The sequence below is a fragment of the Rhodococcus sp. NPDC127527 genome (assembly GCF_042672245.1).
Taxonomy (GTDB): Bacteria; Actinomycetota; Actinomycetes; order Mycobacteriales; family Mycobacteriaceae; genus Rhodococcus_G.
The window spans coordinates 1-57,671 of sequence record NZ_JBHXVP010000018.1; the positions used below are offsets into that span (position 1 = coordinate 1).

Consider the following 57,671-nt stretch of genomic DNA (forward strand, 5'->3'; position numbering starts at 1 on the left):
TATTTGCCGTTCTTCTTGATGTCCTTGCCGGTGATGTTGACGAACTTGACCTGGCCGGCGGCGACGGGGACGGTCAGGGAGGCGTTCATCGACGGGCCGCTCAGGTCGAGGCTTGCGCCGATGGAGCCGCCGAGGCCGGTGATGTCGACCTGGCAGCCGACGATGTAGCCGGTGCTGATCCGTGAGATCCCGTGTGTGGACGAGTTGTTGGTGCCGGGGATGTTGGTCTGGCCGTTGTAGGGGCCGACCTCGCCGTCCTTGGTGATGGACGAGACGTCGGCGGTGACGGTGCCCGAGACCCAGGCGGTGCGTCCGGCGCCGTTGGCGGCGAGGGACGGGGAGATGAGGGCGCTCTCGCCGGTGCGGGACACGACGACGCCGGGGGTGGCCTTGGATCCGTCCGGCAGCGGCACGAAGGTGTCGGCGTTGGCCGCGCCCGTCGACATCAGGCCGATCGTGACGGCGGCTGCTGCGCCGAGGCCTGCGATGCGGGCGCTACGGCGTGAGGGGGAGTCGTTCGAATTCATGGCTTCCTTCTCAAGGGTGGGTGGAGTTCTGGGCTTCGACAATGCAAAAGCGTTCGCCGAAGAGGCTTGGCCACATGTGCGGCCAAGCATTGACGGATTTCCGCGCAGGCCGCACTCGTGTTCGTCGTGCGAGCCGCCGACGGCAGCGTCACGCTGCGCGGTGAGCTCGGGCCTATCCAGGCGTACTAGAGAGACGAGAGAGAAAGGCGAGCCGGCCGAGCGATGGTGGCCCTGGAGATGGATGGATGGGGTGGTTGCCCAGTCGACCCATTCGGGGGTGGCGACTTCGACCTGGTCAACGGTCCGCCACGGACCTTGGGCCTTGATCAGTTCGGCCTTGTGGAGGCCGTTGATCGTCTCGGCGAGGACGTGTCCCGGGGTGCCCCTTCGCGCCTTGTCTTCGTCAGATCCGGGGGTCGATGAGAACCTTGCCCTCGACCTGACCGTTGGCCAGGCGGTCGAGGCAGGCGCCGAGCTGGTCGAGCGCCACCGGGTCTTCGGCCAGCTCATGTCCGAGTGGCCCCATGGCCAGGATCTCCAGGGCCGCGGGCAGGTCGGTGTCGCACACGTGCGCGAGGGTGGAGTCGAGGGTGATCTCGCGGAAGACCATGGAGTGAATATCGATCGCCGGCTTCTCCTTCGGGATTCCCACAGCCAGTACCCGGCCGCCGTCGGTGACCATTTGCAACGCGGATGCGAGCTGTCCGGGTGCCCCGCTGGCTTCGATCACCACATCGGGCCTCGCGCCGCCGAGAACGTCCATGACATCGGTGGCAATCGTGTCCGACGGCGTCAGCGTCCGGTCAGCGCCGAGCCGGGTAGCCCGGTCGAGCCGCTTTCCGGGGAAGTCGATGACCGTGACGCTGAGATCGCCGAGGTGCTTGAGCCCGGCGAGTACGAACGAGCCAATTGCTCCGGCGCCGATGACGACGACGTTGTCGCCGTCGCGGGCGCCGGATCGTCGGGCGGCGTGAATGCCCACGGCGAGGGGCTGGGCCAAGCCGGCGTGGGCCACGGTGAGGCCGTCAGGGAGACGGCGCAGGGTCTTCGACGGCACGGCAGCGTACTCGGCCATACCGCCATTAACGTTGAGCCCCAACGTCTGGTAGGTCGAACATTGGTTGGTGCGCCCTTCTCGGCAGCGGCGGCACTGTCCGCACCAAACACCCGCTCCGCTGGCAACAAGGTCACCCAAAACGAATGCGGAGTTCGGGTCGGCGACGACGATCTCGCCGACGAACTCGTGCCCGGGGATGATCGGCCCCAGGTGGCCGCTGTTGGGGTGGCGGCGTTCGACGGGAAAGGTCTTCGGCCCGGCCACCCACTCGGAGGCATCCGTCCCGCATATGCCTGAGCGCAGTACCCGCACGAGCGCTTCACCTTCGCCGGGCGTGGGAACTGGAACGTCCTCGATGCGGATGTCGTGTGCGCCGTAGTACACGGCAGCCTTCATCGTCTGTGCCATGGGGGATCTCCTCGTCGAACCTGCGGATGTGACCCGCGTCATCGTCTGTAAATGTAGAGTAGCACTGGACATGTCCAGTGAGAAGAACGTGCACCAAGGTGTGTCCCAAGTACCCATTGCCGCGTATTGACTATTCGGATGCTGTTTCCTGCAAAGGATGATGCGAGAATGTGAGGTACAGCATGTGCAGTAAAGGGCGACATCGTTGCGCATGCGTTCCACGCCACACGACAGAACGGGGACAGGGACCGACATGAGCGAGTCTGCGATTACCGCCCAGGTGGACGACGACGCCGCCGGTGCGTTGCCAACGGCCGGGAATGGCGCCGCCCAGGACAAGAATGTCCAGATGGGGAAGCGCCTGCGCTCGGCGAGGAAGGCGGCGAAGATGTCGCTGCGAGAGCTGGCGCGCAGGGTGAATCTGTCTCCGAGCTTCGTCTCGCAGGTGGAGCTGGGGCGAGCCGCTCCGTCGGTGGGCACGCTGTACGCCATGGTCACGGAGCTGGGGTTGTCATTGGATTCGTTGATGGCGGAGGACGCCGCGCCCCGTAACCTGGGTGAGGGCGTGACGGCCGTCGAGGAGTCCCGCTCCGCACCAGTCTCCGGCGGTTCCGTCTCGCACGCTGTCGGTGGCGGTTCCGGCTCGAATGTCGTTGCTCTGCCTGAGGTCGGCGCGCTGCCAGGTCTACAGCGGGCCGACGAGCGGCCCGAGTTGTACTTGGGTGGGGTTCGGTGGGAACGCCTGACTCCCGATGACGACCCTGAGGTCGAGTTCCTGCGGGTGACCTACCCGCCGGGTACCGAGTCGTGCCCCGCGGACAACCTGATGAACCATGGGGGCAAGGAGTACATCCACATCCTGTCTGGCCGGCTCGAAGTTCAGGTGGCGTTCGCGCGTCAGGTCCTCGAGTCGGGGGACAGCCTGCACTTCGACTCGTCGATCCCTCATCGGCTCAGCAACCCGAACGACGAGACGTGCGTGGCGATCTGGTTCGTCGTCGGGCGCCAGCACTGATCAGATCCTGTTTCATGGGTGGTGGCGCAGAAAAACGTGTGGCCCAATCGTTCCAGGAGCGATTGGGCCACAGTCGGCTTCGTGACCGGTATCAGGTGTCGGCCCGGTCTATGAGGTCTTCCGAGACCTCTTCCAGGGTCTCTGCTTTGCACCTTCCGACGGCGAGTGGTCCTCTACCATCGAGAGTAAGGCGCCGGAGATGACGCCGGTGTCGAAGCCGAACCAGTATCCGCCCAGGGCAGGTACCACGGCGGCGGTGATCACAACCGGTCGAATGCGTGAGGGCTGGGGGAGGATCGCCGACTAACTGTCGGTGACGCCGTTGACAAGATGGTCACGAAACTGCTTTCAGATAATGGTGATTCCGCCATCGATGAACAGGGTCTGTCCGGTGATGGCGGACGCGTTCTGGGATGCGAGGAAGACGACGCCGTCGGCGACTTCCTGAGGATGGACAAGGCGGCGCATGGGAACCTGTTCGACCCACTCGTCGAAGATGGCCGGGTGCTCGGTCGTCAGGGACCGGAGGAGCGGAGTGTCGACCCTGCCCGGGGCCACCGCGTTCACCCGGATCCCGTGCTCGGCCCATTCGGCCGCAAGTACGCGCGTCAGCTGGGACACACCGGCCTTGGAGACGTCGTATGCGAGGTGCCGTTCGGGCTGGACGGCGATTGCTGCCGCGATGGAGGAGAAGTTGACGATGGCACCGCCTCGTCCGATCATCGTGTGGGCGAACTCCCGGGTGCATCGAAACAGGCCGGTCAGGTTGATGCCCAGGGTGCGTTCCCACGTGCGATCGTCGAGTTCGAGTGCTTCCGAATTCTCCACGATGCCTGCGGCGTTGACGAGCACATCGGTGGACCCGATCGAGGTATTCACCCATTCGACCGTCTCGGTCACGCTCGACGGATCGGTGACGTCGAGACGCCGGAAGACTGCCTTGCCGCCGGTTTCCCCCTCCGCAGCAAGGTTGTTGAGGTCGGCGGTCACCGCTTCGCCGGCTTCGTGACCAAGGTCCGCGACGACCACCGTGGCGCCAGCCGTGACGAGTGAACCGGCCACTGCAGCTCCGAGTCCACCGGCTGCACCGGTGACTACAGCGACCTTCCCGGAGAACATGCCGTGGGGCCGGCTGGGATCGCTCGACTTGATGAATGGGCGTGTCTTGTCCAGTGCGGCAAAGGTGTTCATCGATCCTCCGGGAAGGTCTCAGTGGGCGGGTGGATGATCAGACGGCGGTGTAGCCGCCGTCGACGACGAGCGAGGCCCCGTGCACGAAGCGGGCCTCGTCGCTGGCGAGGAACAACACGGCCTGGGCGACGTCGTCGGGCTCGCCGACGTGCCCGATCGGATGCTTGGGCTCCATGATGTCGAGGTAGCCGCGCAGCCCGCCTTCGCTCCGCTCGGCCAGTTCGCGCACGAACGGGGTGAGGATCGTGCCGGGGTGGACGGAGTTGACGCGGATGTGGTCGACGCCGTACGTGGCGGCATCCTTCTTCGTCATCAGGGTCACTGCACCCTTGGCGGCGTGGTAGGGCGCCATCTCGTGTGAGCCAACCAGGCCGTAGATCGAGGAGATGTTGACGATCGATCCGCCGTTGTTCTCTCGCAGGTGCCGGATCACGTGCTTGGTGCAGAAGAACACACCCTTGACGTCGACGGCGAAGACGGCATCCCACTCGGACTCGGTGACCTCGTCGGTGGGCTTGTCGACTCCGGAGATGCCGGCGTTGTTGACCAGGACGTCGATCTTGCCGAATACCGCCCTGACGTCGTCGAAGACAGTGGAGACGTTCGCCTCGCTGCTGACGTCCAGGCGCCAGAATTCGGCGCGGCCGCCTTCGCTGTTGATGAGCCGGACGGTCTCGTGGCCGTCCGCTTCGGACACGTCGGTCACTGCGACCATTGCGCCCTGCTTGGCGAACAGAGTGGCGATGGCGCGGCCCATGCCGTTGCCGGCGCCGGTGACGATCGCGATCTTGTCGTGCATGCGGTTCATTTGGATCCTCGGTGGGGAAGGCGCGGCGGTCAGAGCGTCGCGTCGAGTTGGATGTGGACCTTGATGTTCTCTGCGGGTTTCTGCGCCTCGTCGAGTGCGGCGAGCGCGCTGTCGATGGGGAACTGCTTGGTCACCAGCTGACTGAGGTCGAGGCCGCTCTTGGCGATGAACCGCAGCGTGGCGGGCCATACTCCGGGCGACCCGATCGCGCCCCGGATCTGGAGCTCCTTGGACTGGATGAGGCCGAGCTTGGCCGGTGCAGACTTGCCGACGTCGATTCCGATGTAGACGACGCGTCCGCGGAAGGCGGCGATTTCCAGGGCGGTCGCCATGGCCTCGGGTCGACCGGTCGCCTCGATCACGATATCTGCGCCGCGTCCGTTGCTCTCGCGCGCCAGGACCCCCTCGACCTCGTCCGGTGTCGCGGCGAAGGCGGCACCGAGTTCGAGTGCGGCCCTCCGGCGGCCCTCGTTCGGCTCGACGACGATCGTCGTGGCGCCCAGCGCGGCGCCGGCGGCGACGACGCACAGGCCGATGGGACCGGCGCCGAGCACGACGAGTACGTCGCTGGCGTTGACGTTTCCGGCCTGCATGAGCCCGTAGTAGCCAACACTGAAGGGCTCGACGAGTGCGCCGCTGGTGAATGACACCTCGTCAGGGAGTTTGTGCAGCCATGCCGGTTTCGCGACGAAGAAGTCCGCTGCCGCACCGCTGATCGAGAAGCCGAAGTGGTCCTCACCGATCACGCACTCGCCGACGACCCGGTCTCCGACGGCGAAGTTCTCGACGTCGGCACCGACCTGGACGATCTCGCCGGACCACTCGTGGCCCGGGATGATGGGGTACTCGAACGGGATGATGTAGCGGCCTTCGAGCAATTCGATGTCCGAGTGGCACACCCCGACCGACCGAGCGGCGACGAGGACCTCGTCCGCGGCGATCGCCGGTATTGCGATGTCCTCCACCTTGGCGGAGCTCTCTCCGACGAACCTCAGTGCCTTCATTGATCTGAACCTTTCATCAGTGTCGATTCCCGGTATGGAATCGGTCGTCGCCCGAGAGGGGGCATCCGTCTGGAATGCGGGGGTGAACCGAGGCCCGATACAGAGACCTCAAAGCCCCAAATGTTCACCATTCCTGCAATCAATGTCCTCTATAGATTGAACTGTGCGGTGAGTCACTTTGTCAAGGTTGCTGCGATCCGCCCCATCTAGGACCCACCTCAAGTGTCTTTACCTGCACTGACGTTGAGATAGGGAGGTTGGCGCGGTGCCGGAACCGGGAAGGTGACCTCACGCTACGTCCAGGAAAAATGTCTTGTGCTAGTTGACACTCGGGCTGTGTGTACCTACGTTTTGGATCACGGCAGTTCTGCCGGTTCCCCTTGAAGAGAGTGATTCCCCATGGCCCCCCAGAACGTGTTGGACAAGGTTGGCGCCACGAAGGCCGAGATCCTGGCACTGGAGGACAAGCGCTACCAGGCGGTCGTCGAGAAGGACTTCGCCGCGTTCCGGAGCCTGTGCCATCCGGACCTGGTGTACACCCATTCGAACGGCGCTCGAGACTCGATCGAGTCCTATATGGACAAGTGCGCCACGGGATTTTACGTCTACCACCGGATCGACCACCCGGTCGACGACGTGCTGGTAGTGGGGGATACCGCGGTGGTCGTCGGCGAGATGAATGCCTCGATCACAGCGGGCGGCACCGATAAGGAACTGGTCAACAACTCCATCGCCGTCTGGGTGAACGAAGACGGCGCCTGGCTGTTACTCGCCTATCAGCCGACGCCGCGACCTGTCTCCAGCTGACGCGCACCGCGATCAGACCGCCTCACACACCACCGTTCTGGAGGACGTCATGCTCGAATTCGACCACGACACACTCGGTCAACGCGTTCTGTTCGCCTCAGGTAAGGCTGCCGAGAATCTGAGCGCGGAGGTCGCCCGATTCGGTGCTTCTTCCGTGATGGTGATCGCCGGCGACAGCGAGCAGGCGCTGGCCGCCGAGATCTGCCGCGGTATCGAACCCGCGCTGAACTACTCCGATGTTGCACCACACGTTCCAGTGGAGAAGGCCGACAAGGCACGCGCCGCCGCGCAGGAACACGGCATCGATCTGCTGGTGAGCATCGGGGGCGGGTCGACGACCGGCCTCGCGAAGGCCGTGGCGCTGACCACCGGATTGCCAATCGTCGCAGTTCCGACAACTTATGCGGGCTCAGAGGCGACCAATGTTTGGGGACTGACCGAGGCTGCGCGCAAGACGACCGGCGTCGACAACAGGGTTCTGCCTGCCACCGTGATCTACGACGCGACCTCGATGCTCTCCTTGCCTGTGGAGCTGAGCGTCGCATCTGGGTTGAACGCGCTCGCGCACAGCATCGACTCGATGTGGGCCCCGCGGGCCGATCCGATCAATCAGGCCCTCGCAATCGAGGCTGTTCGTGCACTCGCGACTGGGCTTCCGGTGATCAAGAGTGATCCGGCCTCGCTGAGCGGCCACGAACAGACCCTGTACGGCGCCTACCTGTCGGCCGTCGCCTTCGCGTCCGCCGGGTCGGGTCTGCACCACAAGATCTGCCACGTTCTCGGTGGCGCGTACAACCTTCCTCACGCGCAGACACACGCGGTGGTGCTCCAGTACGTCCTCGAGTACAACGCTCGAGCCGCCGGGCGCGCTGCCGACCGAATCGCGTCGGCTTTCGGATCCGCCACAGCAGTCGAGGGGCTCGCGTCCCTTCGACGGACGCTGGACGCGCCGACTGCCCTGCGTGACTACGGGCTTCGGGAAGAGGACCTGGAGGGGGCAGTCGAGCTAGTCCTCCCTGTCGTGCCTGCCTCGAACCCACGTCCGGTCACCAAGGATTCCCTGGCCGCCTTGTTGCATGCGGCCTGGGCAGGAACAGAATTGACCTCGGAGGAGGCTCAATCATGAGCATCGACCACGACCCTCAAACCACAACGATCGCCGACGAACAGAGCGCACGCGAGCGTGCGCTCACCGACCGGGTGATCGCGAGCTTCGCCGGCGCGGACGACGACCGCCTTCGGTACCTGATGTGTGCGCTGACCGAGCATGTCCACGCCTTCATCCGCGAGGTCCGCCTCACCGAAGCCGAATGGAACAAGGCGATCGAGTTCCTCACCGCTGTCGGTCACATCACCGACGACAAGCGGCAGGAGTTCATTCTCCTGTCCGACGTGTTCGGCGCGTCGATGCAGACCGTCACCGTCAACAACGAGGCCGTCTCCACGGCGACCGAGGCAACCGTGTTCGGGCCCTTCTTCGTCGAGGACGCTCCGCACATCGAGCACGGCGGGGACATCGCCAACAGCGCGTCCGGTCAACCCTGTTGGGTCGAAGGTCGCGTAACGGATATCGACGGCAACCCTGTTGCGGGGGCGCGAATCGAGGTCTGGGAGGCAGACGACGAGGGGTACTACGACGTCCAGTACTCCGACGATCGAGTCGCGGCCCGCGCCCATCTGTTCACCGATGCCGAGGGCGCCTACAGCTTCTGGGGACTCACCCCCACCCCCTATCCGATTCCGCACGACGGGCCGGTCGGGAACTTGCTCGAGGCGGTCGGGCGCTCGCCGATGAGGGCCTCGCACCTGCACTTCATGGTCACCGCCGAGGGCAAACGCACCCTGATCACGCACATCTTCGTCCGCGGTGACGAGCTTCTCGACAAGGACTCGGTGTTCGGGGTGATGGAGTCGCTGATCAAGGACTTCGCGGAGCAGCCGGCAGGAACAACGACACCGGACGGCCGCGACCTCGGTGACCAGCCCTGGGCACGCACACGCTTCGACATCGTGCTCGCTCCCGCCTAGACCGAGATCGTCGCCCAGACCCGGGGCAAGGCTACGCTGCTGTCCATCTCCCGCCGGCGGTGCTCACCGAGATCGCACGGGACTTCGGTGTATCAACCCGCGAGCGAATCTCGTGGCCACGGCGGTGAAGGCCGGCTCTGCGTGGGCCTCTTCCTTTTTCGTTCACCTCCGCGCGCAACCCTCGTCCTGATTCCCGTTCAGTCCGACACTGCGGCACTGCAGGGCCAGGGCGTTGTAGGCCTGTGGCCCTGCGTGTCTGTGGAACCCTGGACATGGGGTCAGCGGCTGCGCGGATGCGGCCGAGCTGACTGGGGCAGGGGTTCCAGTCAGCCGGATCAGGCGCCCACTCGCGAGACATTGTCCAGCCAACACCCGAATGTTCACTAGGGCTACACGGATACCGCCGGTTTGGTGCAGCTTCGCCCCTCGCGCGATACGTTCCGGGGGCGCCCGGTCGGGTACGTGTTCCGCGTCGTCTGTCGTGCCAAGAAATGCTTGTGACCTGCACTCACGCTCAGAGTTCAACTGCAACCGTTCGTGCTTTGGCGTTCCGACCGAAGTCGGTCACGGTCTCTGCCCCGCCCATCGAGGCAAGGGGTATTGACTTTGGATCGACCATCATGTGTCATACATCACTAGACATGTTCTGTGTGACTGCACATACGCTGTGCAGCCACCATCACCCTTCGGCTCCCATCTACGCCGACATCCCATGAGGAGGCTCCTCGTGACTCGAGAGTCCGACCTGCCCGACGACTCGCCCCCGACGGCAACCCCCGTGTCATCGGCATCCGGCGCCCTGCCAGCCGTCACGGTCCGCGACGTGAGCAAGCGGTTCGGCGGTGTCGCCGCCCTCAGCGAGGTCTCAATGACCGTCACGGCTGGGGAGTGCCACGCGATCATCGGCGCGAACGGTGCCGGCAAGTCGACGTTGATGAAGACCATCGCAGGACTCGTGGTACCCGATTCCGGGGCAGTCGAGATCGGCGGCGCGGTGATTCACCACGATCCGCACGCTGCCCGGGAGGCCGGTGTCGCGCTCGTCCACCAGGAGCTGAGCCTGTGCCCTGACCTGAGCGTGGCTGAGAACATCTGCCTCGGAACGATTCCCGGTCGGCGTGGCTTGATCAACCGCGCCGCCATGCGCGCTCGGGCGAGCGAGCTGCTGGCCCGGGTCGGGATGGACCTCGACGTGGACATCAACGTCGGAACCCTGCCGACCGCGATCGCACAGTTCGTCGAGATCGCCAAGGCGCTGCAGATCGAGCCGAAGGTCCTGATCCTCGACGAGCCCACCGCCTCGCTCACCCCCGAGGAGACCGAGCGACTACTCGCCATGCTCACACGGCTGCGCGAGGCGGGAATGACCGTCATCTACATCTCGCACCGTCTGCCCGAGATCTATGCCCTGTGCGGCCGGGCCACCGTCCTGCGCGACGGGCACCTCGTCGACACCATCGAACTGTCTGGCACCTCGGCGGACGCGCTTGTCGAGCTGATGGTCGGACGCCCGGCGTCCGCGAAACGGGCGCCCCGCACCCGCGCGCACGCGGCCGTCGGCGACCCGGTGCTGGCAGTCCACGACCTCCGAGCGCCCGGCGTGCATGGCACGTCCCTGGAGGTCCGGGCCGGTGAGGTCCTCGGCCTCGCCGGACTCGTCGGCGCCGGGCGAACCGAACTCCTGCGGGCAATCGTGGGCCTCGAACCCAAGACCGGTGGCGTCGTTGAGGTCCATGCCGACGGTCGCCGCCACACCATCACCTCCTACGGATCCGCGATGCGGGCGGGTATCGGTTACGTGCCCGAAGAGCGGCGCGTCGAAGGTGTGGTCCAGGAGATGTCGATCAGCGAGAACTTCACCCTGTGCTCACCCCGGACTCAGTCCCGGTTCGGTCATCTCTCCCGGCGACGGATGGAACGGCTCGCGAAGGTGATGGGGGCCCGGGTGGGACTACGCCCCGCTGCACCCACCTCCCCTGTCTCCTCGCTGAGTGGCGGCAACCAGCAGAAGGTGGCCTTCGGCCGCTGGCTGGTGACCACGCCGTCCCTGCTGATCCTCGACGAACCGTCCCGAGGCGTGGACGTCGAGGCGAAGGCTGACCTGCACCGGCTGATCCGCGACCTCACCGACACCGGGATGGCGGTGTTGGTCGCGTCCTCGGACATCGATGAACTGCTCACTCTCAGTGACCGACTGCTCGTCATTCGTGACGGCCGCCTGGTCACCGAACTCGCTGCGGCCGACGCCGACGAGCAGATGCTCGTCGGACTCGCCGCTGGACACCGGAACGTGGTGACAGCATGACCACCGAATTGACCAAGCCCGGCGAAGCCGAATACCACGCCGCGGCATCATCCAGCGCGGCACCAGTGACGGTGCCGGCAACGAATGGCCTGCTGGACTCGATCCGCAGAAATCCGACCACGACCGTTGTCGCCGCCGCACTCGCGCTCCTGGCACTCGGTGGAATCCTGTTCGTGGACGGATTCACCTCGACGCAGAACGTCGAGACGGTCTTGCGGGATGCCGCGTTCCTCGGGCTCGTCGCCGTCGGGATGACGTTCGTCGTCGTTTCCGGCAGCATCGTCGACCTCTCGGTGGTGCCGCAGATGGCAGTCGCTGCAACGGTCGCGACCGTCTTGCGCGACCACGGACCGTGGATCTCGATCACGGCCGCACTCGCCGCGTGCCTGCTCTTCTCACTGGTGAACGCGCTCGGAACAGGTCCGCTCGGTGGCAACGGGGTGATCGTCACCCTCGCCACCGCCACAGCGGGCATCGGGATCCTTGAAACCTTTACCGGTGGCGCCCAGTACAGTGGCGGCCCTGGCCTGCTGGCCACGATCGGAAGCTCGAGCGTCGGAGTCCTCCCCGTCCCGTTCCTGGTGTTCGTCGCGGTCGCAGTCCTGGCTCATCTGCTGCTTACCCGTACTATTTTCGGACTTCGCCTGCGCGCCACCGGAACCCGCCGCGCTGCCGCCAAGGTCGCAGGCATATCGACCTCCCGATCACTGTGGTCGGCGTTCGCGCTCTGCTCCGTGGGCGCCGCGCTGGCCGGGATGATCCTGGCCGGCTACAGCTCGAGCGCCGTGTCGACTATGTCTGCCGGATACGACTTCATGGCCCTGGCCGCGGTCGTCGTCGGCGGTACCGCGCTGCTCGGCGGCAAGGGCACCATCGTGGGCACCGTCGCCGGCGTGCTCTTCCTACAGGTTCTTCTCGACCTGCTGTCGCTCGTGGGCCTTCCCTACCACTGGCAGCAGTTCATCCAGGGAATCGTCATCGTCGCAACGCTCGCAGTGACTGCGGTGCTCGGCCGTCGGAGTGCATCATGAACACCAAGAATCTTTTCAGTTCGCCGCTGTCGCGGTGTTCCCTCCTCCTTGCCGCGATCATCGTGGCACTGCTGGTCTTCCAGCCCACTGCCCTCGGCTCGTACGGCATCATCGCCGCCAGCATCGTGCCCGTGTGGCTCGTCGCCGTCGCGCTCGTCCCAGTGCTCGTCCTCGGGGAGATCGACCTGAGTGTCGGCTCGACGATGGCTGTGGCCGCCGCCGTGACATCGACCGTCTCACCCAACCTGCTCGTCGGTGTGGTCTGCGGGGCGCTCGCGGGAATCGTCGTCGGCATCGTCAACGGACTTCTCGTCGCCAAGGTCGGGATCAGCTCCTTCGTCGCCACCCTCGCAACGCAGATCACTCTCTACGGGTTGGCTCTTGCGATCACCAGTGGCGGCCCGGTTACCCTGCCCGACCAGGAAGCGGCGATGTCGTTCGCCCCGCCGATCCTCGGTCAAATCACCCCGGCGGTGCTGGTTGCCGTTGCCGTCAGTGTTGCCGTGTGGTGGACCATGGCCCGGACCCACTCGGGACGAGACCTCTTCGCCATCGGCGGCAACCGCGGGGCCGCACGGGCGGCCGGCATCCCCGTCACCGCGCGCACCCTCCTCGCGTTCTGCGTTTGCGGTGGCATTTCCGGACTGGCGGGTGTCCTGGCCACGATCGACCTGGGCGCGGGATCTCCCAACCTCGGTTCGACCGTGGTGATGCTTTCGATCGCGGCCGCAGTGATCGGCGGCGCGAACCTGGCTGGCGGACGGGCGAGCGTCGTCGGCGCCGTACTCGGCGCCTTCGCCCTCGGCTCGATCAGCATCGGACTGCAGATGGGCGGACTCGACTCGAGCGCCGAGAACACGGTGGTGGGCGTGATCCTGTTCCTCGCAATCATTCTCACTGGACAGCACCACTCCCTGCTGCAGATCATCCGGATCGAACGGGCACGGCTGTCACGCAACACGTCCGATGCGCTCGCGGAGACTGCGCGATGAAGGGAACCAGAATGTCGAAACTACGCTGGCTCGCAGCATCGATGGCTGCCACGGCCGTGCTTCTGACCGGATGCTCGTCCACGCCGAGCGCGTCGACCGCCTCCGCCGAACGACCGCAGATCGCGGTGCTCGTACCGATGGACAAGAACAACCAGTACGGCCGCAACTACGTGTCGTCGCTCTACCAGGCCGCCGACGAACTCGGCGTCGACGTCTTCGTGATGAACTCGAACTACGACGCGACCGTCCAGTCGGCGCAGATGAAGATCGCCATCGCGAAGCGAGTCGACGGCATCGTGTTGTGGCCGGCCCTACACGGCGCCGAGCTCCCCATGCTGCTGGAGGCCGAACGGGCGGGCATCCCCGTCAACGTGTCCAACTCAGAGGCTCCGCCCGAAGCAGACGCTCACTACCACGTGTTCACCGGCCCCAACGACGTACGAGTCGGCAGAATCCAGGGCGAACAACTCGCCCGCGTCCTCGGCGGCAAGGGCAACTACGTCTACGTCAGCGGAACTCCCGGCAACGCTGCTGCGATCAACCGCCAGAACGGGCTGTTCGACGCATTGAAGGCCTACCCCGGAATCACACTGCTCGGCTCGCAACCAGGCAACTTCGACCAGAACATCGGACAGGGCGCGGCCAGCGCACTACTGAGCCGGTTCGGAGACCGGATCGACGCGGTCGTCACCCCCGACGACGTCAGCGCCACCGGCGCCGCGCAGGCGCTGCAGGCCGCCGGCCTGACCGGAAAGGTCAAACTGATCGCGAGCGGCTACTACGACACCGCACCTCCGATGCTCCGCTCCGGTGCCTTGTCCGTCACCCTCTTCCAGTCCACGTGCTGGGACTCCGGGCACGCACTGGCCGCGATGCTCGACGTGCTCGCGGACCGTCCCCTGCCGAAGAAGACATACATGCCGCTGCCGGTCGTCGACCGCGAGTCGATGGACCAGTACAGCCCGTTCGGATGCCTCCCCGGCAGCCGCACCAGCGGCTTCGGTGACGCCACCACCGAATAGCCATCCCCGAATCGGAAAAGCCAAGGAGAACAGGCAATGTCGCAGTTGGTGCTCCCCGCTGGGCAGATAGGTCGCCAGCCAATCGGCGACCATCGCGAACATCGTCCTCCTCCTCAGCGCGCCTTCTAGCTCCCACATCACCGGAGCATCGCTCGACGTCGCCAGGCGACGTGCTCTTCCACCAACAAAAAGACCCGCCAAACACCAACCACTCCACCACGTAAAGGACAAACGTCATGAGTAACAGGCTTGAAGGACGAACGATTGTTGTCACAGGCGCCGGGCGAGGCATCGGCGCGGCGATCTCACGGGGAATGGCTGCCGAGAAGGCCCGCCTCGTGATCACCGACCGCGACGCCGACGAAGCCAACCTTGTCGCCGAATCCATCCGCGCCGCCGGAGGCGAGGCCATCGCGGTCGCGGTGGACGTGACCGACCGGGACCAGGTGCGCGGCGCCATCGACCGGGCCGTCGAATGGTCCGGCCGAATCGACGCCTTCTTCAACAACGCCGGTTTCAACAAGCCGGAGAAGTTCATGGACATCACCGAGCAGGTGTGGAACGACATCTTCCGCGTTAACGCCTTCGCAGTAGTCATCGGCAGCCAGGAGGCTGCCCGTCAGTTCATCGCGCAGGGCGGCGGCGGAAAGATCATCAACACTGCCTCGATCGCAGGGCGGCAAGGATTTCCGAGTTTCGCGCCCTACAGCGCTAGCAAAGCGGCCGTCATCTCGCTGACCCAGGCCGGCGCCCGAGCGCTGGCCGAACACGGAATCACCGTCAACGCCTTCGCGCCGGGTGTCGTGCGCACCCCGCTGTGGGACAAGCTCGATGCCGACCTGGACGAGATCGGTGAGGGCGACTCGGGTTTCGACTCGATGAGCACCGACATCATCCTCGGACGCCCGGCCGAGCCCGAGGACCTAGCCCCGACCGCGGTGTACCTCGCCGGACCCGACTCCGACTACGTCACGGGACAGGTCATGGCCATCGAAGGCGGAATGATCCTGGTCTGACGCCACAGCTTTTCCGCCGCGTCGGACGGCCGACGGGACAGCGACCGCGTGATCCACCGGCACGACCGGTGACCGAGAACGACCCTCACCTGCCCGGCGGACGGCCCGCAGCCCTCCGCCGGGCAGACGAAACCGCCACAGCACCATAGGAGATCAACAATGCTCATCGGATTCGCCGGAGTCGGTCGTATGGGAGCGCCCATGGCCCGCCGACTCCTCGACGCCGGCCACACCGTGGTCGCGTACGACCTGTACCTGTCCTCCGACACCCTCCCCGAATGCCTCCGCGACGTCGACATCACCGTGGCGGCCACACCGGCGGAACTCGGTGCGACCGAGATCTCGCTCAGCATGCTCCCCGATGCCACGGCCACCGAAGCCGTGTTGTTCGGTACCGACGGTCTCGTCGACCGCGCTGACCCCGGTCACGTGCACGTTGTCATGGGAACGGTCGGGCCCTCCGCCGTCCGAGATCTCGCCCGACGGGCTGCCACGCACGCCGTCGTCGTCGCCGACGCGCCGGTCTCCGGCAGCGTCAGCCTCGCCGAAAGCGGTCAGATCACGACGATGGTCGGCACCGACACCGAACACTTCGAACAGCTTCGCCCATTGCTCGCGGCGATGACCAGGGCGCAGTTCCACACCGGCCCGGTCGGATCGGGTTCGGTCGCCAAACTGGCGGTGAACTCTGTCCTCGCCTCCCTGAATCAGGGGATTGCTGAGGCACTGGTCCTTGCGGAAGCGGACGGTCTCGAGCCGGCAGCCCTGTACGAGGTGCTGTCCGCCAGCGCCGTCGCGGCCCCCTACGTCGCCTACAAACGCGAGCACTTTCTCGACCCGACCGGCACCGAGGTCGCCTTCCCGTTGTCGCTGTTGCACAAGGACGTCGGACTGGGGCTCGCGCTGGCACGCGAACACGATCTGCACCTGCCCCAAGCCACGGCCGTCGCGCTTTCGCTCGACCGGGCGCTGGATTCCGGCATGGGAGCGAAAGACATGGCCGCCGTGCTCGAACTCGTCCGCGGCACCGAGAACGAGAGCTGAGGATCACAATGGGAACCCCGGCCACGACGACGATTGAGCAGCTCGAAGAACAGCGCTACGCAGCGATGCTGACGGCGGACCTACCTGTGCTCGGCGAACTGCTCGACGAGCGCGTCCGCTACACGCACTCGAACGCCGCAACCGACACCCGGGAGGAGTACATCGAGCTCCTGCGCTCCCGACGGCTGGTCTACCTTTCGCTGACGCACATCACCGAGCGGGTCGACCTCTATCAGGACACCGCGGTGGTCACCGGCACGATGCAAGGTTCGATCGAGATGCACGGAACCCCGAAGACGCTCAACAGCAAGATCCTCGCCGTGTGGGTCGCCGACGGAGACAAGTGGACGCTCGCAGCGTTCCAACCCACCCCGATTCCGGCCTAGCATTCTCGCGCCGGCCGGAAATCAAGCGTGAACACGCTCATCCGAACTCGACGCGCATATCAAGGAGTGACGGAGAGGCTATTCCGTGCCGCCGTTCGTTCCCGATCGCCACGCCATACGTCTGCGTCGATTCTCGTGCGATGCGGGTAAGTCCGCCAAGACGGATCCCACCAATAATTTAGACAGTGCCGCCAACCACGTTGGCGGCACAACACGGAGGTATTGAAGAGATGCGGCGTACACGCTGGGTAGTGCTTGGCGGGTGCTTTCTCGCCTACCTATTCGACGCACTGGAAATTGTAATGTTGTCGCTGGCACTGCCGGCGATCCGGCACGACATGGGTCTGTCTGTCACCCAAGCCGGCTTGTTGGCTACGGCCACCTTGCTCGGCATTGGGTTCAGCAGTGTCGCAGGCGGTTACGTCGCCGACAACTTCGGTCGCAAGAAGGCGCTGATTGCCGCGCTCGTCACGTTCGGCCTGTTCACGGCCGTCCTGGCGTTCGTCCCGAACTTCGCTATGTTCATGATCCTGCGATTCTTCGCCGGTATTGGGCTCGGTGCAGTGTGGAGTGTCGTCTCGACCTACATCGTTGAGACCTGGCCCGCCAAGAGCCGCGGGCGTGCCGCGGCATTTGTGATCAGCGCCTTCCCCGCTGGCGGAGCGATAGCCGCCGCGATCTCCGGGTTCTTTCTCCCGGACTGGCGGCTGATGTTCCTGGTGGCCGGTACTGCAGTCATCTTCCCGGTTCTGGTGGTGCTCGTCTTCTTCAAGGAGTCGGCGAGCTGGGCAGCGCAGAAGGCCGAGAACACCGCTGAGGTCGTTTCGGTCCGCTACGTGCTCAGTGGATCGCTACGCCGCACCACTCTCCTGGGTACTTTGATGGCGGCGCTCGCACTGACCGGATACTGGGGTGCGACGACCTGGCTTCCGACCTACCTCACTGCCGAACGAGACCTCCCCGCCGGATCGGTGGCAGTATTCGTGACCATCCTCAACCTGGGTATGTTCTTGGGCTACAACGCATTCGGCTTGATCGCTGACCACATCGGGCGACGACGGACGATCATCATCACCCTTCTTGGTGTGGCAATGACCATGCCCATCTACGCACTTACCACGAACCACACCGCGCTGTTGTTGCTAGGGCCGCTGTTCGGTTCGTTCACTGCGTTTTTCGGTCTTTTCGGCTCCTACCTCGGTGAACTGTTCCCGACGCGCGCTCGCGCAACCGGTGCAGGCTTCTGCTTCAACGTCGGTCGAGGCGTTTCCGCGATGGCACCCTTCGGGCTCGCTGGCCTGGCGGGTGTCATCGGATTCAGTGGTGGTCTAGTCATCTGCGCCGTGTTCTTCGCACTCGCCGCGTTGGTGGCATTGCTGCTGCCACGAACTGGGACCCACGCAGCGGAAGTTGAGCCCGCCGCCAATACCTCAGGCGACAAACTGATGGACAGCACCACCACTTGACCGTGGGATGGTCAACCAGCAGGGCGACAGGCTGCGCCGGAGCGACCGTGATGGAGCGTCGGGACCCACTGGTCCACCAGCCCATTGGACCGTCGACTCCGGCGCAGTTGTTGGACGGACTTGAGACTCATGGCGCCACCCGGCACCGCAGACAATCAGGCATCAGGATTCGGTGCCGGATCGGCACCGAGAGAATTTCGGATCTTCCGGTGGCGAGTTCCGAGACTCACATGTAGAGCACTCGAACCTACGGGAGCAGCCCATGACGAAGAACAGACTGACGATCCGTGCAGCTATCGGCGGTCGCTCCGTAACACGCGACGAGATCCTCGACTGGGAGGCCAGGCGGGTGCCAGCCGCAGCCCGCAAGATTGGGCTTCCTGTCCCAACCGGTGACCTTGCTCGCCAGAAGGTCGCATTCACCGACAGCAAACTGGCGCTCGGTGCCGATGAGATCCGTCGCCGTCTCGACCGCAACATCCGCCTCGCCGATACGATCGCCCGTACTTCGACGTGGCTGTCGCGCGGCCGACGCACCACCAGCGTCTGCGACCTGTACGTCACTGGCGGAAGCTCCAACGAGTTCGTCCAGTGGTTCACCGCGAGCGGGCGCGATGACTACGCCCACAGCATGATCGCCGCGAGCCCCGACCACTACCTCATCGACACCGCCGCGGATGGACGACAAGAAGTCATCGAGACCACGGGAGGAAGCCCTCTCGCGACCCGATTCCTCGTCGACTACAACGACACCTCACCCCTGGTCACCCCCCGAGACCCCGCATTCCCCATTGAGGCTGCGGGCGTGGCGCGCACGGAGAGCGGCTTGGCCATCGGCGGTGTTCGACACGAATTCCGTAACGAGCCAAACGGCTTCCACGCTCGGCTGTGCGTTGAGTTCCCCGGCCTCACCGCACCGCACATGATTACCCAGCACCGCTGGCACCTCGCCTGTGAGTTCAGCAACTGGATCGAGTTCGCGTTCTCGAACGGCGACTGACCGACCGCGCGCAGGTAGATATCCGATGACCTGACAGTGTCCCGGTCAATGCGGCGCGAACCGAGTGCCCGCGCATCGCGGACACTCTCGTCGACCGAGACCGCCCGGTTCTGATCGATTTCCGCAAGGGGACCGTCGATCGGTCGAGCGCTGGCGAGGCCGGTGGCCGGTGATCTGAGTGGTTGCCGTCCAGTATCTTTGGAGCACAACAGGATGAACTGGTACGACGAAGAACTCCTCGAGTTCGCGCGACGTTGGGAGCCTTTCGGTGGTCCGACTGCCGCTGATATCTTCATCGAATTCGGTATGACGCCGATCCGATTCGCTGAGCGGCTCGAGGAGCTGAGGTGCCAGCGCCGTCAATAGGTCACCGAGTCGAGCGTGTTGCCAGGACTGGAAGGGTCGATGAGAAGGCGATTGCCAAGCCGAGGCCGAATGGGATAGACGCGGGCACAGACCCCTGGGCGGCATTGGCGTAGGAAGGTGGCCGTCGGTGGCTGTGCCGCGGACAGCGTTTCTGTCTGCTCAGCTGGATCGGCATTCGCCGGATACGGACGATGAACTCGATGTCGTTGGTAGCTCTGACGATCCGTCGACCAATGTGCCGCACTTCGGTGACCAGATCATCGCAGCCACGCGCAGGACTTTTGCCGGCGATGTCGCGAACACGCCGTCCGCTGCAGTTGGCCGCTTTCAGGGGCGTCCCTGTTCCACGACCCAGGCCGCTATCTGTGCCCGGGAGGTGAAGCCCAGCTTCGCCAGGACATGCTCCACATGTCCGTCGACTGTGCGGGCGGAGATGACCAGGCGGGTGGCAATCGCCTTGTTCGTCATCCCTTCGGCGACGAGATCAGCAACCTGACTCTCCCGTTTGGTCAGCGCGGTCCACTGGCCTCTTGTTGGTGTCTTGGTCGTGGCGTCCTCGCCGAGCGCGTAGGCGACGGCGGCGTCGAGATCGAGCGCGATGCCGTCTCGGTGTGCGGCCTCGAATGCCCTCTGGCCAAGCGCACGAAGCGCATTCTGCTCACATTCCTCGTGATAGCTCTGAAGGTTCGGGAACACTACGGTGGTGCTGCCGGCCACCTGGCCAAGCGCCTGCGCCGCACCCATCAGCACGACAGCGTGCCGTGAGTTGCCGGTGCCGGACACGACCCAGGCCAGTGACTCCAGACTCGTCGCGGCCGCCAAGGGGTCTCTCCGCCGCCGGGCCAGTCGAAGCGCTTCCTGCAGCAGTTGCATCGCACGATCGCGGTCACCTTGGCGCCAGACCGCGACCGCAGTGGCCGACAGTGCGTGCGATCGAATAACAGATTCGCCGTGGGATTCGGTGATCGCGATGACCTTCTCGTAGCAATCAAGGGCGCCCGCGAGGTCGTGCTGCAGCTCGCGAGCCCATCCCAAATAGAGGAGCGCAGTTACCTGTGCATAGAGATCGCCCTGTGCAGCAAACGCGTCATAGCTGCGTTCCAGGCGTGCACCCGCCTGGACGAGGTCACCGATGAAGACGCCGTAGCGGCCTTGGGTGAACTCCACGAACGTGTGCACGCGTAGGTCTGTGGTTTGTTCAGCGAGGGCCTGGGCTTCCGCAACCAGGGCAGTCGCCGCGGCGAAGTCTCCTCGAAGTTCAGCCGTCACGCATCCGCGGTGCAACGCCTTGGCCCGGACCTCGGACACGATCGCAGGCCGGACGGTGAGGGCGCGGTCGAGCCAGTACAGTCCCTCGTCGAGCTGGCCGAGTGAGAGCCAGAACAATTGCAGTGCAGCGACAAAGGACAACGCGGAGTCGGAGTCCATGACCTCGGTGAGGGAGTACTCGAGCGCTTCGCGGAGATTAGGCTGTTCGCGGTCGAGACGGTCGATCCAGTCGAGCTGCCGGGCACTGATCCACTCTGCCTCCGCGTCGATCGCCAGCTTCCGGTACCAGTCCCGGTGCCGGCGCCGCAGGTCCGTAAACTCGCCGGACTCCCGGGCCTTGTCGCGGCCGAACTCGGCCAGAGTCTCAAGCATCCTGAAGCGGACTGCCGTGCCAGCCTCCTCCGGGATCAGGATGGACTTGTCGACGAGGGCGGTTACCACGTCGAGTAAGCCATCCGGACCCAATTCGAATCGGCACACCTGTTCGGCGGCGTCGATTTCGAAGCTACCGGCGAACGCCGACAATTGCGCCCAGAGCTGTTGCTCGGCGGGGGTGCACAACTCGTAACTCCAGTCGACACACAGGTGCAGGGTCCGCTGCCGAGTCGGCGTGCCCCGGCTTCCGCGCGTGAGCAGCGCGTAGCGGTCTGTCAGCCGTTCCAGAACTTGTTCGGGCGAAAGCGCCCGCAACCGCGCCGCCGCGAGTTCGATCGCCAGGGGCAACCCGTCCAGGTATCGGCAGATTCGCGTCACGGTGGTCGTGTTGTCCTCTGTGAGCTCGAAGCCTGGCAGCGCAGCCGCGGCGCGTTCGGCGAATAAGCCGACGGCGTCAGAAGAGCGCATTCCGTGCAGCGACGTGTCGCGGTACGGGTCGGGAATGGTTAGTGAGGGCACGCGCAGCACCGCTTCACCCCCGATGCCGAGGACCTCGCGGCTGGTAGTGAGAATTCGTAGCTTCGGGCAGGCGCGCAACAATATCTCTGACAGTTTCGCCGCCGAATCCACCACCTGTTCGCAGGTGTCGAGGACCAGTAGCAACTGCTTCGGTGCAAGGAAGTCCACCAGTGCCTCACGCAACGGCCGTGTGGACTGGGGGCGCAGCCCCAGCGCGGCACCGACAACCCCTTCCAGTAGGGCCCCGTCTCGTAACTCGCCGAGTTCGATCCACCGAACTCCGTCGCTGAAGTCGCGTTGGGTCTTCGCCGCCACCCGCAGGGCCAGCCGTGTCTTGCCAACCCCACCGATACCCGTCAGCGTCACCAGCCGGGATGCCGAGAGCAGTCGCTTCGCCTCGGTCAGCTCGATGCGGCGGCCTATGAAGGAGGATAGCTCCACCGGCAGGTTTCCCGTGTTGGAGGACGAGGGCTGATGTACGAGCAAGCGGCCGGTGACCAGGGGCACGGGCGCCACCGCGTCGCCCACGTGCTGCTCGGAACGCAGCGCCAATACTTCGACAGGGAATCCACTGCGGGCCTGTAGCTGCTGTAGCTGCTCGCCCAGGGCGATCGCGGTGGGTCGATCCCGCGATGCGCGGGCCATGGCGTGTTCGATCACCGCTGCCACATCCCGGTCAACACCATGATCGCGCAGGTCAGGGACCGGCTGGGTGGTGATCCGCAGGAACTGGGCCACGACCTGCTCACCGCTGCGACGCTCGAATGCGGCGTGTCCGGTCAGTGCGGTGAACAAGGTGGCGCCCAGCCCGTAGACATCCACGGCGGGCGACGGCGGGTCCCCACCGAGCACCTCCGGGGCCGTGAACGCCGGCGATCCAGCGACTGTGCCGGTCGCGGTCGTGAGTCCGTCAGTAATGTGCGCGATACCGAAGTCCGTCAGGGTGGGCTCGCCATAGTCGGTGATGAGGATATTCGCAGGTTTGACGTCGCGATGGATGATCCCGAGCTGGTGCGCAGTCGCAACCGCGCCCGCAATCTTCACCCCGAGCCGCAGAGCCTCCTCCACGGTGAGTGGACCGCAACTTCGGATCCGCGCGTCGAGGGAACCCTGCGGGTAGTACGGCAGCACAAGGTACGGGCGACCGTTTTCGGTGGCCCCGATCTGAAGGACGCTAGCGATATGGGGGTGCCCGGTGAGCTCGCCCATCGCTCGTTGCTCGCGGTAGAACCGTTCACGGTTCTTTTCGTCCAGCTCGGTACAGAGAACCTTCACCGCCACCGTCCGCCGCAGGGCGGGTTGTCGGCAGCTAAATACGATGCCGAAGCCTCCGCGTCCGATTTCCTCGGCCTCGTCGAATCCGGCCGTGGCCAGGTCGGCCGCGACTGTGGCGGTCATCTCACGTTGTGTTTGCGGCGGATCATTGTCAGTCATGAGTGGCCTTGCTCACCCGCGACGAGGTGGCTCCATGCACTTGCCTCCTGATCTCCTTTCCAAGGATATCGCTGATGTGAACTCGCCTTGATGCTCCTAGGACACACATGTGGCGTTCCGAGGCGCTTCGGTAGGTGGCCCGATCACCGGGCATTCCACGACGCCCGTCGGAGCGGAGGAAGTGCGCTCGTGGCCAGTTGCGGTCTGCGCCCTGGCTGGTGGTGGCCGCTGCACCCCGCCGGGTGGTCAGGCGGGATGCAGCGGGGATCGGCAGGCCAGGTGCTCGATCGCGTTCTGCGAGAGGAAGATCGCGCTTGGGTGATTGCGATGACCGAGATCGCAGAGTTCCGGGTTCGCGAGTACCGTCTCGTTCACGAACCGGGTGCCGTGTCAGGATCCGGGCAGCGGAGGCGATCCCGACCGGGGGAGTTCAGCAGCTTGATGCCACTGGCAGCGAGTTCGCATTCTCGATCACGACTTCGATGGTGCTCCGGTCATCAACGGCGCTCCGGTCTTCGCTTCGGCTTCGGTGAGATGCACCCCGGGCGCCAGTTCCACGACGTTGAAACCGGTGCCGTTCACGTCGAACACACCCAGATCGGTGATGATCCGTGACACCACCCGGCTGCCGGTCAGGGGTAGGTCGCAGCGGGCGACGAGCTTGGGGTCGCCCTTCTTGCTCACGTGCTCCATCAGCACGATCACCTTGCCGGCACCGCTCACGAGGTCCATTGCTCCGCCGATCCCCTTCACCAGGGCACCGGGAACCATCCAGTTTGCGAGGTCGCCGTTCGCGGACACTTGCATGCCGCCGAGGACGGCGACATCGACGTGACCGCCACGGATCATTGCGAAGCTGGTCGCGGAGTCGAAGTACGACGCACCCGCGAGGACCGTGACGGTCTGCTTGCCTGCGTTGATCAGGTCTGGATCGACCTGATCCTCGTATGGGTACGGGCCAACACCGAGGATTCCGTTCTCGGCGTGGAGCGAGATCCCGGAATTCTCGGGAAGGTGGTCGGGAATCTTCGTCGGAAGGCCGATTCCCAGGTTCACATACTCACCGCGGTTCAGTTCGAGTGCTGCCCTTGCGGCCATCTCGTCTCGTGTCCAGCTCATGCCTGTGCTCCTGCTCCGACGGCGACGTCATCGGGGCGCACTCGAACGGTGCGCTGTTCGATCTCCTTGCGGGACGCCTGCTGCGGCGTCAGCTCGACGATGCTCTGCACGAAGATCCCGGGCAGGTGCACGTCGTCTGGCGCGATCTCGCCCACCTCGACGACCCGCTCGGCCTCGACGATTGTGTGGCGCCCTGCCATCGCGACCGGCGGGTTGAAGTTGCGGGCCGCGGCGTGGAATCGGCAGTTCCCCTTCTTGTCCACGACGGCCGCTCGGATCAGCGCGTAGTCGGTGACGATGGATTCCTCGAGCACCATCTGTCGACCGTGGAATTCGCGCACCTCCTTGGTCGGTGACGGCTCGGCCACGGTGCCGTCGGCGTTGTAGCGCCACGGCAATCCACCCTCGGACACCAAGGTGCCGACCCCGGTCGGGGTGAAGAACGCCCCGACTCCGCTTCCCCCGGCCCGCAGCCGCTCGGCCAGTGTGCCTTGCGGGGTCAGCTCGACGGTGACCTCGCCCGCGAGGAACTGCCGCCCGAACTCCTTGTTCTCGCCAAGATAGGAGGCGATCACCTTGTCAATTCTTTTGGCCTCCAATAGAAGTCCGAGTCCTGCGCCGTCGACTCCGCAGTTGTTGGACACGATCGTCAGGTCACCTGCCCCCTGGTCGAGCAGGGCGTCGATGAGAAACCACGGGATGCCGGCGAGTCCGAACCCACCGACCGCGATACTTGCGCCGTCGGGAATGTCGGCGACGGCCGCGGCTGGACCGGCGGCGAGCTTGTCGATGGTCATGAATTCTCCAGGTGCTCGATGCTGGGTGGGATGATGATCTGCGGTGGTAGCGCATTCGCGACGTGCGGACGCCGGTGCACGCCGGCCGCGTTCATCGGGTCGCCTCGAACACCGCGGCGAGTCCCTGTCCGCCGCCGATACACATCGTCTCCAGGACGTACCGCGCATCTCTGCGACGTGCCTCGTGCGCGGCGGTGGCCAGGATGCGTGCCCCGGTGGCGCCGATCGGGTGGCCGAGGGAGATGCCCGAGCCGTTGGGGTTGAGTCGCTCGTCGTCGGCGCGGATCTTCCATTCGGCGAGCACTGCCAGCACCTGGGCGGCGAAGGCCTCATTGAGCTCGACGAGGTCGAGGTCGTCGAGCCCGATGCTGGCACGGTCGAGTGCGGAAGCAGTGGCGGTAACCGGACCAAGTCCCATCGTCTCAGGTGCGCACCCGGTGACGGCCCACGACCGCAGGGCGAGCATCGGATCGAGGCCGCGCTTGTCGGCTTCCGCACGGGTCGTGACGACACACAGCGCCGCACCGTCGTTCTGGCCGGACGAATTGCCTGCGGTGACCGTGGCGTCGGCGTCGAGACGGAATCGGACGGGCCGCAGCGCCGCGAGGTCTTCGAGGCCAACGTTGACGCGGGGGTGCTCGTCTCGGTCGACGACGACACCGGGCTTCCCGCGCCGACCGGGCACGGTGACGGGTACAAGTTCGTCGTCGAAGCGGCCTGCCTGCTGCGCGGCGATGGCACGCTGATGCGATGCGACGGCGAGCGCGTCCTGCTCGTCACGCCCGATGCGGTACCGGGCGCGCAGGTTCTCCGCCGTCTCGATCATCCCGCCCGCGATCGGGTGCGACGAGCCGCCGGCGGTGGCGCGTGCGCGCTCGAGGCGATCCATCAGTTCCAGCCCGCCCTGACGGACACCAGTCCGCAGCCCCAGCGCATAGTGCTCCACGTTCGACATCGATTCGGCACCGCCCGCGACGACGACCCTCGCGCCGCCGGTCGCGACCGCGGCCGCGGCGGTGAGAATCGCCTGCAGCCCGGAGCCGCAACGGCGATCGATCTGCATCCCCGGCACCCCGGTACCCAGCCCGGCTTCGAGGGCGGCGATACGTCCGATCGCGGGCGATTCACCGTTGGCGTAGCCCTGACCGAGGATCACGTCGTCGATGTCACCCTCCCCGAGACCCGTACGCGTGGCGAGCTCGCGCAGCAGCCCGGCGGCCAGGTCTGTCGACGAGAGCGAGCCGAGTGCGCCGCCCATCCGCCCCACGGGAGTGCGCAAGGGCGAACAGATGACGATGTCGGACGAAGAGGTCATGACCCGAGCCTAGGAAGCCACTTCTATATGGGGAAGTATCGATTCTTCGCCGATTGAAACACCGTGTGTCTTAATTGGTAGAGTCGGTCTGTGGAACTACGTCACCTGCGCTACTTCCGGGCGGTCGCGGAAGAACTCCACTTCGGGCGCGCGGCGCGCCGGCTGCACATCGCGCAACCCCCGCTCTCCCAACAGATCAGGCAGCTCGAGACCGAACTGGGTGTTCGCCTCTTCGAGCGATCCACCCGCCGCGTTGAACTCACGGCCGCTGGCAAGGACTACCTGCGCCGGACGGTGTCCGTTCTCGATGCCGTCGACGCCGCCGGGCGGGCGGCGCAGCGAATCGCCGATGGCCGCGCGGGCACCCTTGCCATCGGCTGTGTCGGCTCGGCGACGTACTCGGTCCTCCCGCGGTTCGTGCGGGCGTTGCGTGATGAACTCCCCGACGTCGACGTCAGCGTGCGCGGTGAGATGCTCGCGCCGGCACAGGCCGACGCACTGACATCGGGTGAGATCGACATCGGACTACTGCGCCCGCCGGTGCACGCCCCTGGCCTGCACGTCGAGACTGTGCGCCGGGACCAGTTGTTCGTCGCGCTGTCGGCTGATCATCGGCTCGCGGACGATCCCACGACACCGATCGGTGTGGGCCGTCTGCGGGACGACGACTTCATTACGCATGCCGGTGGCGGGAAGTCGGTCATGAACGGCGTGGTCGCCGCTGCCTGCGCGCGTGCCGGATTCGTCCCACGCGCACGGCACGAGGTCGAGGAAACATCCACACTGGTCACCCTGGTAGCAGCGGGAGTCGGCGTCGCAGTGGTCCCCGAACCAACCGCGGCTCTCGGCATCGCCGGAGTTGTCTTCCGTCCACTTTCCGACGCGGGCGAGATCGACCTCGTCGTCGCATGCGACACCGGAAACCGCACCCCGTTGGTCGAACGCGCACTGCATGTCCTTCGTACCATCGCCTGACCGGCATCAGGCAGCCTCCGTTACGAAGTTGTCGAATCCGGTGCGACTGGTTTCGCTTCCTGAACGAGATGGGCAGGAGTGATCCAGGGATCACCTGGCCAACACCTCGACGAAGGCCCGCTCGAGGCGTGAAGGTGTACCCACGGCACCCGGTGGATGGAGTCTCGGTGCATCGGTGGGCTGTCGAAGAGGCGGGCTGCACAAACTGGTGTGAGACGACTGTCGCAATGCAGATCGCCCGGAGGGCCTACGGGTCAGGTCTGTGGGCTCGTCGACGAGGACCGAATTTTTCCACCTGCGGTAGCGGGGGGAGTTCGGTGCGGATGTCGACGGTGAACCTGTCGTAGGTCAGCTGGTAGAAGCCATCGAAGACTGGATCGGTGTGAGATCGGTTGAGACAGTCCCTAGGCGCAGCCCTGCAGCGCGGATGCGATCGGCACGGCCCCTCAGGGTGGGGCATCGTCGTGCGTTGGCGTGCCGCGGTTGATGGTGCCGCGCTTGCGGTCGACGTGGCTGTCCGGGGTCTTGTCCGATTGCGGTGTCGCGGAGATCTTCTCGGCCGCGGGAATCGTCAGCGGCAAGGCGTTCTCAGACCTTCTCCCGTATCTCCCCGCGCCGGAGGTCGGTTCGGTGAGCTGGTGAGTGATGGCGCCTCGGATACCGGAGGAGGCGATCGAGCTGTATGTGCCGCGCGTCGTACCGGACCGGTGGGAGGAGATCGGGCCATTCGTCCGCGAGGTCGTCCGGCGAGGGTTCGAGGCGACGTCGGTATCGCAGGTCGCGAAGGGCCGGATCGGGATGGTGACATCGCTGGTGAGGTGGGCACTCGACCAGGGCCTTCCGCTCGACGTCGAGCAGATCTTTCACCCGGCGACGGTGAACCGATATGCCGTCACCATCCCCGGATTGTCCGAAGCGACGCGGTGTACGCGACGAGCCACACTGACGACACTGTCGCGGCGGATCACCCGTACCGCTCCATGGGAGCCACCCCATGCAGCACTGCACTACCCCCATGTGGCGAAGCCGTACACGCCGGCGCAGGTGTCTCGGCTGCTGTGGTGGGCTCTGCGGCAGGTGAGCGACGTTCGTCGACGAGGTCTCGCCGCTGCCGTGGCCCTCGGGGTCGGTGCGGGGCTTCGCGGCACCGAGATGCTGACCATCCGGTCGCCGGACGTGCGGTCCCGCGGTGACCACGTGATCGTCGCCGTGCCGGGCCCGAGTGCCCGGCAGGTCCCGGTTCGCGCGGCATACGCCGGCGCGGTGATCGAAGCAGCGCAGCGGGCAGATGGCGGCCACCTGTTCCGGGAACCGGTGCCGCGGGTCGAGTTCGTGGGGACCCTGCTGGGTCAGTGCGAGGTCCCCGACCCACTGAAGCCGGTGACGTCGTCGCGGCTGCGGTGGACGTGGGAGTGCGCGATGATCCAGGCCGTTCCTCTTCCGGTGTTCATGAGGATGTCCGGGCACACGGGGACCGGCAGACTCACCGACATCCTGGCCGGAGTGACCCCGCGGACCCGATCGTGGTGGACCACAGCCGAACTCGATGTGCTCGCGGAGGCGGTGGCGAGGTAACCCCGAAAAAGCAGTCACGCCAGCGCCAGCGCCGCGTCCGGCGTCTACACGAGGTGAGCATCGCCGTGCACCGCACGGAGCCGTGGCAGTTCAAGCGCGTCATGGCCATGATCGAACACTGCGCGGCACGCGATTTCGTGCGCGAGGTGTTCGAGCACCATCGCGGTGCACACCGGATATTCACAGCCGACGCCTTCCTGGCCGCCTACGTCGTGACCCCCATGCTCGGCATCCCACTGCATCAAACCAACGTCACCGCAGTCGTCCGCGGGTGGACCAACGCGCAGCGCCGGACCCTGGGCCTGCTGCCCCATGCCACCATCGGCTACAAGCCGGTCAATGACGCGCTGCGCCGTCTGATGTGGGCGTGCCGGTCGACTCGGTATCCGGAGTGGGACGAGCGCGGCTTCGCTCAGGCCCTGCTCGACGCCTCCCTGTGGTGTCATCCGTCAACCGGCGCCGGAGCACTGGACTCGACCGACCTCTCGACCTGGGCGCGGGTCCGGTACCGCAAACCTCTCGTCGACGCCGACCCCGACGGGCTGCCACCACCCGATCACCCGCTCGCCCCACCGGATCCGAAACACCCCCACGCCCGCCGGCGTGGACACCACCTCCCCGACGCGCCAACCGGGGCTGACATCCGCTACATCTACACCGTCGATATCACTGCTCGAATGGGCTGGCGCAGTGCAGAGTTCGAGGAGACCTGCTACTTCTGCGGGTTCGACCTGCACGTCATCACCGACGTGCCACCGGCTCCCGGTCGGGGACCGGTGGTGCACGTCGCCCGGGCGATGAACCTCTCGCCGGCCGGGTCGAACAAGGGCATCGGTGGCCTGCCGGCTGTGCAGGCGCTCGGGGACACGATCCCCAAGCCACGCGAGCTCATCGCCGACCGTGCGTACAACTACGTCACAAACGCCCTCTTTGCGTTGCCCGTGTGGCAACTCGGCTACACCACCATCTACGACCTGCACCCGAAACAGCACGGCACACATCCCGGCCCCAAAGACACTCACACACAGTGGATCGACGGCGTCCTCTACCCGACGAGCATGCCCGAGGGGCTCGAGAAACTCGACCCGATCGACATCGAGATGACCGACACAGTGCGGGCCCGGACCGAGCTGCGACACCAGGCACGCCAGGCCTACGCCTTCATCCCACACGGGGCCCGTCGCCCCGACGGGTCACGTCGCTACCGCGGCCCCGCCGCCCAACCACCCCGGGTCCGCTGCGTGAACAACCCCATCTCGATGCGCGCACCGCAGAGCCTGCCGACGACCTCCTGCACCCTCGGAAAGGAGTGCGGCTGCGGCCGCACCGTCACCCTGTACGACACGAACTACCCCGACATGCGGATGCCGTTCCAGCACGGCACCCTCGCATGGGAGGCGTCCTATCACCGCCGGGTCGGCATCGAGAGCCTATTCGCCGACCTCAAGCAGAACCGGCTGAACGTTCACCGCGGATACTTCCGCGGCTTCGGAATCCGCCGCTACACACTGCTCGCCGGATTCACCCTCGCCGCGCTCAACCTCCTCAACCTGCACGACTGGTACACCAAGCGCCAGTCCGTCGATCCGTGGGGCCGGTTCCTCGGCGAGCCTGAACCCGCGCACACACCACGCAGGCGGATGCGACCCGTCGCTTCCGCCCGCCACGACGAGGCCTCGGCGACAGCCGGATCCGGCAGATAGCGACCCCGCCCCGGTAGCGAAATCCACGGATTCCGCGGTCCAATCTCGACCACACTGCGGAAACAACCCCTCGTAGCCGCCACGAGAGCACGACTCGGCTCGGTCCGTGCGGGAATCGCGCCGCGACCGGGTCGAGAATCCGCCGAATCCGACCGTTCGGGCGGAGTTGCGATGGAAACGGAGGTCCGATTTCGGCTGTGGTCCCAATAGGTGAACTTAACCGGCCTCAATGGGTGAACACCCTGGAGAGCCGATGACGGGAATCGAACCCGCGTATTCAGCTTGGGAAGCTGATGTTCTACCATTGAACTACATCGGCACGCAGGCGTTTTGCCACCAATCCGGCGGTCCAACACCCTGCGAGCGGCAACTCTAGCAGACCGCTAATCTCTTGTTGTGCTCCTCTCCGATCGTGACATCCGTTCCGAAATCTCGACCCGTCGTCTGGGCATCGATCCGTTCGACGACTCGATGGTGCAGCCGTCCAGCGTGGACGTGCGCCTGGACCGGTTGTTCCGCGTCTTCAACAACACGAGGTACACGCACATCGACCCGGCTCAGCAGCAGGACGAGCTGACCAGCCTGGTGGAGCCGGCCGAGGGGGAGCCGTTCGTGCTGCACCCGGGCGAGTTCGTGCTGGGGTCGACACTGGAGTTCTGCAGCCTGCCCGACGACCTGGCCGGCCGCCTCGAGGGCAAGTCGAGCCTGGGCCGTCTCGGGCTGCTCACGCACTCGACCGCCGGCTTCATCGACCCGGGCTTCAGCGGCCACATCACGCTGGAGCTGTCCAACGTCGCGAACCTGCCGATCACCCTGTGGCCGGGCATGAAGATCGGCCAGCTCTGCCTGATCCGCCTGTCCAGTCCGGCGGAGCACCCCTACGGCAGCGCGGTGGTCGGGTCGAAGTACCAGGGCCAGCGCGGGCCGACGCCGTCGAAGGCGTACCTGAACTTCGTGAAGTCGCCGACGCTGTAGCGGATCGCGCACACCACTTCGCGTCGCCGCACACCTTCTGGGTGGTTAGTTGGTGTGTGCCCTAGGCATCGGGTGTGTGACCGCCGACGGGGACGCTCGGCGCACCGGCGGGGGGTCACCGGCTGTACACCTGATGTTGCCCGGACCATCGCGTCCGCGCCCCGCCCCGCTCACCCGCGGCGCGTATCAAGAACGTATGCGCTGCACCGTATTCGGAACCGGCTACCTGGGCGCCACACATGCCGCGTGCATGGCCGAACTGGGGCACGAGGTGCTCGGGGTGGACATCGACCCGGGCAAGGTCGCGAAGCTGTCCGGCGGCGAGGTCCCGTTCTACGAACCGGGCCTCGCGGACGTCCTCCGCCGCAACATCGACGCCGGTCGTCTGCAGTTCACCACCTCGTACGTCGACGCCGCCGCCTTCGCGGACCTGCACTTCCTCGGCGTCGGCACGCCGCAGAAGAAGGGGGAGTACGGCGCCGACCTGCGGCACGTGCACTCCGTGATCGACACCCTCGCCCCGTTGCTCGACCGCCCCGCCGTGATCGTCGGGAAGTCGACCGTCCCGGTCGGCACCGCGGCCGAACTGGGCGTGCGGGCAAGGGCACTCGCGCCCGCGGCCGACGCCGTGGAGGTCGCGTGGAACCCCGAGTTCCTGCGCGAGGGCTTCGCGGTCGAGGACACCCTGCGCCCCGACCGCCTGGTGCTCGGCGTCGACCGGGCCCGACCGGGCCGGGCCGAGGCGCTGGTCCGCGACCTCTACGCCCGACTGATCGCCGACGAGGTGCCCTTCCTGCTCACCGACCTGCCCACCGCGGAACTGGTCAAGGTCTCGGCGAATGCCTTTCTGGCAACGAAGATCTCGTTCATCAACGCGATCTCCGAGGTGTGCGAGGCGACCGGCGCCGACGTCACCGCGCTGGCCGATGCGCTCGGCTACGATGAACGCATCGGACGTCGATTCCTCAACGCGGGCTTGGGTTTCGGCGGCGGCTGCCTGCCCAAGGACATCCGCGCGTTCATGGCCCGGGCCGGCGAACTGGGTGCCAACCAGGCGCTGACGTTCCTGCGCGAGGTGGACAGCATCAACATGCGTCGCCGCACCAAGATGGTGGAACTGGCCACCCGGGCGGTCGGCGGCTCCCTGCTCGGGGCGAACATCGCGGTCCTCGGCGCGGCGTTCAAGCCGGAGTCCGACGACGTGCGGGACTCGCCCGCCCTCAACGTCGCCGGGATGATGCAGCTGCACGGCGCGGTGGTGAGCGTGTACGACCCGAAGGCGCTCGACAACTCGCGTCGACTCTTCCCGACCCTGAATTACGCGACCTCGGTCGGGGAGGCCTGCGCGGGCGCCGACGCGGTGCTCCTGGCCACTGAGTGGGACGAATTCCGGGCCCTGCGGCCCTCCGATCTCGACCCGGTGGTGCGAGCCCGGGCGATCGTGGACGGGCGCAACTGCCTCGACGGCGGGGCGTGGACCGCCGCGGGCTGGAGCTACCTGGGCCTGGGCCGCGGGTGAGCCCACCCGCCGGGGCACCGGGCGAGTCCCCGGGCGTGGCGGCGGGACCGCACCGTCCGAAGGGGCGCCGGGATGGTTCGCTAAGCTCACCGAGTTCACGTGCGCCCTGAACGTGGGTCGAGGGTGCGCACCTGTCTGCTAAAAGGCGGCTCGATGAGTGCGGTTCTGGGAGTATCGGTGGGGGCCAGTGCTGTCCGCATGGCGACGCCCGCAGCGCCCGAGCACTACGGACCCGTCGCCTTCCACCGCCAGGACATCGCCGTCGACTCGGCTCGCCGCGAGGAACTCGCCGCCCAGGCCATCGGTGTCCTGCTCGAGCACGACGACCATTCGAACATCGGCGCCACCGCCGTCGTGTGCGATCTTCCGCACGGGGCCGACGCACTGCACGAGGCGATGGGCCGTCAACGCCTGCACAACTACCACGTGGTGCCCTCCGCGACCGCGGCGATCACCCTGCTCGAGCAGACCGGACAACTCGGCGACGCGCAGACCGTCGTCCTCTACGACCTCGGCAGCTCCGGCGTCACCGTCAGCGTCGTCGACCGGTACACCCGCGCGGTGGTGGCGACCGAGACCAGCACGGTTGCCTGCGGCGACTACTTCGACTGGCTGGTGCGCGAGCAGCAGCACCGCGACCACGGCCTCGCCGCCCCGGCCGACGAGTGGGCGGCGGCCGAGCTGGCGCAGCGGTGCCGGGCGGCCAAGGAGCAGCTGTCCGAGTCCGACGCCGTCTGCCTGCCCGGTGACGGCGGGCTGATCCTGCTCACCCGGGAGAAGTTCGAGTCCCTGGTGGCGGTGCCGGTCGAGGGCTCGGCCCGGCTGGCCCGCGAGGTGATCACCGCGTCCGGCCGCAGACCCGACGTGGTGGTGCTGCTCGGCGGCGGCTCCCGGATCCCGCTCGTGCAGGCGGTGCTGCGCGGCTGGCTCGCGCTGCCGACCGTCGTCCCCGCGGAACCGGAGATGGTCACCGCACAGGGCGCCGCCCTGCTCGCCACCCCCGTCGCGGTGCCCACGTCCGTCGCGCCGCCGACCCAGCCCGACGTCCCGCTGCTGCCGCCCCGCGGCCGGACGTCGAAGCGTCAGCTCGCGATCGCCGGGGTCGCGGCGGCCGGCCTGGTCGTGGTGGCCGGGGTCGGCCTCGCGCTCGGCGGCGGAAACGACGGGAACCAGCGAGCCGAGGGAACCACGGTCGCGACCGAGGACACGGTGCCGCCGAGTACGACCCCGCCGGCGACGACCACACCACCCACCTCGGCCCCGACGACCACCCCCGCGCCGGCGACCACGGTCCGCGACGCCACCAGTTCGGGGCCGGCGACGCCGCCGCCCCCGCCCCCGCCGCCCCCGCCGCGCTATCTGAACCTGCCCCAGCCGATCCAGATCGAGGTGCCCCCGGGCATCCAGCTGCCGCCCGGGATGGTTCGCTGACGGGTGCGGGTCAGCGGGCGGCGTGCCGACCGGCCGGACGTGCGGCCGGGGCCCGCGTGCCCGAACGCGTCGGCCGCGCCAGGATCACCGCGATCGCGGTGGTCAACGGCACCGACAGGGCCAGCGCGATGCCGCCGACCGACGACCGGACAATCTCGATGGCCACCGCGTCACCGGTCAGCACGTCACTGATCGACCGCCCGGCGACGGAGAACAGCAGCAGCAGCGGCAGCGCACCGCCGGCGTAGGCGAGGACCAGGGTGTAGACGGTGCTCGCGATGTGATCGCGCCCGACCCGCATCGCCGCTCCGAAGACCTCGCGCCGGTTCGCGTCCTGGTCCAGGTGCGCCAGCTCGAACGCCGACGACGCCTGGGTGATGGTGACGTCGTTGAGCACGCCCAGCGAGCCGATGATGAACCCGGCCAGCAGCAGGCCGGTGATGCTCACGTGACCGATGTAGGTCTGCACGTTGGTGTTCTGTTCCTCGGACAGGCCGGTCAGGTGCGTCATCTCGATGGCCACCCAGGACAGCACCGCCGCCAGCGCCATCGACGCCAGGGTGCCGAGCAGTGCCGAACTGGTCCGCAGGCTCACCCCGTGGGCGAGGTAGAGCACCGCGTAGAGGATTATCGCGCCGCCGACGAGCGCGACGGGGATGGCGGGCTTGCCGTCGAGGAGGGCCGGCAGCATGAACCCGACCAGCACGCCGAACGCGACCAGCAGCCCGAGCAGCGCCCGCGCGCCGCGCCAGCGGGCGACCACGATCACCACGACGACGAACGCCGCGACGATCAGCAGCAGCGACAGCCCGCGGGAGTAGTCCTCGAAGGAATAGGTGGTGGTGCCCGACTGGTCGGTCTGCCGCACGAGCCGGATGTGGTCGCCGACGCGCAGGTCCGGCTGGCCGGGACCGGGGCCGATCTCGAGCAGCGTGTGGGTGCCCTCGTTGGGGCCGGACTCGATGTCGACGAGGCTGCGCTGGCACTGGTAGGACGCGTCGGCGGGGGCCTGCGGTGGTCCGGTGAACGCGCGGCCCGCAGACGGGCTGCCACACGGTCCGAGGTCCTGCGAGGTGACGGTGCCCGCCTCGGTCACCACCGCGCCGCCACCCGCCGTCTGGAACGGCAGCGGAATGTCCACGCTGTGCTTGCTCGGCCACAGGATCACCGCGCCGACGAGGACCGCGAGGCCGATCGCGGTGAGCAGTCCGACGACCACCCTTGCGGCGACGGGGCCGATCGGGACGGGACCGGTGTGGCCGTGACCGTGGCCGTGACTCATCGAGCCTGACTCCGCATTCGGTCAGGGTACCGACGGTCCCTGTGGGCGCAGCCGGTGGTGCGGTGGAGTGCTCGACTCGGACGACTGGCTCGCTCACGACGCTCTCCGTCGGCGGCGGTCCGAAAGATCCCCCAGCAGCGGTGGCGGGGTACAGGGGGGTGTCTCCCCGCCACCAACTCGACTACCCACAGGGGGGGAGGGGCAACCGAGTTTTGCTGGACACCGAGGTGTCGGTGTCCGAATCTACCGTGTGATCGGCGATCTGTCCCGCGCGGGTGGAAAGGCTGACCAAACTATCGCGGTGCGACCGGGCCGCGGGTCGAGCTCCGCAACGCGGCGCTGGGTACTGTTGCCGCGATCGCGTCCCACCGACCCCGAGGCAGCTGATGGCGACCCGCACGATCCCGCATCCCCCGCGCCGCGTCCCGCTCCTGGGCGACATCCTCGGGATGGATCGCAGCGCACCGAGCCAGCGCACGCTGTGGCAGCACCGGCAGCTCGGCCCGATCTACCGGCGGGTCATCCTCGGCACCAAGCTCACCTTCGTGACGGGCGCCGACCTCGTCGAGGAGATCAACGACGAGAAGCGCTTTCGCAAGCACGTGGGCCGCCCGCTCGCCCAGCTGCGCACCATCGTCGGGGACGGGCTGTTCACCGCCTTCCAGGCCGAACCGAACTGGTCCAAGGCCCACAACATCCTCATGCCGGGCTTCACCCGGGAGGCGATGCGCGGCTACCACCGGACGATGCTCGACACCACCCGCGAGCTGATCGACCGCTGGGACGAGCGGGCAGTCGCGGAGTACGTCGACGTGCCCGCGGAGATGAGCAAGCTGACGCTCGAGATGATCGGGCGGGCCGGGTTCGGGTACAGCTTCGACTCGTTCGTCGCGGCCCGCGACGCGGAGGAGGACCCGTTCGTCGCCGCGATGCTGCGGGCCCTGCGGCACGCCGAGCAGACCGCCATCCCGATTCCGTTCCGTGGCCTGTTCGCGGGCAGGGCCGAGCGGCAGAACGCGGCCGACATCGCGTACATCACCGGCGTCGTCGACGAGGTGATCGCCGACCGTCGGGCCAAGCCGGGCGCGAGCCACCGGGATCTGCTCGACCTGATGCTGCACTCGACCGACCCCGACTCGGGCGAGCGCCTCGACGAGGTCAACATCCGCAACCAGGTGCTGACCTTCCTCGTCGCGGGTCACGAGACCTCCGCCAACGCGCTGGCGTTCGCGCTGTACTTTCTCGCTGCGAACCCGTCGATCGCGGACGCGGCGCGGGCCGAGGTTGCGGCGCTGTGGCCGGGGCAGGACCAGCCCGAGATCTCGTACGAGGAGGTGGCCAAGCTGCGCCACGTCCGACGGATCGTGGACGAGACGCTCCGGCTGTGGCCGACCGCGCCCGGCTACTTCCGCGAGGCCGTCGCCGACACCACCATCGGGGACTACGAGTTCAAGGAGAGCGACTGGGCCTTCGTCCTCGTGCTCGGGCTGCACCGGGACTCGGTGTGGGGTCCGGACGCGGAGACGTTCGACCCCGACCGGTTCCTGCCCGAGAAGGTGCGAGCGCGCCCCGGGCACGTCTACAAGCCGTTGGGCACCGGTCTGCGCGCCTGCATCGGCCGCCAGTTCGCGCTGCACGAGATGGTGCTGGCGCTGGCGCTGCTGGTGCACCGCTACGAGTTCGACCCCGAACCCGGATATCAGCTGAAGGTCGGCGAGCAGCTCACCCTCAAGCCGGAGGGGTTCCGGCTGCGGGTGCGACGGCGCTGAACGTCAGAAGCTCTCGCGGTGCACGGCCTCTTCGAGCGGCCTGCCCTCGCGCCACCCGAAGCGCACCAGGTCGGGGGTCTGCTGGAATTCCGAGACCGGCCCCACGCACAGCCAGGCGATCGGCCGCACCGGGGACGGGAGCTGCACCAGCTGGGTGAGGAAGTCCTCCTCGTAGAACGAGACCCAGCCGACGCCGATGCCCTCCGCGACCGCGGCCAGCCAGATGTTCTGGATAGCCAGCACCGCCGAGAACACACCGGTGTCGTCGACGGTGTGCCTGCCGAGCACGTTGGCGCCGCCGCGACTGTGGTCGTAGGTGACCACCACGCCGGTGCCGGACTCCTGGATGCCCTCGATCTTGATCGGGTCGAAGGTCGCGCGACGGTCCGGCGGCAGGGAGTCCGCGAAGTTGCGCCTGCAGCCGGCGACGTGCGCGGCGAAGGCGTCGAGCGTCTCCGGCTTCTGGACCACGACGAAGTCCCAGGGCTGGGTGTTGCCCACGCTCGGCGCGCTGTGCCCGGCGGCGAGGATCTTGGTCAGCTGCTCCTCGGTGATCCGGTCACCGGTGAACTCGGCGCGCACGTCGCGGCGCATCGCGATCGCGTCGTACACCGACATGGGTTCGCTCGACATGTGCGTCCTCCTACTGGCTGTAGCTGGCCAGGAAGTTACCGAACCGCTCGATCGCGACCGCGAGGTCGCGAGCCCACGGCAGCGTCACGATCCGCAGGTGGTCGTGGTCGGGCCAGTTGAACCCGGTGCCCTGGACCATCAGGATCTTCTCCTGCAGCAGCAGGTCCTGCACGAGCTTCTCGTCGTCGTGGATCTCGTAGACGTTCGGGTCGAGCCGGGGGAAGGCGTACAGCGCGCCCTTCGGCTTCACGCACGAGACGCCGGGGATCATGTTCAGACGCTCCCAGGCGACGTCACGCTGCTCGAGCAGGCGACCGCCGGGCAGGATCAGGTCCTCGATGCTCTGGTAGCCGCCGAGCGCCACCTGGATCGCGTGCTGCGCGGGCACGTTGGGGCACAGTCGCATGGAGGCGAGCAGGTTGATGCCCTCGAGGAAGCTGGCCGCGTGGTCCTTCGGACCGGTGATCACCAACCAGCCCGAGCGGTACCCCGCCACCCGGTACGCCTTGGACAGCCCGTTGAACGTCAGGCACAGCAGGTCGGGGGCGAGCGTGGCCAGCGAGGTGTGCTTGGCGTCGTCGTAGAGGATCTTGTCGTAGATCTCGTCGGCGAGCAGCAGCAGTTGGTGCTTGCGGGCGAGCGCGACGATCTGGCTGAGCACCTCGGTCGAGTACACGGCGCCCGTCGGGTTGTTCGGGTTGATCACCACGATCGCCTTGGTGCGCGGGGTGATCTTCGACTCGATATCGGCGATGTCCGGGTTCCAGCCGTTCTCCTCATCGCACAGGTAGTGCACCGGGGTGCCGCCGGCGAGGCTGGTGGTCGCGGTCCACAGCGGGTAGTCGGGCGCGGGGATGAGCACCTCGTCGCCGTTGTCGAGCAGTGCCTGCATGGTCATGGTGATCAGCTCGGACACGCCGTTGCCGAGGTAGACGTCGTCGACGTCGAACTCGGGGAAGCCGGGCACCAGCTCGTAACGGGTGACGATCGCGCGCCGGGCCGACAGGATGCCCTTGGAGTCGGAGTAACCCTGCGCGGTGGGCAGCGCGGCGATCATGTCGCGCATGATCACGTCGGGCGCCTCGAACCCGAACGGCGCCGGGTTGCCGATGTTCAGCTTGAGGATGCGGTGACCTTCGGCCTCGAGCCGGGCGGCGTGCGCGTGTACCGGTCCACGGATCTCGTACAGCACGTTCTGCAGCTTGGTGGACTGCTTCAGTTCGCGCGGGATGACGTGCTGGTGGTGGGAGGGCTCCGAGACGGTCACTGGTCCATCGTGCCACTCGGGTCGAATCAATTTTCTGGCGAACCCCGCTTGTGGCGAAGGTAACGGGCTGTGTCGTGGATCCGTCGGGCGCCGGAATCGGGGTCACTTCGTGGGTGGAAATCGGTGACCGGCCGCCGCCGGGGGAGGATTCTGGAGGGTGGCATCGGCAAGCACGGACCCCCGTGGAAGTGGCATTCCCATGAACGCACCGAGCATTCGTCGACCGGCGCCGGTCGACCTCGCGCACCACTCGCACCTGACCGGGATCTTCGCCCCGCAACGCGAGGAGGTGGACGTCCGCGACCTCGAGGTGATCGGCGAACTGCCCGCCGACCTGCACGGCGCCTACCTGCGCAACGGCCCCAATCCGCGGTTCGACCCGATCGGCAGGTACGTCTACCCGCTCGACGGCGACGGTATGGTGCACCGGGTCGAACTGCGGGACGGCACCGCCCGGTACACGAACCGGTTCGTCCGGACCCCGATGGTGGTCGCGGAGGAGGCGGCCGGCCACGCGATCTGGGCGGGTGTCACCGACCGGTACACGCCCGGTGAGCGTGAGGTCGGGCCGGAGCTGGCGGGCACGCCCCGCGACCTGCCCGACATCAACGTCGTCCGGCACGGTGGCCGGCTGCTCGCGATGGCCGAGACCACACCGCCCTACCGGCTCGACCCGGCCGACCTGTCCACGCTCGGCCGCGAGACCTGCGACGGTGCGATCGCCGTCGGCAGCACCGCGCACCCGAAGATCGACCCGGTGACCGGGGAGATGGTGCTGTTCAACTACCTGCTCGAGGCGCCCTACCTGACCTGGTCCGTGGTCGCCCGGGACGGCTCCCTGTCGCGGCCGCCGACCGTGGTCGAGGGCCTGGACCGGGCGCTGATGATCCACGACATGGCCCTGACCGAACGGTACGTGGTGCTGGTGCTGTGCCCGCTGGTCTTCGACGTCCCGGCGATGCTCACCGGTGGCTCGCTGCTCGACTGGCGTCCCCACGACGGCACCCGGATCGCGTTGATCCCGCGTGACGGCGGCCCGGTGCGCTGGGCGAGCTGCGAGGCGTTCTGGGTGTGGCACTTCGCGAACGCCCGGGACCTGCCGGACGGCCGGGTCGGCGTCGACTACGCGCAGTGGTCGTACCCGGGCCTGCTCACCACCGGCGACGAGCAGGCGCTGGGCGGACTGGTCCGCGCGGTGATCGACCCCGTGCGCGGCACCGTGGACCGGGAGGTCGTGTGCGACCGCGACGTCGAGTTCCCCCGCGTCGACGACCGTCGGCTCACCGACCTGGGCGGGACGGTCGCGGCGATCGGCAAGCGGAGCGGACGCGAGGGCACCATGGACTCGCTGTGGTTCGTGGACCCGGACGCGGGGACCGAGGCGCACTGGGAGTCGGGGTCTCTCGCCGTCGCGGAGCCGGTGTTCGTCCCCGGCGCCGAGCGGGACTACTGGGGCATGCTCGGCACCGACCGAGGCGACCTGTCCTCGTGGTTCCTGCTGCTGCCCGCCGACGATCCCGGGGCCGGGCCGGTGGCACGCGTGCGCATGCCGATCCGGGTGCCCGCGGGTCTGCACGGGGCGTGGCTGCCCGACTGACACCGCTCACACACCGATTGCCAGGGTCACACACTCGTTGTGTTGCGAATGCGTGCGTGACGCCGTCACGTCGTGTGCGATCAGGGCGCGGGGGTCGGGACGACCCGACCCGTCGGCGGGGGACACTTGCCGGCTCGGGCGATCGCCCTGGTGACCCGGTCGACCACGAGGTGCGGCGTCGCCAGCTCGTCCCAGGTCCAGCGGACCACCTGCCAGCCCGCGTCGCGGATCGCGTCCTCGCGCTGCTTCTCCGCCCACAGGACGTCGGCCGGAACCTGGCCGGTCGGCACGAGTCGCCCGTACTCGACGCGACTGTCGAACTCGCCGACGACTCCGAGATCGGGCAGCAGGAAGTCGACGCGACCGAGGTGAACGTCGTTGTCGGTGAACAGGTTCGACTGAAGATCCGGTAGTGGTAGCTGCTCGCGCACGAACAGTGCACGACTGCGAGTCTCGCCCACGCTCTCGGACCGTCCGTCGAGCAGGCCGAACACCCGCTTGACCCGCCGCCTGCCGGAGTGCTCGGGCAAGGCGGTGACCGCCGCGGACAGCTCGGCAGTCGCGACCACGGCCGACCGCAGTGCCGAGTCGCCCGTCGCCAGTGCCCCCTCGAAGCTCACCGAGCGGGCGAGGTCGACGAGGGTTCGCGTCGGCGTGGTCACCCGCAGCCCGTCGACTTCGGTGACCTCGCTCGGGTCCAGCGTGGCGGAATGGACGACCCGGCTCGGGGTCCGGCGCCCGCCCGACTTCCGGTTCCGGGTCAGGTGCACCAAGCGCAATGGCACGTTCCACAGTTCGAACCCGTGGACGGCGGCGGCGGACTGATGGCTGAGCGCGGCGTCGGGCGCCGCGGCCCGCAGCGCGAGCGCGGCGAGTAGCCGGTGTCGGGCGACGGGGTCGAGGGCATCGAGGTCTTCGGTGACCGCGAACGCCCCCGGCCGAAGCCGTTGCCAGGCGCCGGATCGGCACTGGCGTTGCAGGTCGTGATCGGTGGCGCCGCGCCGCAGCGCGTCCTCGCGTCGAATGATGTGTGCCCCCATGCGCTCATCGTGCCCGCCGGCGAAGGCCCGGGGTCGGGGCGGACGCCCGGCCTGTGGACAGCTTCCCGGGCTGTGCACGGCGGGCTTGACGGAGCGAACGGGGCGGGGGTGCACAGGGTGCCCAGCGCCGGTGTGATCCCGCCAACGGGTGTGTGACGCGCAACGAGAAGGCGCCCCCACCGATTTCGGTGAGGGCGCCTTCGACGCTGGTGCTACTTCTTGCGGCCGGGGGCCTTGGCGCCGGCCTTGAAGCCGAGCGCGCCGGGCTTGGCCTGCGGCGGGGCCGCGGCCTCGGCAGGTGCGGCAGCGGGTGCCGCCACGGCGGGTGCCTCGGCCACGGGTGCCTCGTCCTCAGCCTCGACCGGTGCCGCCGGCGCGGCGGGAGCCGGAGCGGCGGCGGGAGCGGCCTTCTTCGCACCCGGAGCCTTCGCCCCGGACTTGAAGCCGAGCCCACCGGCCTTCGGCTGCGGCGGCGCGGCGGCAGCAGGCGCTGCCGAAGCGGGTGCCTCGGCCGGTGCCTCGGCCGGTGCAGCCTCGGCGGCCGGTGCCGGTGCGGCCGCGGGTGCCGGGGCAGCAGCCTTCGCGCCCGGAGCCTTGGCGGCGCCCTTCATCTGCAGACCCTTGCCCGGAGCCTTGGCGCCCGAGGCGAGGCCCAGACCCTTCGGCTTGGGCGCCTCCGCGGCGGGTGCCTCCGCGGCGGGAGCGGCCGCGGCGGCGGGTGCGGCGGCGGGCTTGGCGCCCGGAGCCTTGGCCCCGCCCTTCATGCCCAGGCCGGGAGCCTTCGCCCCACCCTTGAGGCCGAGGCCCTTCGGGGCGGCCGGTGCCGCGGCGGCGGGAGCGGCCTCGGCGGCCGGTGCTGCGGCGGCCGGCTTGGCGCCGGGTGCCTTCGCGCCGGGAGCCTTGGCCAGACCCTTCATACCCAGGCCCTTGGCGGCGGGCTTCGGGGCCGCGGCAGCCGGGGCAGCAGCGGCGGCGGGAGCGGCCTCGGCGGCGGGCGCCTCGACCACCGGAGCGGCCTCGGCGACCGGCACGGCGACCTTCTCGCGCTGCACGACCTTGAGGTTCTCCGACAGCACGGACGGCTCGAGCCGGGTGACGGAGTTCAGCATCAGCTGGGCGACGTCCACGACCTCGACGCCCTCGCCCAGGCCCTGCTCCTGGCGCGCGGTGACGCCGTCGGTGAGCATGACGCGGCAGAACGGGCAGCCGGTCGCGATCTTCTTCGGATCGGTGGACAGCGCCTCGTCGACCCGGTCGACGTTGATGCGCTTGCCGATGTTCTCTTCCATCCACATGCGCGCACCGCCGGCGCCACAGCACATGGATCGTTCGCCGTGCCGCGGCATCTCGACGAGCTTGGCGCCGGAGGCCTCCATCAGCTCACGCGGGGCGTCGTAGACCTTGTTGTGGCGACCGAGGAAGCAGGGGTCGTGGTAGGTGACGTCCTCGGAGACCGAGGCGACCGGGATCAGCTTCTTCTGCCGCACCAGGCGGTTGAGCAGCTGGGTGTGGTGGATGACCTCGTAGTCGCCGCCCACCTCCGGGTACTCGTTGCCGAGCGCGTTGAAGCAGTGCGCACAGGTGACGACGATCTTGCGCTTGGACTGCTCCACGCCGTCGAACACGGAGTTCAGCATCTCGATGTTCTGCATCGCGAGCTGCTGGAACAGGAACTCGTTGCCCGCGCGGCGAGCGGAGTCGCCGGTGCAGGTCTCGTCGGCGCCCAGGACCATGAACTTCACGCCCGCGGTGGCGAGCAGCTCGGCGACGGCCTTGGTGGTCTTCTTGGCGCGGTCCTCGTAGGCGCCGGCGCAGCCGACCCAGAAGAGGTACTCGTAGTCCTCGAAGCTGTCCGCGTCCTTGCCGAACACCGGGATGTCGAAGTCCATCTCGGAGATCCAGTTGAGGCGGTCCTTGGAGTTCTGGCCCCAGGGGTTGCCCTTGTTCTCGAGGTTCTTGAACAGACCCGCGAGCTCGGACGGGAACTCCGACTCGATGAGCACCTGGTAGCGGCGCATGTCGATGATGTGGTCGACGTGCTCGATGTCGACGGGGCACTGCTCGACGCAGGCGCCGCAGTTGGTGCACGACCACAGGGTCTCGAGGTCGATGACGGGCGCGAGCTCGCCCTCGACGGTCTCGCCGACGAGCTTGCGGCCGGCCTCGGTGAGCGCGGCCTCGGGGATCTTCGCCAGCGCGGCCTCGTCGACCTTGCCGTCGGCGTCGACCAGACCGATCTCGTCGCCGCCGACGTCCTTGCGGCCGCCCGCGAGCAGGTACGGCGCCTTGGTGTAGCCGTGGTCGCGCAGCGACATGATGAGGAGCTTGGGTGAGAGGGGCTTGCCGGTGTTCCAGGCGGGGCACTGGCTCTGGCAGCGACCGCACTCGGTGCACGTGGTGAAGTCGAGCCAGCCCTTCCAGGAGAAGTCCTCGATCTGGCCGGCGCCCAGGGTGTCGGTGTCGGGATCGACGTTGTCCATGGTCAGGGCCTTGCCCTTGGACATCATCGGCTTCGCGGCGCCGAGGGCGACGCCGCCGTCGTTCTCACGCTTGAAGTAGATGTTCGGGAACGCCGAGAAGCGGTGCCAGGCGACGCCCCAGGTGATGTTGCGGCCGACGACGAACAGCCAGACCATGCCTGACATCAGCTTGACGAAGGCGAAGATCGAGATCAGCGTGACGTTCGCCGGGATAATCTTTGCGATCTGACCGGTGATCGGGTCGGTCCAGGCGGAGTGGCCGGCCAGCGACAGCGCTCCCGCCTTCACCAGCACCATGCCGATGCCCTCGGTGAGCACGACCCATTCGACGAAGTAGGCGGGGCCGAACTTCGATCCGCTGAAGCGGGAAAGGCGCTCGGGCACCCGCGGGTGGTTGAGCTGGCGGAGGACCATCAGCGTGACGATGCCGACGACGGTGCCGACACCGAGAATTTCGTCGCCGAGGTGGAACCACCACGTGTCACCGATCAGCGGCCACGACCAGGTGGGGTCGAAGGTCTGGCCGTACGCCATGAACCAGAACTGTGCGCCGGCAAGGAAGCCGATCATCACCAGCCAGTGCGCCCATCCCACTGTGCGGAACTTCTGCATCCGGGTGTGCGCGATGAACTCTACGATCATCTGCTTGAAGCGGGGGAAGAACGGGCGCCAGCGGTCCGGGGCGGGCTGACCGAGCTGCACGGTCTTTCCCATGGTCCAGGCCCCACTCAAGAATGAGGCCCAGCACACCAGGCTGAGCAGTGCGCCGATCGTGCCCAACGTGATCGTCAGGGCGTTCATGTCGCGGCCTTTCCTTCTGTGACGGCAACGCCTGCGACGTGTCGGGCGGCGCCTCGGTCTATGACGGATAAGTTACCCGCCGGTAGCATCACGGTTCAACGTCGAACCGATGCTTGCGTCGTCGGTCGTTCCATCTGACGACACAGATGTTCTGACGCTCACCGTAAAACGTCCCCGTCGGAGAGCTCAGCGCAGGTCAGCCTAACTTCGCGGTATGACCTGCGCGGAAGACCTCGGTTCGCGTATCATTTTGCCCGGCTTACGGACCTTGTCTCTCAGACTGCCCACAGACTAGGGTTCGCCTGTTGTTTGGACTTTTGTTGCCATGTTGTTTCTTCCGGAGGGGATCCACCGCATGAAAATGAAGAAGTTTGCCGTGTCGTCGATGTTGGCAGTTGCCGCCCTGGGCATCGGTGCCGGTACGTCGCACGCGCAGCCTGCGGCGCCTGCTCCGGAGAAGATCAACTGGGACTCGAAGGTCGTCGACAAGTCCGTCGTCACCACCATCGACGCGGGTGCGTTCAAGGTCTCGGGCGACGGCAAGAACATCGAGCTGCAGGACGGCACCGGCCACGCGGTCGTGAGCCTGCCGCTGTCGTGGCAGCTCAACGCCCTGCAGTTCCCGATGGACCAGAAGGTCAGTGAGGACGGCAAGACCGTCACCCTGACCCCCGTCTTCGACCTGGGCAAGGCCAAGCCGATCGCGGGCAACCTGGTCGCGCAGCCGATCAACGGCGCGGGCCTGGCCGTCAAGGACATCGCCTCGCCTGACGAGAACCTCAAGGCGCAGCAGACGTTCAGCTCGCAGCTGGCGATCGCCACCGCCTCGGGTGGTCTGATCGGCACCATCGTCGGTGCGGTGGTGGGGACCTTCATCATGCCCGCCATCGGCACGATCACAGGCGCGGGTATCGGTGGCATCGTCGGCACCATTGCGGTCGGCGGCCCGACCCTGGTCGCCGCAGGCATCGGCCTGGGCCAGACCCTGCTGGCCGAGCCCGGCACCACGGTCTACGCCAAGAAGTAGTACCTCGGAACGCGAGAGCGGCCCGTCACCTCCTCGGAGGTGACGGGCCGCTCTCGTATGTGTTGGACGTCGAGCCGCCCGGCCGGATCGATACCGGCGCACCGTGGAGTCGATGTACGTCGACCCCACGGCGGTCCCGTCAGGACGCGTTGCCCGCGTTCGTCGCGATGGTGACGACGTAGCCGAACGACTTGAACAGAATGGGGAGCAAAGCCTCCATTGCACTTCCTTGTCTCGTAGGCCGACGGTGACCGTCGGCGTCGGGTCCGACTGGTCCCCCCAGTCAGCTTTCGTTGCCGCGGCGAATGTTTCACCGCCACAGCGACATCGGCATTCTACCGGTGTCCCGCCGCGAATGTGAACACTCGGTAAAGGCGCTCCGCGCCCGTGCACGGAGCGCGACCTAGCTGGTGCGGACCGTCATCCCGGGGTTGTCCGCGAGGATCAGGTTGGCGGGCGTCGCGAGCACCCACGCGGCCTCGCCCTTCTGGGCGGCGAGGCCGCGGTCCCGTCGATCGCGAGGGAAGGTGCGCCTGGGACCCGGATCAGGTAGTTGCGGAACCGGTCGGCGGCGCGGTCGTCGATCCGGATCACCGAGAAGTCGGATCGGATTGATCATCCCGACCAGTGTCGATGGGTGACGGCGCGACGTCAGTGGGTGTTGACCGACAGCCCCGGGTTGTCCCGGAGGATGGCGTTGATCGGTGTCGCGCCCGTCGTCGGGACGTCGCCTCGGAGGAAGGTGTCCACCTTGGCAATCGCGCATACCGGTGCGCCGTGGCCGTTGCCGATGCTGGTGATGCCCAGGGCCCGGGTACCGGTGACGAGGGGGCCGCCGCTGTCGCCCCCTATGACGCATATGTTCGACGCGAATGTGTGCGACATCCGGAAACCGAGATCGATGACGAGGTCGGTGCTGGTGATCGTGCCGCACCTGTACCCGGACATCCGGCCGGACTTGCAGACCGGTGCACCGACGACGGGGTCGGCGGTACCGTCGATCGCGAGGGAACTCGCGCCGGGGACCCGGATCAGGTTGTTGCGGAACCGGTCTGCGGCGGCGTCGTCGATCCGGATGACAGCAAAGTCGGTGACGTCGTCGGTGGCCGAGCGGGCGATCGTGCCGAATCTGTCTCCGAGTGCTGTGTCCTTGCGCAGGTCGTACACGACGTCGGCGTCCGGGGTGCCGGCCGTCGCGGGGTTCGCGACACAGTGTCCGGCGGTGATGTTGACCGCATTGCCGGCCGCGTCGGTGCCGTTGAAACCGAGTGAGCAACGGTTCGGGCCCGGCGGGTCACCCACGGCGAAGGCGTCGCCACCCTGTGAGGCGAGGCCGCCCGGTGGGTCGATTGGCGAGGCCAGCGAACCGAGGTCGACCGGAATGACGAGGGCGTCGCCGGTTGCGAGGAAGTCCGGCAGCTGCAGGCCAAGGTTCTGTGCGGTGTCCGAGACCTGCATCGCCAAGCGGTTGTTGACCACGTCGATGCCGGCGGCGCCGATCAGCGTGGCCAGCGGGGCGGGCAGGGTGGCGACCCAGTCGTTGGCGCGGTTCAACTCCTCGAGGAGGGCACGTTCGCTGTGCGGGACGTCCTCGACCAGGTATCCCCGGTGCTCGACGGCCTTGCGGGCGGCGTCCTTGTCGGTGCCGTCTGCGAGAGCGACGACCGGGTTTCCGGACGGGTCCAGCCAGGCGCCGGCGAAGGCGTCGGGGTACTTCTCTCGGAGGGTGTTCGCGAATGCGACGAGTTGTCGGCCGGCGTCGGCCCGCGTCAGGTACTGCTCGGCGGTCAGTCCGAGGTCGCGTTGGATGGCGGTCACGAGTTCGGGTGGTAGCTCGGCGGTGGCCGACGGGACCGAGGGCGTGGGTTCGGCATGGGCAAGGGCAAGAGCGGGGGTGAGCAGGAGCAAGGCCGCCGAGCAGACTACGGCGGCGCGGCCCGCGCGAACACGTCGCATGGGGTCCTTTCGATGCGAGGGCACAGATATTCGAGGGCGTAGGGGGAGGCCGCAGCCAGACGTCGGCCGCGGTCGGGGCCTTCGGCCGTGCCGGCGACCGCCCTCGACTGTAAGTGGAAGCGGACCCCAGTCGATCGAAAATCGACAGTCGGAAATGGGTGAAACTTCCGAGCGTCAAGCGTCAAACGCTAACTGTCGGGGCATGATTCACCGAAAGAAATGGTCGGGGTGAACGGTGCGAACCGTTCACCCCGACCTTTTTCGTACGGGTGCTGCGTGGATCAGGAGGAGCGAACCCTCAGCCCCGGGTTGTCCGCCAGGATGGCGTTGATGGGCGTGGCGAACAGCTGCGGCGAATCGCCGATCAGCGTCGTCACGACCTGAGCCACCTCGCAGTACTTCATGTCGCCGACGTTCGATGCGCTGGAGATGCCCAGGGCGCGGTTGCCGGTGACGACGGTGCCGCCGCTGTCGCCCTCGAGGGCGCAGATGTTGGCGGAGAAGCCGTTTCGCAGGGTCCGCTTTCCGACCTGGACCGTCTGATCGACCGCGTTGATGGTGCCGCAGGTGAACCCGGTGGTCAGGCCCGACTTGCAGACCGGCGCACCGACGACCGGATCGGCGGTACCGGCGATCGCCAGCGGGGCCTGCCGGGGCACGCGCACCAGGTTGTTCTGGAAGCGCGGCGCGGACTCGTTGTCGATGCGGATCACGGAGAAGTCGTGGCCGTCGAGATTGGTGCGGGCGAAGGTGCCGAATCGGGGACCGAAGACGCCGTCGGCCGGCATCTGGTAGGCGACGGAGGCGGCCTGGGTGCCGGCGGCATTGCGGTTCGGATCGCAGTGTCCCGCAGAGATGTTCACGGTTGCGCCGCTGCCGTCGGTGCCGTTGAACCCGAGCGAGCAACGGAACGCGCCTGCCGCGTTCTCGGCGGCGTAGGAGTCGCCGCCGAGCAGCGCGTCGGCCGGGGCGTTTCCGTTGTTGACGGCGGCCGGGGCCACGGAGCCGAGGGCGGGCGACAGGGCCAGCACCGCGCCGTCGAGGAAGTCCGGCAGTTGCAGGCCCGCGAGCTCGGCGGTGTTCGTTGCCCGCAGCACCAGGTTGTTGTTGACGGTGTCGACGACCGCGCCGCCGACCAGGCCGGCGAGCGGTGCGGGCAGCTTGGCGATCCAGTTGTTGGCCATCGCGAGCTGATCCTGCAGAGCCTTCTCGCTGCGCGGCAGGTCCTTGACGGTGTACCCGGCCGCCTCCGCGACCTTCCGTGCGGCGTCGGCGCCCTTGCCGCCGGAGAGACCGATCAGCGGCTTGCCCGACGGGTCCAGCCAGGCGCCCGCGAAGGCGTCCGGGAACTTGGCGCGCAGCTCGTTCGCGAACCCGACCAGCTTCTGGCCGGCGTCGGCCTTCGCCAGGTACTGCTCCGGGCTCAGTCCGAGGTCGCGCTGGACGGCCATCACGAGCCCGGCGGGCAGCGGGGTGGCGGGCGCCGGGGCAGCGGGTTCCGCGTTGGCGAGGGCTGCGGACGGAGCGATGAGGAGCAGGGCTGCGGTACCGATCATCGCGGCACGACGTGCGCGAACGCTTCGCATGGGGGCCTTTCCGTGTCGAATGCATGCAGGTCGAAGGCATGCGGACATGACGCAGCCGGCAACGGCCGAATCGAGTCCCTCGACTATATGGGGTCGACCGGCGCTTGCATACCGGGACCGGTAAATCGTCGCGAAGTCGAAAGGTGCCGGTAACCAGCGAACCCACCATCGGCACCAAACCGGCGAGGTCCGCACCGAGTGTGTCGGTGCGGACCTCGCCGGGGGGTCGGGGGTCAGGCCGGTGTGCTCGCGGTGCGCACCCGCAGGTCCTGGCCGAGCTTCGCGTTCGCGCGGTCCAGGATCTTCTCGATCGGGATGCCGATGCTGGCGGTGCCGCCGTCCGGGGCGAGCACGAGATTCGCCTCCGTGCAGCTCGGGGCGCCGCCGGAGTTCGAGCCGCTGGTGATGCCGAGGGCGCGGGTGCCGGTCAGGATCGCGCCACCGCTGTCGCCGCTGAGCGTGCAGGTGGATCCGGCGAAGCCGCGCACCAGGCGGGTGGTCCCGTCCTCCATGTGCAGCGGGGCGTCCACGCTCTCGGCGATGACGAGCCCGCAGGTGAACGTCGAGGTCTGGCCCGACTTGCAGATCGGCGCGCCGACCACCGGCCGGGCGGTCCCGGTGACGGTGACGGTGGTGCCGTTCGCGCCGCGCACCGACGGCGCGTTCAGGCCGGCCGCGACGCCGGCGCCGTTCAGCTTGATCAGCGAGTAGTCCAGGCCGTCCGCCGCCACGCCCATCGCGGAGTTGGTGAATGCGCCGATCTGGGTGCTGCGGGAGACGTCCTGGTAGTCGGGCAGGTACACCGGCGACCCGGCGCCGACGCCGGCGTGCTCCTGGCTGGGATCGCAGTGCCCGGCGCTGATGTTGTAGGAGTCGCCGTTGCCGGCGACGCTGTTGAACCCGAACGAGCACACCCCGATGTCGCCCGGCTGGGTCTCGTGGGACAGCGGCTTGGCGGAGGTGACGTAGGTGTCGCCGCCCTGCGGACCCTGGTGCACCGGACCCGGTCCGCCCGGCGTCAGCACCACCTTCAGCTGCGCGAGCAGCGTCGGCAGGTTCAGCGCCCGCCCGATCGGGCTGTTGACCACGTCGATGACGATCTGGTTGTCCAGCACGTCGATCGAGGTCGAGTTGATCTGCGAGGACACGTCCTTGGGAAGCCCGGTGATCCAGCTGTTCAGCTGGGCGAGCGCGGTCTCCAGGGTGTTCGCGGAGACCGTCGCCATCTTGGTGGCGTAGCCGTCCTTGGCGACCTGCTGTGCGGCCTCGGTGGTGGTCACCGCGACCACCGGAACACCGTCGGCGCCCAACCACGATCCGGCGTAGCTGTCCGGCCGATGCGTGCGCAGACCGTCCGCGTAGCTGCCGAGGCGCTGCGCGAGTTCGGCGCGGTCCAGGTACTGCTGCGGAGTCAGCTTCAGATCGCGGGAGATGGCCTCGACGAGGTCGGCCGGTAACTCCTGTGCCTGCTTTTCGGTCGAAAGGTGTTCATGCGGCGCGGCCTGTGCGATAGCGGTGACCGGGAGGAGCGTGGCCGAGGCCAGGATGGCGGCGCGGAACGCCAGCGGCAGACGCATGAAGACCCTTCGTTGCGAGCGGACGGTTGTCAGCGCTCCACCTTAGGGCAAAGCCCGACGCTCCGGCCGTTATCGCAGATCAATCAAGGTGCTACGCCGAAAGGTTCGTCGATCAGGGCGCCGGCGGTTCGGTGGTGGTCGTGGTGGTGGTCGTTGTCGTGGCGGTCGACGTGGTCGTCGTTGTCGTGGTGGTCGTCGTCGCGGCGGGCGTCGTGACGGTCGGCAGGGGCGGCTCCACCACCGGCGGGACCACCACCGGCGGCAGGGCCTCGGTGGTGCTCGGGGCGACGGTGATGCGCGCCGGTGTGGTGACCTCGATCGTGGGGACGGGGATCGCCGCGGTCGTGGTCGTCGCCGGGGCGGGCGTCGTCGTGGTGGTGATCGCGGCGGGTGTGGTGGTGACGGCGGGGAGGATGTGCGGGACCGGCGTGCCCACGGTGTCGTCGCGGAGCAGCACCGCCGCCGCGGCGATCGCGCCGAGCAGCAGCGCGCCTGCGACGCCCGCGGCGATCAGAAGGGTTCGCCTGCGCGCCGGGTCCGCGGCGGCCTGTGGCTCGACGCCCGGCAACACCTGTGACACCGGCTGCCCGGGCCCGGCCTCGCCGAACGCGGTCGGCGGTGCCGGTGCGGGCAGCACCGGCAGCGAGTCCGTATCGGCTTCGCCCGACGGTGACACGGTGGCGTCACCCGACGGCACCGCGGCGGCAGCGATGGGCGTGGTGGCGGCGGACGCGAGCGCCGCACCGACCGCGGCCGGCGGACCGCCCGCCGCACCACCCGAGGCGAGGACCGCAGCGCCCAGCGCGGCGGCGTGTGCCGGCGCCGCGACCGTCGCGATCCCGAGGGTCGATGCGGCCAGTTCCGACACCAGGGGCATCGCCGCGCCGCCCCCGGTCAACAGCACCGTCCGCACCTCGGCCGGGTCGAGTTCGTGGGCTCGAATCGTCTCGCCGACCAGGGACAGCGAACCCTCGATCGGCCCGCGCAGCATCTCCTCCAGCTCGGCGCGGGTGAGGGGGACCGTGGTGTCCACTCCGGCCAGCGTGACCGCGACCGTCGCGGGCTCGGCGGTGCCGAGCTGTTCCTTGGCGACGCGGCAGCGGTCGCGCAGCTCCGCCAGCTCCGCCCGCGTCGCCGGATCCGCCAGATCTATCGGACCCAGATCCGCGGCGACCGCCCCGAGCACGTGCTCGACGACGGTCCGGTCGAAGCTGTCGCCGCCGAACAGGGAGGAGTAGGTGGACGGTCGGAGCAGCCCGTACGAGGCGGGCGTGGCGGTGCGCACCAGCGAGACGTCGAGTCCGGCGGCGCCGAGGTCGAACACCGCGACGACACCCTCACCGAGCGGGCCCTGTGCGGCCTCGAGCCACGCGACCGCGGCCACCGGGTCGGAGACCAGCGTCACCCCACCGAGCCCGACATGGTCGAGCGCATCGCCCATCGCGTCCACCGTCGGGTCGTCCCAGCGCGCCGGGTGGGTCGCGACGATGCCCGGTTCGTCGGGCAGGTCGGCGGATTCCTCGCGGGCGAGGGTCACCAGTGCGCTCATCGCGATCGCGACGAGATCCTCGGCCCGGTACGCGGTTCCGTCGGGCCGAGGCACCCCGGCCACGTCGCCGACCTTCCCGACGAATCCCGCGAGCACACCGTCGGCGCCCGGTTCGGGGCCGAGGGCGACCTCGTCCGTCCCGTCCGCTAGCTCGCTGAGCCGCAGCGTGGAGCGTCGAGTCAGGGCGGGCGAATCGGCGAGCGAAGTCGCCGGGTCGAGACGGACGACGGTCGAATTGAGGCTGCCGACGACCAGCCCGAGCGCCGCAGCCATCCGTGTCCCCCTCAATGCGAAGTTTGTCGGGTCACAGTATCGGCAGACGGATCCCGGACCGGAGGCCAACGTGGCCTGCGCGGCCGTGCAGGTTGTCCTACGCTCGATCACAGTGCGTTCGCCAAGGCGGGAATCCCCGGCAGTGCCGGCTCTCGACTGCAGATGAGCGAGGTGCCCATGAGCGGAGTGCAGATGAGCAGCCCCACGCCCCAGCCCGTCCTCGAGCCCCTCAGCGCGGCGGCGCTCTTCCTGGTGGTGGTCGCGGGTCCGGATCCGGCGGATGCGACCCGGGTGCTCGACGTCGCGTCCGACGCCGGGGCGCTGGTACGAGCGGTCGGGTTCCGCGAACTCGGGGGCTCGCTCCACTGCGTGGTGGGGATCGGCTCGGACTTCTGGGACCGGATCGGCGGAGCCGGGCGCCCGGCCGCGCTGCACCCGTTCGTCCCGCTGCACGGCGAGGTGCACAGTGCCCCGAGCACTCCCGGGGACGTGCTCTTCCACATCAAGGCCGCCCGCGCCGACCTGTGCTTCGAATTGGGGCGGCAGATCCTCACCGCACTCGGCGGCGCCGCGACGGTCGTGGACGAGGTCACCGGGTTCCGTTACTTCGACGCGCGCGACCTGTTGGGCTTCGTCGACGGCACCGAGAACCCCACCGGCGTCGACGCCGGGTCCGCGGCCCTGATCGGCACGGACGACCCGGACTTCGCCGGTGGCAGCTACGTGATCGTGCAGAAGTACCTGCACGACATGGCCGGGTGGGCGGCGCTGAGCACCGAGGAGCAGGAGCGGGTGATCGGGCGCACCAAGCTCGAGAACGTCGAACTCGACGACGACGAGCGACCGTCGAATTCGCACGTCTCGCTCAACACGCTCGTCGACGACGACGGCACCGAACGGGAGATCCTGCGCGACAACATGCCGTTCGGAAGCCTCGCCGCGGGCGAATTCGGCACGTACTTCATCGGATACGCGAAGGACCCCGCGGTGACCGAGGAAATGCTCCGGCACATGTTCCTCGGCGATCCGCCGGGCAACTACGACCGGATCCTCGACTTCTCGACCGCCGTCACCGGCACCCTCTTCTTCGTGCCGAGCCTCGACGTCCTCGAATCACTCTCCGCTACACGCGAACCCGAGGTCGACACGAAGTCGGACGTCGAGCCCCGCCACCAACTGTCCCTGAACATCGGTGAACTCAGAGGAGTCGCGCAATGACCGATTCGAGCAATCTGCACCGGCAACTGGCGCCGGTCACCGAGGCCGCCTGGCAGCAGATCGGTGAGGAGGCGGCGCGGACCTTCAAGCGGCACGTGGCGGGCAGGCGGGTGGTCGACGTCGCCGGCCCGTTCGGGTACTCGTACTCGGCACACAATCTGGGCCGGGTGCGGCCGATCAGCTCGGCGGACAGCAGGATTCGCGCGCAGTTGCGGGAGGTGCACCCCCTGGTGGAACTGCGGTACCCGTTCACGCTCAGTCGCGCCGAGATCGACGACGTGGACCGCGGCGCGCTCGACTCCGACTGGCAGCCGGTCAAGGACGCGGCCAAGGCAATCGCGTTCGCCGAGGATCGCGCGGTGTTCGCGGGCTTCGACGAGGCGGGCATCCGGGGACTCGGACCGTCCAGCAGCAACCCGACCCTGGAACTGCCCGCGGACCCGCTCGCGGTGCCCGACGCGGTGGTCTCCGCGCTGTCGGCGTTGCGCCTCGCCGGCGTCGAGGGCCCGTACTCGGTGGTGCTGGACGCGGACGCCTACACCGCGGTCAGCGAGACCCGCGACGAGGGCCACCCGGTGTTCCACCACCTCAAGGATCTGGTCGACGACATCGTCTGGGCGCCCGCGGTGCGCGGCGGGTACGTGCTCTCGACCCGCGGCGGGGACAACCAGCTCACCCTCGGCACGGACCTGTCGATCGGCTACGACAGCCACACCGCGACCGAGGTGACGCTGTACCTCGAGGAGTCGCTGACGTTCTCCTCGTTGACCGCGGAGGCGGCGGTAGTGTTGGCCCGGTGACCTACAGCTACCGCGACGCCAACGTCCTGCAGAAGATGATGCGGGCCTCCGGAAGCATCGCGCCGATCTCCTGGCTGTACGCCAGGACGCTGCACCGGATCGACCCCACGGTCTTCCGGATGACGAAGGGCCGCAGGACCTTCACCGGAATCCTGACCGGACTGCCGATGGTGATGCTGACCACGACCGGAGCCCGCAGCGGGCAGCCGCGGACGGTGCCGCTGGTCGCGGTTCCGGACGGCGGTCGGTTGGTGGTCATTGCGTCGAATTACGGGCAGGAAGGCAATCCGGCCTGGTACCACAACCTCGTCAAGCATCCCGACGCCTCGCTGACGATCGACGGCGGCGAGCCGCGGGCGGTGCGAGCGTACGAGGCGGAGGGGCCCGAGCGGGAGCGGCTGTGGGCGCTCGACCTCGAGGTGTACCCGGGCCGGGCCAGTTACCAGCAGCGCGCGACCGGCAGGCGAATTCCCGTCATGGTGCTCGAATTCGTCGACGGCGGGTCCTGAACCGACTCCGCCGCTGTCACGGTTGCAGCGACGTCTACGACGGCTTGGGGTTGACGCTGACGACCTTGCAGACGAACTCCTCGAACTTCTCCAGCCAGTCGGCGACGAAGGCCGCGGTGGTCTGGTCGGTGATCTCGCCGTCCTCGTTGATCAGGCCCTCGGTGAACTGGATGTACGCCTCGGGCTGCGCCAGTTCGGGGGAGTTGACGAACGACAGGATGCTGCGGAGGTGCTGCTGACCGACGGCGGTGCCGATCTTGCCGGGCGAGGTGCCGATGACGGCGGAGGGCTTGTGCGCGAACGAGTTCTGGCCCCATGGCCGCGAGCCCCAGTCGATGGCGTTCTTCAGCGCACCGGGAACCGAGCGGTTGTACTCGGGCGTGACGAAGATCAGCGCGTCGACCGCGGCGATCGCCTTCTTGAACGCCAGGCCCTCGGGCGGATAGTCGGCGTCGAAGTCGTGGTTGTAGAGCGGCAGGTTCCCGATCGGGATCTCCCTCAGCTTCAGGTTGCTCCCGGAGCTGAGTCGCAGCAACGCCTTTGCGAGCCTGCGATTGATCGAGACCTTCGAGAGACTACCGACGAACACGCCCACCTGGTACGACATCTTCGGCCACCTTCCCGGATCGGCCGACCCGGATCGAGAGCTGGGATTTCACCTTCGCCTGCGGCTACCGAGGCTACGCCCCGTGGCCCATCGCCCGCAGCATGGAGAGCATCTCCGCCCGCGACTGCGCCCCCAGTCGTCGACGGATCCGGGCGACGTGATGCTCGACCGTCTTCGCCGAGATGAACAGCCGGCCGCCGATGTCGCGGTAGGTCAGACCGGTCACCAGCAGTCGCGCCACGTCGGACTCGCGCTCGGTCAGCGCCGCGCCGATCGGGCGCTCGGCGGTCGGTTCGCCGGTCGATGCCGGAGTCGGGTTGGGGCGCAGTGACCGCGCGACCTGGAGCAGCGCGGTGGCGGTCGCGGTGTCGGCCACTCGCAGGGCGGCCTCGCTGGCAAGTCGGGCGCCGTCCCAGGGCAACCCGATCGCGCCGAGCGTGCACGCGGCCTGTTCGACCTGCGTGGCGTCGATCTCGCCCTGCAGTACCCGCAGCCAGGCGCGCCCCGCACGGGCGAGGCCCGCGGCGTAGGAGCTGGTCTCGGCCGCCGCGCCCAGTGCGGCGGCGTGCGGGAGCAGGTCCGCGGGTGCCTCGGTGAGGATCGCGGCCTGCACGCCGTACCAGTGCAGCGGCGAACCCCACAGCGTCGGCTCGCCGAGCCGGGTCAGCAGGTCCTCGGCCTGGTCGATCAGGTGCGCAAGGCGGTCGATCTCGCCCAGGCGGGCCGCGCCGAGCCAGAGTTCGCCGAGCGGCAGCAGACTGAACACGTCCACCGAGTGCTCGGCGATGACGCCCTGCGCCTGGTCCCACGACTGCCGCAAGGCCCCGATGTCGCCGGTGCGTCGGGCCAGGCCCACCCGCAGCGCGGCGGCGAACAGGCTGTCGCGGGGCCGCAGGTCCACCGTGGGTATCGAATCCACCTTCTGCGCAGCACATTCCAGATCGCCGTGCACCATCGAGACCCAGCCGAGCAGCAGCTCGTGCCTGATCCGGTCGACGCTGCCGTCGACGTCACCGTCGAGTGCGCGCTGCAGCACCGACTGGGCGTGGCCGAGTTCACCGCAGTGCAGGGCGGCCAACGCCGTGACGGCGGCCGCGCTGTCCGGGAGCAGTCGAGGCCGGGAGGCGTTGGCGGCCAGGGACAGTGCGCGCGAAAACGAGTTCAGAGCGATGGGCGTCGAGCCCGCCATCGATTCCCGCAGACCGGCCGCCAGCAGCGCAT

47 protein-coding genes and 1 tRNA gene (1 of these 48 running past the window's edge) are annotated in these 57,671 nt (G+C 67.7%); 25 read left to right on the forward strand and 23 right to left on the reverse strand.

Annotated features, from left to right (window positions below; genetic code table 11):
- Positions 1-527 (reverse strand): MspA family porin (locus ACFVH2_RS22550; protein WP_378475728.1); only part of this gene is annotated, 527 nt, incomplete at its 3' end.
- A gap of 403 nt (positions 528-930) precedes the next feature.
- Positions 931-1,992, reverse strand: coding sequence for a zinc-binding dehydrogenase (locus ACFVH2_RS22555; RefSeq protein WP_378428736.1), 1,062 nt, complete (start codon positions 1,990-1,992; stop codon positions 931-933).
- A 280-nt stretch (positions 1,993-2,272) separates the two neighbouring features.
- On the opposite strand from ACFVH2_RS22555, the gene ACFVH2_RS22560 reads away from it, so the two are divergent.
- Entirely contained in the window at positions 2,273-3,007 is a 735-nt protein-coding gene (locus tag ACFVH2_RS22560; RefSeq protein WP_378427514.1) for a helix-turn-helix domain-containing protein, read from the forward strand.
- Positions 3,008-3,355: 348 nt separating this feature from the next.
- Here the strand turns inward: ACFVH2_RS22560 and ACFVH2_RS22565 are convergent, their stop codons facing one another.
- The 3 genes from ACFVH2_RS22565 to ACFVH2_RS22575 are packed head-to-tail and all read right to left on the reverse strand — an operon-like array spanning position 3,356 to position 6,010.
- Complete coding sequence (locus tag ACFVH2_RS22565; RefSeq protein WP_378427516.1) at positions 3,356-4,198, reverse strand: SDR family NAD(P)-dependent oxidoreductase; 843 nt, start codon at positions 4,196-4,198, stop codon at positions 3,356-3,358.
- Positions 4,199-4,235: 37 nt separating this feature from the next.
- Positions 4,236-5,006, reverse strand: coding sequence for an SDR family NAD(P)-dependent oxidoreductase (locus ACFVH2_RS22570; RefSeq protein ID WP_378427518.1), 771 nt, complete (start codon positions 5,004-5,006; stop codon positions 4,236-4,238).
- A gap of 29 nt (positions 5,007-5,035) precedes the next feature.
- The gene (locus tag ACFVH2_RS22575; RefSeq protein ID WP_378427520.1) at positions 5,036-6,010 is read right to left on the reverse strand and encodes a zinc-binding dehydrogenase; all 975 of its coding nucleotides are present in this window, start codon (positions 6,008-6,010) and stop codon (positions 5,036-5,038) included.
- 399 nt (positions 6,011-6,409) lie between these two features.
- Between ACFVH2_RS22575 and ACFVH2_RS22580 the strand changes: the two genes are divergently transcribed.
- The 12 genes from ACFVH2_RS22580 to ACFVH2_RS22635 all read left to right on the forward strand — a co-directional run bounded on the left by ACFVH2_RS22580 (position 6,410) and on the right by ACFVH2_RS22635 (position 19,107).
- Positions 6,410-6,817, forward strand: a complete 408-nt coding sequence (locus ACFVH2_RS22580; protein WP_378427522.1) for a nuclear transport factor 2 family protein — start codon at positions 6,410-6,412, stop codon at positions 6,815-6,817.
- Between the two features lie 49 nt (positions 6,818-6,866).
- Positions 6,867-7,943: a maleylacetate reductase gene (locus tag ACFVH2_RS22585; protein WP_378427524.1), complete on the forward strand. Its 1,077-nt coding sequence runs from the start codon at positions 6,867-6,869 to the stop codon at positions 7,941-7,943.
- A complete protein-coding gene (locus ACFVH2_RS22590; protein ID WP_378427526.1) occupies positions 7,940-8,845 on the forward strand; it encodes a dioxygenase in 906 nt (301 codons plus the stop codon). The genes ACFVH2_RS22585 and ACFVH2_RS22590 overlap by 4 nt, the downstream gene beginning before the upstream one ends.
- 727 nt (positions 8,846-9,572) lie before the next feature.
- Entirely contained in the window at positions 9,573-11,150 is a 1,578-nt protein-coding gene (locus ACFVH2_RS22595) for a sugar ABC transporter ATP-binding protein (protein ID WP_378427527.1), read from the forward strand.
- Positions 11,147-12,181, forward strand: coding sequence for an ABC transporter permease (locus ACFVH2_RS22600; protein WP_378427529.1), 1,035 nt, complete (start codon positions 11,147-11,149; stop codon positions 12,179-12,181). The genes ACFVH2_RS22595 and ACFVH2_RS22600 overlap by 4 nt, the downstream gene beginning before the upstream one ends.
- Positions 12,178-13,173, forward strand: a complete 996-nt coding sequence (locus ACFVH2_RS22605) for an ABC transporter permease (RefSeq protein ID WP_378427531.1) — start codon at positions 12,178-12,180, stop codon at positions 13,171-13,173. The genes ACFVH2_RS22600 and ACFVH2_RS22605 overlap by 4 nt, the downstream gene beginning before the upstream one ends.
- A gap of 41 nt (positions 13,174-13,214) precedes the next feature.
- Positions 13,215-14,195 (forward strand): sugar ABC transporter substrate-binding protein, encoded by a 981-nt coding sequence (locus tag ACFVH2_RS22610; protein ID WP_378427533.1) that lies wholly within the window; start codon positions 13,215-13,217, stop codon positions 14,193-14,195.
- Between the two features lie 236 nt (positions 14,196-14,431).
- The gene (locus tag ACFVH2_RS22615) at positions 14,432-15,211 is read left to right on the forward strand and encodes an SDR family NAD(P)-dependent oxidoreductase (protein ID WP_378427535.1); all 780 of its coding nucleotides are present in this window, start codon (positions 14,432-14,434) and stop codon (positions 15,209-15,211) included.
- Between the two features lie 159 nt (positions 15,212-15,370).
- Positions 15,371-16,255 carry an NAD(P)-dependent oxidoreductase gene (locus ACFVH2_RS22620; protein WP_378427537.1) on the forward strand — a complete coding sequence of 295 codons (885 nt, stop codon included), beginning with the start codon at positions 15,371-15,373 and terminating at the stop codon, positions 16,253-16,255.
- A gap of 8 nt (positions 16,256-16,263) precedes the next feature.
- Positions 16,264-16,641 (forward strand): nuclear transport factor 2 family protein, encoded by a 378-nt coding sequence (locus ACFVH2_RS22625; RefSeq protein ID WP_378427539.1) that lies wholly within the window; start codon positions 16,264-16,266, stop codon positions 16,639-16,641.
- Positions 16,642-16,826: 185 nt separating this feature from the next.
- Positions 16,827-18,107 carry an MFS transporter gene (locus ACFVH2_RS22630; RefSeq protein ID WP_378427541.1) on the forward strand — a complete coding sequence of 427 codons (1,281 nt, stop codon included), beginning with the start codon at positions 16,827-16,829 and terminating at the stop codon, positions 18,105-18,107.
- 262 nt (positions 18,108-18,369) lie between these two features.
- On the forward strand, positions 18,370-19,107 hold the full coding sequence (locus ACFVH2_RS22635; protein ID WP_378427543.1) for a hypothetical protein: 738 nt from the start codon (positions 18,370-18,372) through the stop codon (positions 19,105-19,107).
- Positions 19,108-19,800: 693 nt separating this feature from the next.
- Here ACFVH2_RS22635 and ACFVH2_RS22640 read toward each other — a convergent pair.
- From ACFVH2_RS22640 to ACFVH2_RS22655, 4 genes are all read right to left on the reverse strand, one after another.
- Positions 19,801-23,070, reverse strand: coding sequence for a protein kinase (locus ACFVH2_RS22640; protein ID WP_378427545.1), 3,270 nt, complete (start codon positions 23,068-23,070; stop codon positions 19,801-19,803).
- 471 nt (positions 23,071-23,541) lie between these two features.
- Entirely contained in the window at positions 23,542-24,189 is a 648-nt protein-coding gene (locus ACFVH2_RS22645; protein WP_378427547.1) for a 3-oxoacid CoA-transferase subunit B, read from the reverse strand.
- On the reverse strand, positions 24,186-24,986 hold the full coding sequence (locus ACFVH2_RS22650) for a CoA transferase subunit A (RefSeq protein ID WP_378427549.1): 801 nt from the start codon (positions 24,984-24,986) through the stop codon (positions 24,186-24,188). The genes ACFVH2_RS22645 and ACFVH2_RS22650 overlap by 4 nt, the downstream gene beginning before the upstream one ends.
- A 91-nt stretch (positions 24,987-25,077) precedes the next feature.
- Positions 25,078-26,301, reverse strand: a complete 1,224-nt coding sequence (locus ACFVH2_RS22655; protein ID WP_378427550.1) for an acetyl-CoA C-acetyltransferase — start codon at positions 26,299-26,301, stop codon at positions 25,078-25,080.
- 90 nt (positions 26,302-26,391) lie between these two features.
- Here ACFVH2_RS22655 and ACFVH2_RS22660 point away from each other — a divergent pair, with 90 nt between their 5' ends.
- Entirely contained in the window at positions 26,392-27,276 is an 885-nt protein-coding gene (locus ACFVH2_RS22660; RefSeq protein ID WP_378427552.1) for a LysR substrate-binding domain-containing protein, read from the forward strand.
- Between the two features lie 446 nt (positions 27,277-27,722).
- On the opposite strand, the gene ACFVH2_RS22665 is transcribed toward ACFVH2_RS22660, so the two are convergent.
- Entirely contained in the window at positions 27,723-27,857 is a 135-nt protein-coding gene (locus ACFVH2_RS22665; RefSeq protein ID WP_378427554.1) for a hypothetical protein, read from the reverse strand.
- 64 nt (positions 27,858-27,921) lie between these two features.
- On the opposite strand from ACFVH2_RS22665, the gene ACFVH2_RS22670 reads away from it, so the two are divergent.
- Together ACFVH2_RS22670 and ACFVH2_RS22675 are read left to right on the forward strand one after the other, a co-directional pair.
- Complete coding sequence (locus tag ACFVH2_RS22670) at positions 27,922-28,851, forward strand: hypothetical protein (RefSeq protein ID WP_378427556.1); 930 nt, start codon at positions 27,922-27,924, stop codon at positions 28,849-28,851.
- Positions 28,852-28,904: 53 nt separating this feature from the next.
- The gene (locus tag ACFVH2_RS22675) at positions 28,905-30,554 is read left to right on the forward strand and encodes a hypothetical protein (protein WP_378427557.1); all 1,650 of its coding nucleotides are present in this window, start codon (positions 28,905-28,907) and stop codon (positions 30,552-30,554) included.
- A 248-nt stretch (positions 30,555-30,802) separates the two neighbouring features.
- On the opposite strand, the gene ACFVH2_RS22680 is transcribed toward ACFVH2_RS22675, so the two are convergent.
- A tRNA-Gly gene (locus ACFVH2_RS22680) sits at positions 30,803-30,873 on the reverse strand.
- A gap of 77 nt (positions 30,874-30,950) precedes the next feature.
- On the opposite strand from ACFVH2_RS22680, the gene dcd reads away from it, so the two are divergent.
- The 3 genes from dcd (at position 30,951) to ACFVH2_RS22695 (ending at position 34,479) form a co-directional block, all read left to right on the forward strand.
- The gene (gene dcd, locus ACFVH2_RS22685; protein ID WP_378427559.1) at positions 30,951-31,529 is read left to right on the forward strand and encodes a dCTP deaminase; all 579 of its coding nucleotides are present in this window, start codon (positions 30,951-30,953) and stop codon (positions 31,527-31,529) included.
- Positions 31,530-31,725: 196 nt separating this feature from the next.
- Positions 31,726-33,048 (forward strand): UDP-glucose dehydrogenase family protein, encoded by a 1,323-nt coding sequence (locus tag ACFVH2_RS22690; RefSeq protein WP_378427561.1) that lies wholly within the window; start codon positions 31,726-31,728, stop codon positions 33,046-33,048.
- Positions 33,049-33,246: 198 nt separating this feature from the next.
- The gene (locus ACFVH2_RS22695; RefSeq protein WP_378427562.1) at positions 33,247-34,479 is read left to right on the forward strand and encodes an Hsp70 family protein; all 1,233 of its coding nucleotides are present in this window, start codon (positions 33,247-33,249) and stop codon (positions 34,477-34,479) included.
- A gap of 10 nt (positions 34,480-34,489) precedes the next feature.
- Here ACFVH2_RS22695 and ACFVH2_RS22700 read toward each other — a convergent pair whose 3' ends face one another.
- The gene (locus tag ACFVH2_RS22700; protein ID WP_378427564.1) at positions 34,490-35,761 is read right to left on the reverse strand and encodes a YibE/F family protein; all 1,272 of its coding nucleotides are present in this window, start codon (positions 35,759-35,761) and stop codon (positions 34,490-34,492) included.
- A 386-nt stretch (positions 35,762-36,147) separates the two neighbouring features.
- Between ACFVH2_RS22700 and ACFVH2_RS22705 the strand changes: the two genes are divergently transcribed.
- Positions 36,148-37,530 carry a cytochrome P450 gene (locus ACFVH2_RS22705; protein WP_378427565.1) on the forward strand — a complete coding sequence of 461 codons (1,383 nt, stop codon included), beginning with the start codon at positions 36,148-36,150 and terminating at the stop codon, positions 37,528-37,530.
- Positions 37,531-37,533: 3 nt separating this feature from the next.
- On the opposite strand, the gene bluB is transcribed toward ACFVH2_RS22705, so the two are convergent.
- A complete protein-coding gene (gene bluB, locus ACFVH2_RS22710; RefSeq protein WP_378427567.1) occupies positions 37,534-38,163 on the reverse strand; it encodes a 5,6-dimethylbenzimidazole synthase in 630 nt (209 codons plus the stop codon).
- A gap of 10 nt (positions 38,164-38,173) precedes the next feature.
- Complete coding sequence (locus ACFVH2_RS22715; protein ID WP_378427569.1) at positions 38,174-39,430, reverse strand: pyridoxal phosphate-dependent aminotransferase; 1,257 nt, start codon at positions 39,428-39,430, stop codon at positions 38,174-38,176.
- A gap of 199 nt (positions 39,431-39,629) precedes the next feature.
- Between ACFVH2_RS22715 and ACFVH2_RS22720 the strand changes: the two genes are divergently transcribed.
- Positions 39,630-41,027, forward strand: coding sequence for a carotenoid oxygenase family protein (locus ACFVH2_RS22720; RefSeq protein WP_378427571.1), 1,398 nt, complete (start codon positions 39,630-39,632; stop codon positions 41,025-41,027).
- An 80-nt stretch (positions 41,028-41,107) separates the two neighbouring features.
- Here the strand turns inward: ACFVH2_RS22720 and ACFVH2_RS22725 are convergent, their stop codons facing one another.
- Positions 41,108-42,067, reverse strand: coding sequence for a hypothetical protein (locus tag ACFVH2_RS22725; protein WP_378427573.1), 960 nt, complete (start codon positions 42,065-42,067; stop codon positions 41,108-41,110).
- 212 nt (positions 42,068-42,279) lie between these two features.
- Positions 42,280-45,348, reverse strand: coding sequence for a heterodisulfide reductase-related iron-sulfur binding cluster (locus ACFVH2_RS22730; RefSeq protein WP_378427575.1), 3,069 nt, complete (start codon positions 45,346-45,348; stop codon positions 42,280-42,282).
- Between the two features lie 355 nt (positions 45,349-45,703).
- On the opposite strand from ACFVH2_RS22730, the gene ACFVH2_RS22735 reads away from it, so the two are divergent.
- A complete protein-coding gene (locus tag ACFVH2_RS22735) occupies positions 45,704-46,375 on the forward strand; it encodes an ammonium transporter (protein WP_378427577.1) in 672 nt (223 codons plus the stop codon).
- Between the two features lie 403 nt (positions 46,376-46,778).
- Here the strand turns inward: ACFVH2_RS22735 and ACFVH2_RS22740 are convergent, their stop codons facing one another.
- From ACFVH2_RS22740 to ACFVH2_RS22760, 5 genes are all read right to left on the reverse strand, one after another.
- Positions 46,779-46,994, reverse strand: a complete 216-nt coding sequence (locus ACFVH2_RS22740) for a hypothetical protein (protein WP_378427579.1) — start codon at positions 46,992-46,994, stop codon at positions 46,779-46,781.
- 32 nt (positions 46,995-47,026) lie between these two features.
- Positions 47,027-48,331 carry a S1 family peptidase gene (locus tag ACFVH2_RS22745; RefSeq protein WP_378427581.1) on the reverse strand — a complete coding sequence of 435 codons (1,305 nt, stop codon included), beginning with the start codon at positions 48,329-48,331 and terminating at the stop codon, positions 47,027-47,029.
- Positions 48,332-48,612: 281 nt separating this feature from the next.
- Positions 48,613-49,917: a S1 family peptidase gene (locus tag ACFVH2_RS22750; RefSeq protein ID WP_378427583.1), complete on the reverse strand. Its 1,305-nt coding sequence runs from the start codon at positions 49,915-49,917 to the stop codon at positions 48,613-48,615.
- A 233-nt stretch (positions 49,918-50,150) separates the two neighbouring features.
- On the reverse strand, positions 50,151-51,494 hold the full coding sequence (locus ACFVH2_RS22755) for a S1 family peptidase (protein WP_378427585.1): 1,344 nt from the start codon (positions 51,492-51,494) through the stop codon (positions 50,151-50,153).
- Positions 51,495-51,606: 112 nt separating this feature from the next.
- On the reverse strand, positions 51,607-53,316 hold the full coding sequence (locus ACFVH2_RS22760) for an Hsp70 family protein (RefSeq protein WP_378427587.1): 1,710 nt from the start codon (positions 53,314-53,316) through the stop codon (positions 51,607-51,609).
- Positions 53,317-53,508: 192 nt separating this feature from the next.
- Here ACFVH2_RS22760 and ACFVH2_RS22765 point away from each other — a divergent pair, with 192 nt between their 5' ends.
- The 3 genes from ACFVH2_RS22765 to ACFVH2_RS22775 are packed head-to-tail and all read left to right on the forward strand — an operon-like array spanning position 53,509 to position 55,843.
- The gene (locus ACFVH2_RS22765; protein ID WP_378427609.1) at positions 53,509-54,534 is read left to right on the forward strand and encodes a Dyp-type peroxidase; all 1,026 of its coding nucleotides are present in this window, start codon (positions 53,509-53,511) and stop codon (positions 54,532-54,534) included.
- Positions 54,531-55,334, forward strand: a complete 804-nt coding sequence (locus tag ACFVH2_RS22770) for a family 1 encapsulin nanocompartment shell protein (RefSeq protein ID WP_378427589.1) — start codon at positions 54,531-54,533, stop codon at positions 55,332-55,334. Before ACFVH2_RS22765 ends, ACFVH2_RS22770 begins: the two co-directional genes overlap by 4 nt.
- Entirely contained in the window at positions 55,331-55,843 is a 513-nt protein-coding gene (locus tag ACFVH2_RS22775) for a nitroreductase family deazaflavin-dependent oxidoreductase (RefSeq protein ID WP_378427590.1), read from the forward strand. Before ACFVH2_RS22770 ends, ACFVH2_RS22775 begins: the two co-directional genes overlap by 4 nt.
- A 34-nt stretch (positions 55,844-55,877) precedes the next feature.
- On the opposite strand, the gene ACFVH2_RS22780 is transcribed toward ACFVH2_RS22775, so the two are convergent.
- A complete protein-coding gene (locus tag ACFVH2_RS22780) occupies positions 55,878-56,450 on the reverse strand; it encodes an NADPH-dependent FMN reductase (RefSeq protein WP_378427593.1) in 573 nt (190 codons plus the stop codon).
- Between the two features lie 73 nt (positions 56,451-56,523).
- Positions 56,524-57,671 carry the final stretch of a LuxR C-terminal-related transcriptional regulator gene (locus ACFVH2_RS22785; RefSeq protein ID WP_378427595.1) on the reverse strand. It continues 1,333 nt past the right edge of the window, so only the last 1,148 of its 2,481 coding nucleotides appear in the window; its start codon lies off the right edge, out of view; its stop codon occupies positions 56,524-56,526.

Excerpts from the sequence above, each read along its gene's own strand:
- ACFVH2_RS22645 (WP_378427547.1), bottom strand. The coding sequence starts at position 24,189 with ATGAGCTGGACACGAGACGAGATGGCCGCAAGGGCAGCACTCGAACTG.
- ACFVH2_RS22570 (WP_378427518.1), bottom strand. The coding sequence starts at position 5,006 with ATGAACCGCATGCACGACAAGATCGCGATCGTCACCGGCGCCGGCAAC.
- ACFVH2_RS22705 (WP_378427565.1), top strand. The coding sequence starts at position 36,148 with ATGGCGACCCGCACGATCCCGCATCCCCCGCGCCGCGTCCCGCTCCTG.
- ACFVH2_RS22620 (WP_378427537.1), top strand. The coding sequence starts at position 15,371 with ATGCTCATCGGATTCGCCGGAGTCGGTCGTATGGGAGCGCCCATGGCC.
- ACFVH2_RS22655 (WP_378427550.1), bottom strand. The coding sequence starts at position 26,301 with ATGACCTCTTCGTCCGACATCGTCATCTGTTCGCCCTTGCGCACTCCC.
- ACFVH2_RS22695 (WP_378427562.1), top strand. The coding sequence starts at position 33,247 with ATGGCGACGCCCGCAGCGCCCGAGCACTACGGACCCGTCGCCTTCCAC.
- ACFVH2_RS22615 (WP_378427535.1), top strand. The coding sequence starts at position 14,432 with ATGAGTAACAGGCTTGAAGGACGAACGATTGTTGTCACAGGCGCCGGG.
- ACFVH2_RS22640 (WP_378427545.1), bottom strand. The coding sequence starts at position 23,070 with ATGACTGACAATGATCCGCCGCAAACACAACGTGAGATGACCGCCACA.
- ACFVH2_RS22720 (WP_378427571.1), top strand. The coding sequence starts at position 39,630 with ATGAACGCACCGAGCATTCGTCGACCGGCGCCGGTCGACCTCGCGCAC.
- ACFVH2_RS22635 (WP_378427543.1), top strand. The coding sequence starts at position 18,370 with ATGACGAAGAACAGACTGACGATCCGTGCAGCTATCGGCGGTCGCTCC.
- ACFVH2_RS22610 (WP_378427533.1), top strand. The coding sequence starts at position 13,215 with ATGGCTGCCACGGCCGTGCTTCTGACCGGATGCTCGTCCACGCCGAGC.
- ACFVH2_RS22770 (WP_378427589.1), top strand. The coding sequence starts at position 54,531 with ATGACCGATTCGAGCAATCTGCACCGGCAACTGGCGCCGGTCACCGAG.
- ACFVH2_RS22600 (WP_378427529.1), top strand. The coding sequence starts at position 11,147 with ATGACCACCGAATTGACCAAGCCCGGCGAAGCCGAATACCACGCCGCG.
- ACFVH2_RS22650 (WP_378427549.1), bottom strand. The coding sequence starts at position 24,986 with ATGACCATCGACAAGCTCGCCGCCGGTCCAGCCGCGGCCGTCGCCGAC.
- ACFVH2_RS22760 (WP_378427587.1), bottom strand. The coding sequence starts at position 53,316 with ATGGCTGCGGCGCTCGGGCTGGTCGTCGGCAGCCTCAATTCGACCGTC.
- ACFVH2_RS22690 (WP_378427561.1), top strand. The coding sequence starts at position 31,726 with ATGCGCTGCACCGTATTCGGAACCGGCTACCTGGGCGCCACACATGCC.
- ACFVH2_RS22575 (WP_378427520.1), bottom strand. The coding sequence starts at position 6,010 with ATGAAGGCACTGAGGTTCGTCGGAGAGAGCTCCGCCAAGGTGGAGGAC.
- ACFVH2_RS22745 (WP_378427581.1), bottom strand. The coding sequence starts at position 48,331 with ATGCGACGTGTTCGCGCGGGCCGCGCCGCCGTAGTCTGCTCGGCGGCC.
- ACFVH2_RS22740 (WP_378427579.1), bottom strand. The coding sequence starts at position 46,994 with ATGATCAATCCGATCCGACTTCTCGGTGATCCGGATCGACGACCGCGC.
- ACFVH2_RS22585 (WP_378427524.1), top strand. The coding sequence starts at position 6,867 with ATGCTCGAATTCGACCACGACACACTCGGTCAACGCGTTCTGTTCGCC.
- ACFVH2_RS22605 (WP_378427531.1), top strand. The coding sequence starts at position 12,178 with ATGAACACCAAGAATCTTTTCAGTTCGCCGCTGTCGCGGTGTTCCCTC.
- ACFVH2_RS22725 (WP_378427573.1), bottom strand. The coding sequence starts at position 42,067 with ATGGGGGCACACATCATTCGACGCGAGGACGCGCTGCGGCGCGGCGCC.
- ACFVH2_RS22625 (WP_378427539.1), top strand. The coding sequence starts at position 16,264 with ATGGGAACCCCGGCCACGACGACGATTGAGCAGCTCGAAGAACAGCGC.
- ACFVH2_RS22700 (WP_378427564.1), bottom strand. The coding sequence starts at position 35,761 with ATGAGTCACGGCCACGGTCACGGCCACACCGGTCCCGTCCCGATCGGC.
- ACFVH2_RS22670 (WP_378427556.1), top strand. The coding sequence starts at position 27,922 with ATGGCGCCTCGGATACCGGAGGAGGCGATCGAGCTGTATGTGCCGCGC.
- ACFVH2_RS22735 (WP_378427577.1), top strand. The coding sequence starts at position 45,704 with ATGAAAATGAAGAAGTTTGCCGTGTCGTCGATGTTGGCAGTTGCCGCC.
- ACFVH2_RS22750 (WP_378427583.1), bottom strand. The coding sequence starts at position 49,917 with ATGCGAAGCGTTCGCGCACGTCGTGCCGCGATGATCGGTACCGCAGCC.
- bluB (WP_378427567.1), bottom strand. The coding sequence starts at position 38,163 with ATGTCGAGCGAACCCATGTCGGTGTACGACGCGATCGCGATGCGCCGC.
- ACFVH2_RS22580 (WP_378427522.1), top strand. The coding sequence starts at position 6,410 with ATGGCCCCCCAGAACGTGTTGGACAAGGTTGGCGCCACGAAGGCCGAG.
- ACFVH2_RS22555 (WP_378428736.1), bottom strand. The coding sequence starts at position 1,992 with ATGGCACAGACGATGAAGGCTGCCGTGTACTACGGCGCACACGACATC.
- ACFVH2_RS22730 (WP_378427575.1), bottom strand. The coding sequence starts at position 45,348 with ATGAACGCCCTGACGATCACGTTGGGCACGATCGGCGCACTGCTCAGC.
- ACFVH2_RS22765 (WP_378427609.1), top strand. The coding sequence starts at position 53,509 with ATGAGCAGCCCCACGCCCCAGCCCGTCCTCGAGCCCCTCAGCGCGGCG.
- ACFVH2_RS22565 (WP_378427516.1), bottom strand. The coding sequence starts at position 4,198 with ATGAACACCTTTGCCGCACTGGACAAGACACGCCCATTCATCAAGTCG.
- ACFVH2_RS22755 (WP_378427585.1), bottom strand. The coding sequence starts at position 51,494 with ATGCGTCTGCCGCTGGCGTTCCGCGCCGCCATCCTGGCCTCGGCCACG.
- ACFVH2_RS22780 (WP_378427593.1), bottom strand. The coding sequence starts at position 56,450 with ATGTCGTACCAGGTGGGCGTGTTCGTCGGTAGTCTCTCGAAGGTCTCG.
- ACFVH2_RS22590 (WP_378427526.1), top strand. The coding sequence starts at position 7,940 with ATGAGCATCGACCACGACCCTCAAACCACAACGATCGCCGACGAACAG.